The 57,671-nt window shown below is 38.3% G+C and carries 64 protein-coding genes (2 of these 64 only partly in view); 4 read left to right on the top strand and 60 right to left on the bottom strand.

The features are described 5' to 3' along the window. The 22 genes from mreB to nuoA all read right to left on the bottom strand — a co-directional run. On the bottom strand, positions 1-784 hold the 5' portion of the coding sequence (mreB, locus tag ACYFX0_RS16955) for a rod shape-determining protein (RefSeq protein WP_000457978.1). 218 nt of this gene lie to the left of the window's left edge; the window shows 784 of its 1,002 coding nt (coding positions 1-784); the start codon lies at positions 782-784; its stop codon lies off the left edge, out of view. 160 nt (positions 785-944) lie between these two features. Continuing rightward, positions 945-1,217, bottom strand: a complete 273-nt coding sequence (spoIIID, locus tag ACYFX0_RS16960) for a sporulation transcriptional regulator SpoIIID (protein ID WP_000544012.1) — start codon at positions 1,215-1,217, stop codon at positions 945-947. Positions 1,218-1,525: 308 nt separating this feature from the next. Further along, a complete protein-coding gene (locus tag ACYFX0_RS16965; protein ID WP_000008903.1) occupies positions 1,526-1,660 on the bottom strand; it encodes a hypothetical protein in 135 nt (44 codons plus the stop codon). Between the two features lie 141 nt (positions 1,661-1,801). Continuing rightward, the gene (locus ACYFX0_RS16970) at positions 1,802-2,707 is read right to left on the bottom strand and encodes a M23 family metallopeptidase (protein ID WP_001214922.1); all 906 of its coding nucleotides are present in this window, start codon (positions 2,705-2,707) and stop codon (positions 1,802-1,804) included. A gap of 161 nt (positions 2,708-2,868) precedes the next feature. Then, positions 2,869-3,576 (bottom strand): ABC transporter permease, encoded by a 708-nt coding sequence (locus ACYFX0_RS16975; RefSeq protein ID WP_000144420.1) that lies wholly within the window; start codon positions 3,574-3,576, stop codon positions 2,869-2,871. Continuing rightward, the gene (locus tag ACYFX0_RS16980; protein WP_000170825.1) at positions 3,576-4,418 is read right to left on the bottom strand and encodes an ABC transporter ATP-binding protein; all 843 of its coding nucleotides are present in this window, start codon (positions 4,416-4,418) and stop codon (positions 3,576-3,578) included. Before ACYFX0_RS16980 ends, ACYFX0_RS16975 begins: the two co-directional genes overlap by 1 nt. 181 nt (positions 4,419-4,599) lie before the next feature. After that, the gene (locus ACYFX0_RS16985) at positions 4,600-5,607 is read right to left on the bottom strand and encodes a LytTR family transcriptional regulator DNA-binding domain-containing protein (RefSeq protein ID WP_001185907.1); all 1,008 of its coding nucleotides are present in this window, start codon (positions 5,605-5,607) and stop codon (positions 4,600-4,602) included. Positions 5,608-5,704: 97 nt separating this feature from the next. Next, positions 5,705-6,724 carry a stage II sporulation protein D gene (gene spoIID / locus ACYFX0_RS16990; protein WP_000672654.1) on the bottom strand — a complete coding sequence of 340 codons (1,020 nt, stop codon included), beginning with the start codon at positions 6,722-6,724 and terminating at the stop codon, positions 5,705-5,707. Positions 6,725-6,931: 207 nt separating this feature from the next. Next, positions 6,932-8,236 (bottom strand): UDP-N-acetylglucosamine 1-carboxyvinyltransferase, encoded by a 1,305-nt coding sequence (murA, locus tag ACYFX0_RS16995; protein ID WP_000411275.1) that lies wholly within the window; start codon positions 8,234-8,236, stop codon positions 6,932-6,934. 39 nt (positions 8,237-8,275) lie between these two features. Then, on the bottom strand, positions 8,276-8,980 hold the full coding sequence (locus ACYFX0_RS17000) for a YwmB family TATA-box binding protein (protein ID WP_000767913.1): 705 nt from the start codon (positions 8,978-8,980) through the stop codon (positions 8,276-8,278). A gap of 51 nt (positions 8,981-9,031) precedes the next feature. Then, positions 9,032-9,268: a DUF1146 family protein gene (locus tag ACYFX0_RS17005; RefSeq protein WP_000057889.1), complete on the bottom strand. Its 237-nt coding sequence runs from the start codon at positions 9,266-9,268 to the stop codon at positions 9,032-9,034. A gap of 202 nt (positions 9,269-9,470) precedes the next feature. After that, positions 9,471-10,985, bottom strand: coding sequence for an NADH-quinone oxidoreductase subunit NuoN (nuoN, locus tag ACYFX0_RS17010; RefSeq protein ID WP_460271103.1), 1,515 nt, complete (start codon positions 10,983-10,985; stop codon positions 9,471-9,473). A gap of 7 nt (positions 10,986-10,992) precedes the next feature. After that, positions 10,993-12,495, bottom strand: coding sequence for an NADH-quinone oxidoreductase subunit M (locus tag ACYFX0_RS17015; protein ID WP_000998944.1), 1,503 nt, complete (start codon positions 12,493-12,495; stop codon positions 10,993-10,995). Beyond that, the gene (gene nuoL / locus ACYFX0_RS17020; RefSeq protein ID WP_460271004.1) at positions 12,492-14,354 is read right to left on the bottom strand and encodes an NADH-quinone oxidoreductase subunit L; all 1,863 of its coding nucleotides are present in this window, start codon (positions 14,352-14,354) and stop codon (positions 12,492-12,494) included. Before nuoL ends, ACYFX0_RS17015 begins: the two co-directional genes overlap by 4 nt. Before the next feature lie 30 nt (positions 14,355-14,384). Further along, positions 14,385-14,699 carry an NADH-quinone oxidoreductase subunit NuoK gene (nuoK, locus tag ACYFX0_RS17025; RefSeq protein WP_000100079.1) on the bottom strand — a complete coding sequence of 105 codons (315 nt, stop codon included), beginning with the start codon at positions 14,697-14,699 and terminating at the stop codon, positions 14,385-14,387. Then, positions 14,692-15,216: an NADH-quinone oxidoreductase subunit J gene (locus ACYFX0_RS17030; protein ID WP_001012810.1), complete on the bottom strand. Its 525-nt coding sequence runs from the start codon at positions 15,214-15,216 to the stop codon at positions 14,692-14,694. The genes nuoK and ACYFX0_RS17030 overlap by 8 nt, the downstream gene beginning before the upstream one ends. Then, positions 15,213-15,632, bottom strand: a complete 420-nt coding sequence (nuoI, locus tag ACYFX0_RS17035) for an NADH-quinone oxidoreductase subunit NuoI (protein WP_000677191.1) — start codon at positions 15,630-15,632, stop codon at positions 15,213-15,215. The genes ACYFX0_RS17030 and nuoI overlap by 4 nt, the downstream gene beginning before the upstream one ends. A gap of 25 nt (positions 15,633-15,657) precedes the next feature. Continuing rightward, positions 15,658-16,659, bottom strand: a complete 1,002-nt coding sequence (gene nuoH / locus ACYFX0_RS17040; protein WP_000573426.1) for an NADH-quinone oxidoreductase subunit NuoH — start codon at positions 16,657-16,659, stop codon at positions 15,658-15,660. Continuing rightward, positions 16,659-17,759 carry an NADH-quinone oxidoreductase subunit NuoD gene (nuoD, locus tag ACYFX0_RS17045; RefSeq protein ID WP_460271006.1) on the bottom strand — a complete coding sequence of 367 codons (1,101 nt, stop codon included), beginning with the start codon at positions 17,757-17,759 and terminating at the stop codon, positions 16,659-16,661. Before nuoD ends, nuoH begins: the two co-directional genes overlap by 1 nt. Before the next feature lie 2 nt (positions 17,760-17,761). Beyond that, positions 17,762-18,997, bottom strand: coding sequence for an NADH-quinone oxidoreductase subunit C (locus ACYFX0_RS17050; RefSeq protein WP_460271008.1), 1,236 nt, complete (start codon positions 18,995-18,997; stop codon positions 17,762-17,764). Beyond that, the gene (gene nuoB / locus ACYFX0_RS17055; RefSeq protein WP_000236331.1) at positions 18,994-19,512 is read right to left on the bottom strand and encodes an NADH-quinone oxidoreductase subunit NuoB; all 519 of its coding nucleotides are present in this window, start codon (positions 19,510-19,512) and stop codon (positions 18,994-18,996) included. The genes ACYFX0_RS17050 and nuoB overlap by 4 nt, the downstream gene beginning before the upstream one ends. Next, positions 19,503-19,871 (bottom strand): NADH-quinone oxidoreductase subunit NuoA, encoded by a 369-nt coding sequence (gene nuoA, locus ACYFX0_RS17060; RefSeq protein ID WP_000179273.1) that lies wholly within the window; start codon positions 19,869-19,871, stop codon positions 19,503-19,505. Before nuoA ends, nuoB begins: the two co-directional genes overlap by 10 nt. 254 nt (positions 19,872-20,125) lie before the next feature. Between nuoA and ACYFX0_RS17065 the strand changes: the two genes are divergently transcribed. Further along, positions 20,126-22,855, top strand: coding sequence for a putative bifunctional diguanylate cyclase/phosphodiesterase (locus ACYFX0_RS17065; RefSeq protein ID WP_247727660.1), 2,730 nt, complete (start codon positions 20,126-20,128; stop codon positions 22,853-22,855). A 23-nt stretch (positions 22,856-22,878) separates the two neighbouring features. On the opposite strand, the gene ACYFX0_RS17070 is transcribed toward ACYFX0_RS17065, so the two are convergent. The 19 genes from ACYFX0_RS17070 to ACYFX0_RS17160 all read right to left on the bottom strand — a co-directional run bounded on the left by ACYFX0_RS17070 (position 22,879) and on the right by ACYFX0_RS17160 (position 37,302). Beyond that, a complete protein-coding gene (locus tag ACYFX0_RS17070) occupies positions 22,879-23,523 on the bottom strand; it encodes a DUF975 family protein (protein WP_000622481.1) in 645 nt (214 codons plus the stop codon). Positions 23,524-23,567: 44 nt separating this feature from the next. Continuing rightward, the gene (locus tag ACYFX0_RS17075) at positions 23,568-24,353 is read right to left on the bottom strand and encodes a DUF975 family protein (RefSeq protein WP_000578833.1); all 786 of its coding nucleotides are present in this window, start codon (positions 24,351-24,353) and stop codon (positions 23,568-23,570) included. A 141-nt stretch (positions 24,354-24,494) separates the two neighbouring features. Then, the gene (atpC, locus tag ACYFX0_RS17080; protein ID WP_000847214.1) at positions 24,495-24,896 is read right to left on the bottom strand and encodes a F0F1 ATP synthase subunit epsilon; all 402 of its coding nucleotides are present in this window, start codon (positions 24,894-24,896) and stop codon (positions 24,495-24,497) included. Between the two features lie 20 nt (positions 24,897-24,916). Next, entirely contained in the window at positions 24,917-26,323 is a 1,407-nt protein-coding gene (atpD, locus tag ACYFX0_RS17085) for a F0F1 ATP synthase subunit beta (protein WP_001032597.1), read from the bottom strand. A gap of 238 nt (positions 26,324-26,561) precedes the next feature. Then, complete coding sequence (gene atpG, locus ACYFX0_RS17090) at positions 26,562-27,422, bottom strand: F0F1 ATP synthase subunit gamma (protein WP_000157703.1); 861 nt, start codon at positions 27,420-27,422, stop codon at positions 26,562-26,564. Between the two features lie 290 nt (positions 27,423-27,712). Then, positions 27,713-29,221, bottom strand: a complete 1,509-nt coding sequence (gene atpA / locus ACYFX0_RS17095; RefSeq protein ID WP_000027521.1) for a F0F1 ATP synthase subunit alpha — start codon at positions 29,219-29,221, stop codon at positions 27,713-27,715. An 11-nt stretch (positions 29,222-29,232) separates the two neighbouring features. Continuing rightward, the gene (gene atpH / locus ACYFX0_RS17100; protein WP_460271014.1) at positions 29,233-29,775 is read right to left on the bottom strand and encodes a F0F1 ATP synthase subunit delta; all 543 of its coding nucleotides are present in this window, start codon (positions 29,773-29,775) and stop codon (positions 29,233-29,235) included. After that, positions 29,772-30,278: a F0F1 ATP synthase subunit B gene (gene atpF / locus ACYFX0_RS17105; protein WP_001142615.1), complete on the bottom strand. Its 507-nt coding sequence runs from the start codon at positions 30,276-30,278 to the stop codon at positions 29,772-29,774. Before atpF ends, atpH begins: the two co-directional genes overlap by 4 nt. 129 nt (positions 30,279-30,407) lie before the next feature. Next, the gene (gene atpE / locus ACYFX0_RS17110; protein ID WP_000052064.1) at positions 30,408-30,626 is read right to left on the bottom strand and encodes a F0F1 ATP synthase subunit C; all 219 of its coding nucleotides are present in this window, start codon (positions 30,624-30,626) and stop codon (positions 30,408-30,410) included. A gap of 56 nt (positions 30,627-30,682) precedes the next feature. Continuing rightward, the gene (gene atpB / locus ACYFX0_RS17115) at positions 30,683-31,402 is read right to left on the bottom strand and encodes a F0F1 ATP synthase subunit A (RefSeq protein ID WP_000399879.1); all 720 of its coding nucleotides are present in this window, start codon (positions 31,400-31,402) and stop codon (positions 30,683-30,685) included. Between the two features lie 7 nt (positions 31,403-31,409). Next, on the bottom strand, positions 31,410-31,802 hold the full coding sequence (locus ACYFX0_RS17120) for an ATP synthase subunit I (RefSeq protein WP_071728322.1): 393 nt from the start codon (positions 31,800-31,802) through the stop codon (positions 31,410-31,412). Next, a complete protein-coding gene (locus ACYFX0_RS17125; protein WP_001171223.1) occupies positions 31,802-32,026 on the bottom strand; it encodes an AtpZ/AtpI family protein in 225 nt (74 codons plus the stop codon). Before ACYFX0_RS17125 ends, ACYFX0_RS17120 begins: the two co-directional genes overlap by 1 nt. 26 nt (positions 32,027-32,052) lie before the next feature. Continuing rightward, entirely contained in the window at positions 32,053-32,166 is a 114-nt protein-coding gene (locus ACYFX0_RS17130) for a DUF4024 domain-containing protein (protein ID WP_000232961.1), read from the bottom strand. A gap of 379 nt (positions 32,167-32,545) precedes the next feature. Then, positions 32,546-33,175, bottom strand: coding sequence for a uracil phosphoribosyltransferase (gene upp, locus ACYFX0_RS17135; protein WP_000517539.1), 630 nt, complete (start codon positions 33,173-33,175; stop codon positions 32,546-32,548). A 272-nt stretch (positions 33,176-33,447) separates the two neighbouring features. Continuing rightward, positions 33,448-34,689 (bottom strand): serine hydroxymethyltransferase, encoded by a 1,242-nt coding sequence (gene glyA / locus ACYFX0_RS17140; RefSeq protein ID WP_000349800.1) that lies wholly within the window; start codon positions 34,687-34,689, stop codon positions 33,448-33,450. A 253-nt stretch (positions 34,690-34,942) separates the two neighbouring features. Then, on the bottom strand, positions 34,943-35,515 hold the full coding sequence (locus ACYFX0_RS17145; protein WP_460271019.1) for a TIGR01440 family protein: 573 nt from the start codon (positions 35,513-35,515) through the stop codon (positions 34,943-34,945). A 66-nt stretch (positions 35,516-35,581) separates the two neighbouring features. Beyond that, the gene (rpiB, locus tag ACYFX0_RS17150; protein ID WP_000869542.1) at positions 35,582-36,025 is read right to left on the bottom strand and encodes a ribose 5-phosphate isomerase B; all 444 of its coding nucleotides are present in this window, start codon (positions 36,023-36,025) and stop codon (positions 35,582-35,584) included. A 96-nt stretch (positions 36,026-36,121) separates the two neighbouring features. Continuing rightward, on the bottom strand, positions 36,122-36,562 hold the full coding sequence (locus ACYFX0_RS17155) for a low molecular weight protein arginine phosphatase (RefSeq protein WP_460271022.1): 441 nt from the start codon (positions 36,560-36,562) through the stop codon (positions 36,122-36,124). A 242-nt stretch (positions 36,563-36,804) separates the two neighbouring features. Continuing rightward, positions 36,805-37,302 carry a PTS sugar transporter subunit IIA gene (locus ACYFX0_RS17160; protein WP_000473666.1) on the bottom strand — a complete coding sequence of 166 codons (498 nt, stop codon included), beginning with the start codon at positions 37,300-37,302 and terminating at the stop codon, positions 36,805-36,807. Between the two features lie 387 nt (positions 37,303-37,689). Here ACYFX0_RS17160 and ACYFX0_RS17165 point away from each other — a divergent pair, with 387 nt between their 5' ends. Both ACYFX0_RS17165 and ACYFX0_RS17170 read left to right on the top strand, forming a co-directional pair. Next, entirely contained in the window at positions 37,690-38,076 is a 387-nt protein-coding gene (locus ACYFX0_RS17165) for a DoxX family protein (RefSeq protein ID WP_000968613.1), read from the top strand. 158 nt (positions 38,077-38,234) lie between these two features. Next, positions 38,235-38,846, top strand: coding sequence for a flavin reductase family protein (locus ACYFX0_RS17170; protein ID WP_000949048.1), 612 nt, complete (start codon positions 38,235-38,237; stop codon positions 38,844-38,846). 575 nt (positions 38,847-39,421) lie between these two features. On the opposite strand, the gene ACYFX0_RS17175 is transcribed toward ACYFX0_RS17170, so the two are convergent. The 15 genes from ACYFX0_RS17175 to spo0F all read right to left on the bottom strand — a co-directional run bounded on the left by ACYFX0_RS17175 (position 39,422) and on the right by spo0F (position 52,988). Further along, positions 39,422-39,700: a DUF3935 domain-containing protein gene (locus ACYFX0_RS17175; protein WP_000197471.1), complete on the bottom strand. Its 279-nt coding sequence runs from the start codon at positions 39,698-39,700 to the stop codon at positions 39,422-39,424. An 84-nt stretch (positions 39,701-39,784) separates the two neighbouring features. Further along, entirely contained in the window at positions 39,785-39,913 is a 129-nt protein-coding gene (locus ACYFX0_RS17180) for a hypothetical protein (protein ID WP_261981994.1), read from the bottom strand. A 19-nt stretch (positions 39,914-39,932) separates the two neighbouring features. Beyond that, positions 39,933-40,481 (bottom strand): manganese efflux pump MntP, encoded by a 549-nt coding sequence (locus ACYFX0_RS17185; RefSeq protein ID WP_000142476.1) that lies wholly within the window; start codon positions 40,479-40,481, stop codon positions 39,933-39,935. A gap of 77 nt (positions 40,482-40,558) precedes the next feature. Further along, positions 40,559-41,599 (bottom strand): L-threonylcarbamoyladenylate synthase, encoded by a 1,041-nt coding sequence (locus ACYFX0_RS17190; protein WP_000557357.1) that lies wholly within the window; start codon positions 41,597-41,599, stop codon positions 40,559-40,561. Between the two features lie 108 nt (positions 41,600-41,707). Continuing rightward, positions 41,708-42,166: a GNAT family N-acetyltransferase gene (locus ACYFX0_RS17195; protein ID WP_000758437.1), complete on the bottom strand. Its 459-nt coding sequence runs from the start codon at positions 42,164-42,166 to the stop codon at positions 41,708-41,710. Positions 42,167-42,215: 49 nt separating this feature from the next. Continuing rightward, a complete protein-coding gene (spoIIR, locus tag ACYFX0_RS17200) occupies positions 42,216-43,079 on the bottom strand; it encodes a stage II sporulation protein R (RefSeq protein WP_142399126.1) in 864 nt (287 codons plus the stop codon). Positions 43,080-43,191: 112 nt separating this feature from the next. Further along, a complete protein-coding gene (gene prmC, locus ACYFX0_RS17205; RefSeq protein WP_001267022.1) occupies positions 43,192-44,043 on the bottom strand; it encodes a peptide chain release factor N(5)-glutamine methyltransferase in 852 nt (283 codons plus the stop codon). Next, positions 44,043-45,110 carry a peptide chain release factor 1 gene (gene prfA, locus ACYFX0_RS17210; protein WP_000887066.1) on the bottom strand — a complete coding sequence of 356 codons (1,068 nt, stop codon included), beginning with the start codon at positions 45,108-45,110 and terminating at the stop codon, positions 44,043-44,045. Before prfA ends, prmC begins: the two co-directional genes overlap by 1 nt. A gap of 512 nt (positions 45,111-45,622) precedes the next feature. Then, positions 45,623-46,210 carry a thymidine kinase gene (locus tag ACYFX0_RS17215; protein WP_000280851.1) on the bottom strand — a complete coding sequence of 196 codons (588 nt, stop codon included), beginning with the start codon at positions 46,208-46,210 and terminating at the stop codon, positions 45,623-45,625. Between the two features lie 108 nt (positions 46,211-46,318). After that, positions 46,319-46,564 carry a type B 50S ribosomal protein L31 gene (locus ACYFX0_RS17220; RefSeq protein ID WP_000643435.1) on the bottom strand — a complete coding sequence of 82 codons (246 nt, stop codon included), beginning with the start codon at positions 46,562-46,564 and terminating at the stop codon, positions 46,319-46,321. Between the two features lie 504 nt (positions 46,565-47,068). Further along, positions 47,069-48,340 carry a transcription termination factor Rho gene (gene rho / locus ACYFX0_RS17225; RefSeq protein WP_001053903.1) on the bottom strand — a complete coding sequence of 424 codons (1,272 nt, stop codon included), beginning with the start codon at positions 48,338-48,340 and terminating at the stop codon, positions 47,069-47,071. A 358-nt stretch (positions 48,341-48,698) separates the two neighbouring features. Then, positions 48,699-49,664: a class II fructose-bisphosphatase gene (gene glpX, locus ACYFX0_RS17230; protein ID WP_000442340.1), complete on the bottom strand. Its 966-nt coding sequence runs from the start codon at positions 49,662-49,664 to the stop codon at positions 48,699-48,701. Positions 49,665-49,780: 116 nt separating this feature from the next. Beyond that, on the bottom strand, positions 49,781-51,070 hold the full coding sequence (murA, locus tag ACYFX0_RS17235) for a UDP-N-acetylglucosamine 1-carboxyvinyltransferase (protein WP_000413248.1): 1,290 nt from the start codon (positions 51,068-51,070) through the stop codon (positions 49,781-49,783). Positions 51,071-51,551: 481 nt separating this feature from the next. Further along, positions 51,552-52,409, bottom strand: a complete 858-nt coding sequence (locus tag ACYFX0_RS17240; RefSeq protein WP_001131856.1) for a class II fructose-bisphosphate aldolase — start codon at positions 52,407-52,409, stop codon at positions 51,552-51,554. Positions 52,410-52,619: 210 nt separating this feature from the next. Continuing rightward, positions 52,620-52,988 carry a sporulation initiation phosphotransferase Spo0F gene (spo0F, locus tag ACYFX0_RS17245; RefSeq protein ID WP_000398594.1) on the bottom strand — a complete coding sequence of 123 codons (369 nt, stop codon included), beginning with the start codon at positions 52,986-52,988 and terminating at the stop codon, positions 52,620-52,622. 201 nt (positions 52,989-53,189) lie between these two features. Here spo0F and ACYFX0_RS17250 point away from each other — a divergent pair, with 201 nt between their 5' ends. Then, a complete protein-coding gene (locus ACYFX0_RS17250; RefSeq protein WP_000912391.1) occupies positions 53,190-53,714 on the top strand; it encodes a DUF2529 domain-containing protein in 525 nt (174 codons plus the stop codon). Between the two features lie 40 nt (positions 53,715-53,754). Here ACYFX0_RS17250 and pyrG read toward each other — a convergent pair whose 3' ends face one another. The 4 genes from pyrG to acdA form a co-directional block, all read right to left on the bottom strand. Next, positions 53,755-55,362, bottom strand: a complete 1,608-nt coding sequence (gene pyrG / locus ACYFX0_RS17255) for a CTP synthase (protein ID WP_000170448.1) — start codon at positions 55,360-55,362, stop codon at positions 53,755-53,757. A gap of 257 nt (positions 55,363-55,619) precedes the next feature. Continuing rightward, positions 55,620-56,153, bottom strand: a complete 534-nt coding sequence (gene rpoE, locus ACYFX0_RS17260) for a DNA-directed RNA polymerase subunit delta (protein WP_001009774.1) — start codon at positions 56,151-56,153, stop codon at positions 55,620-55,622. A gap of 155 nt (positions 56,154-56,308) precedes the next feature. Then, a complete protein-coding gene (locus tag ACYFX0_RS17265; protein ID WP_000238594.1) occupies positions 56,309-56,938 on the bottom strand; it encodes a TetR/AcrR family transcriptional regulator in 630 nt (209 codons plus the stop codon). Between the two features lie 66 nt (positions 56,939-57,004). Continuing rightward, positions 57,005-57,671: the 3' portion of an acyl-CoA dehydrogenase AcdA gene (acdA, locus tag ACYFX0_RS17270; RefSeq protein ID WP_000545543.1), read on the bottom strand. The gene runs 473 nt beyond the window's last position; the window shows 667 of its 1,140 coding nt (coding positions 474-1,140); its start codon lies off the right edge, out of view; its stop codon occupies positions 57,005-57,007.

Raw genomic sequence — 57,671 nt, forward strand, 5'->3', positions numbered from 1 at the left:
CGCCTTTTGCAGCTTGTACAATAACAGCTGCATTTTCTTTTAATGCTTCTGTAATTTCTTCAGAGCATACTGTAATTGTACGTGGTAAGCCTGTTACCATGTCACGTCCGCGAATTTCAAGTTCTTCGCTACGTGCACCTGGGAATACTGTACCAACTTTAATTTTAATATCTTCTGAAGTACGTTCTCCGATTAATAGCTTATACTTACGTTTAATATAGTTTAAGATCTCCATATCAAACTTATCGCCAGCCATTTTGATAGAGGAAGAGGTAACAATATCACCCATAGATAGTACAGCGATATCTGTTGTACCTCCACCAATATCAACAACCATGTTACCGCTTGGTTGGAAGATTTCCATACCAGCACCAACTGCAGCTACTTTTGGTTCTTCTTCTAAAAATACTGTTTTACCACCTGAACGTTCAGCAGCTTCACGAATTGCTTTTTGTTCTACTGATGTAATATTTGTTGGACAACAAATTAAAATACGAGGTTTTGAAAAGAAGCTCTTTACGTCCAATTTGTTAATGAAATACTTTAACATTGCTTCTGTAATTTCGAAATCTGCTATTACACCATCTTTAAGCGGACGAATTGCTACAATATTACCAGGCGTACGTCCCACCATACTTCTCGCTTCTTCACCGACTGCTAATACTTTACCACTATTACGATCAATTGCCACAACAGATGGCTCGTTTAATACAATACCCTTACCTTTAACATGAATTAATACATTAGCCGTACCTAGGTCAATTCCGATATCTCGCGCAAACATTCCCGTTTTTTCCTCCTCGATATTCAAAATCAGGTTACACCCGAATTCTTTTCACCTAATTTCTGATTTTATCATAAATTTAACAGAAACGTAATATTCGCAAAAAGAATTCTTCTGAAAAATATTACCGAATGTGAACGGAATGTTTGCTACTGTAACATTATTGACGTACAGGCTTCTCTACATCTTCTTTTCGATACTTTTGTTTTGTTGCTTCTCCACCTCTTAAATGACGAATAGACTTATGATAATCAAGAATTTCTTTTACTTCATTTGCGAGCTCTGGATTAATCTCTGGTAGACGTTCTGTTAAATCTTTATGAACTGTACTCTTTGATACCCCAAATTCCTTTGCAATGACACGCACTGTCTTTCTTGTCTCCACGATATACTTACCAATCTTGATAGTTCTCTCTTTGATGTAATCGTGCACACCACTCGCCTCCCTAATTTGGATGTGAGAAGGGTGAAATGAGCCTCGCTGCATACGACTAAGAAGTAAGTGTGAGTGCTGTTTGTAAGCGTTAAACATTCTTGGATTTATAATGAAATGATTCACGATTTCTCACCTCAAACACTCTCTTTGCTTTGGTTTATACCATTGTATTGCCCGCACTACTGATATATGCTACATGTTCACTATTTTTGCGGACTAAGTTAAGAAAAATTACATTTTTTTGTGAGAAATACGTTAAAACTGACTATTATGGCCAAAAAAAATGACACCTTGTATAAAAGGCGTCATTCTTCTCGTTCCAATTCTTCTTCTAACAACTGATGGTGGGGAACCTCTTTCTTACCGGCAATATAATAATATAAAGTGAATAAAACAAACAATAAAATAATAGCAGTCGACAGAACAAATAAAAATGACACAGTATCCCCTCCCTTTTGTAATATATATTCGAGAATCTCGTCATTTTTCCTTGTTTTTGCAACTTTTTTCTCGAAATTGATTATTTTTATATAGAAATAAAAAAATCAGCTCTCCTAATGAGAACTGATTTTTTCACTTTCTTATTCTTGTGAAGAAGAATCGTTAGATGATTCTGTAGAACCATTTGTTGATTTTTCTTCTTTCTTAGGTTCTTCTTTTTTGTCACTAGTTGAACCGCTTGTTGATTTCTCTTCTTTTTGAGACTTGTCTTCTGTTTTATTTTCTGGTTTCGTGCTCGTTGACTTCTCTTCTTTTTGAGATTTGTCGTCAGCTTTTTTACCAGAAGCATTCGTAGCTTTTGCAGCACCTGCATCAGCTTTAATTTCTGTTACTGATTTATTTAAGTAACGTTCAGGATTCACAGCCACATTGTCTTTACGTACTTCAAAGTGAACGTGAGAGCCTGCCTCTTTATTCATTGCACTTAGACCGGATGTTCCTAATACTTCACCTTGTGCAACTCTTGCACCTTTTTCTACTTTCACACTGCCTAAGCTTTGATAAGATACCGCTACACCATTTCCACTATCAACTGTTACAACATAACCAAGAAGTGAATCTTTTTCTGCTTTCGTTACTGTACCACTTAAAGCAGCAGCAACATTGAATTCTTTTCCATTCTTCGCAGCAATGTCAATTCCTTTGTTTGGGGAATATGTGTTGTTATAAAAGACAAGTGCTTTTTCTTGTTCCGCCTCAGTTGCTGCATCTTCATAGAATTTCTTCTGTACGACTACTTCCGCATTCGCGGCAGCTGGCATTTTCACTACTTCTGAAGATTTCGTTACTGGTACTGCTGGATCTTCCGATTGTGTATACGGTGTTGCTTGATCGTGGTTTGGAGTCTTCTTCGGATTAGCTCCTTGGAACCATAGCGCAACCATTAAGATTACCGCTGCACAAGCAATGTATAGTGCCGGAAACACCCATCTTTTTTGAAATAAATGTACTACCTTTTGCGACTTTTTATTATTTCTTCCTCGCATTCCATCATCACCTCAGCAATCATTTTGAACAATATTCACGTATCCTATACAACGTATAACTAATTACTTTTCGACAAAATCTGTAAAAATATGTATAAGAACTGTAAAATTTCCGAGGAAATGATAGAAAAAAGAAAAAACTGAGCGTTTCGGCTCAGTTTTTAGTCTAATTGTTTCTTTTTGTACACAATAATACAAAGAATGATAAGACATATAGTCCAAATTGTATTGTTTAAAATATGTTCTTGAATCGCAATAAACCCTTCTCCCTTTATAACTTTTTGCAATGCCTCCATAACATGATTTGTCGGAAGAAGATTAACTACTTTTATAATAAATTCATTCTTAACCATTTCTTGTAGCATCGGCCCCATTATGAATATTATAAAAATCGGAAGCCCCAATATAGATGTTTGTGCTATATTTTGGGATAGTAAGCCAACTATAGTACCTAAAACGACACATAACAATGTTCCTATTAAAATAATAATAACTAGCATACCAATATTTCCTTTAAAAGTATCTAAAATCACTAAACTAATAAAACTAGATGCTAGTACAAAAAATACAGTTAATACACTTTTACCTAAAATAACTTCTATTGGACTTGCTGGAGACAACATCAATACTCGTAACGTGTGTTTTTCCTTCTCCTCTGCAATAATAATTGCTTGCACATAACTTCCCACCATGGTAATCGTCATTACAATAACAAAACCTGCAAAGAACTCTTTTATAGAATCCATATTACTATAGAATACAGCAAGTAGAATAGGTAATAGCGCCATTAATATAACTTGTGAGTTTTTACCTGCATCATTTATTTCTTTTCTTACAATAGCCGAAAACCGTTTCATTGAAAATGTCATTATAATCCCCTCCCAGTAACTTCAATAAAGATATCGCCTAGCGTTGGTTCGTATGAATGAATAGATAACAGTTCGCCCTTTTTCATCCATTCTGAAATACGTTTTGCGCCTAATTCATCTTTTTGCACTACTTCTTTTTGTTTATCTTTTAATACGACCTCTATTTGGTCCTTAGCGTATTGTAAGCGTAGGTTCTCTGGCGTATCAAGCGCTACAATTTCTCCGCCACAAAGGAAGGCAATGCGGTTACAAAGCGTTTCTGCTTCATCCATGTTGTGAGTCGTTAAGAAAATCGTCGTTCCTTCTTCATTTAAGTCTTTTAAGATTTTATGAATGTTTTGGACGTTTACTGGATCGAGTGCAGATGTTGGTTCGTCTAAGAAGAGGATATCTGGTTTATGAAGGATTGCTCTTGCTAGTATGACGCGTTGCTTCATTCCCTTTGATAGTTTCTTTACTGGTGTTTTTTTATCATCTAATAAATTTACTTGTGCTAGTACTTCATCGATTCGTTCTTTTTTACAATCGTATAAGTCACAAAATAATAGTAAGTTATCATAAATGCTAAGTCTTTCATATAAGCCGCTGTTATCTGTTAAAATACCAATTCGTTTGTAATCGATGCTACTTGGTCCTGTAATATCTTTCCCTAATACTCTTACCGTTCCAACACTATGAAGCAATTGAGAAGTTAAAATCTTTACTGTTGTCGTCTTACCAGATCCACTCGGTCCAAGGAATCCGAAAATCTCTCCTTGCTTCACCTCAATATTTACATTTTGAAGTGCCGTTTTTCCGTCGAAACTTTTCATTACATCTTTCATTTCAATTGCCAATGTCATTTCTTCATCCCCTTTGTTTTTCTTCTTTATAGATGAAAGTCGCTTTAGCGCTTTTCGTTCGTTTGTTTCGCTTTTCTTGACTCAATCATATGAAAAACAAAGGGTTTACGCAGTAAAATACCGGTAAAAGGAGTATTTTTACCGGTGAATGAATCGCATGTTAAGCTTATTGGAGCATTTTTTATAGCCCAATCAAGCCTTTTAATTCATCCATGCGTCCTTTTGAAAGCGGGATTGAACTTTTTCTTTCATCATCCAAAATTAAACTAAAACTATTACGAGTCCACGTAATCACTTCTCGTACTCTTTGTAAATTCACAAGATACGAGCGATGACATCTAAAGAAACCAAAACCTGTTAATCTTGCTTCTAGTTCACTTAATGTTAATGCACATACGAAATCACCTTCACGAACGTGAATATGCGTTACTCCGTTTTGCGTTTCAATGAAATGGATTTCCATCGGATCAAGTAAAATGATTTTATCGTTCACTTTCGCTGGTATTCTTTCTAACTTCATTTGCGGAATCATTTGAATGACTTTTTCTTCATCGACTTCTTCCACTTCCTCTTGCTCAATTTCTATCTTTTTCACACCATCGTTGTTTAATATGTATACATCCTCTGTTAACGAAAGGGCATCCGATAGAAATGATGACGTAATAAAGATTGCCTTTCCTTGCTCTTTCATTTTCATAATTGCTTTTCGAATAATAACCGTACTCTCTGTATCTACATTTTGCTCCGGTTCTTCCAAAATGACTAAATCCGGATTATGAATCATAATTCGTCCAATATGAAGACGACGCTTCTCTGAAAATGATAGTTTTTCTATTTTAACGTTTAGTTTATCTAGGAGACCAACAGGCTGCACAACTTCTTCTATACTTATCTTTGATTCATAAAGCCCTATTAAAAACTTAAAGTATTCTTTTACCTTCAAACGATCATATGCTTCATCTTTCAAAAAACAAAAACCGATGCGGGAATAATTTTTCTTTCCAATTGCTTCTCCTTCAAACAGTACATTGCCAGTCGAAGCTTCTTCTTCACCAATAATGATGCAGTGTAACACTTTAGCTGTATGATTATTGCATTGCAAAACAATACATTGTCCTTTTTCAACCTTTAGCTCAATTTCTGGTAACTGGTTCGTCTTCTCTAACTGTTTCAACTCCAGTAGCGCCATTCCGTCTCCTCCAAATACTTTTTATCCTATTATATCAAACAATTAATGGAAAATTATCCTATTTCAAACAAAAAAATAGATGCCAGAGTTCTGACACCTATTTCTTCACCATCAATTTTCCTTCATAATCATTCATCGTCTTTATTTCAACGCCTTTATAGTAATGAGCGACGATATCTGTATATTTCTTTCCTTCCGCTGCCATGCCGTTCGCCCCGTATTGACTCATACCAACGCCGTGACCGAAGCCTTTCGTCGTAACGATGATTTTATCTCCTTGTTGTTTCCACGTGAAATCAGAAGAACGTAAATCTAACTTTTCACGAACTTCTTTTCCTGTTAATGTTTTTCCTTGAAAAGCTACATCCTTTACGCGCTTTCCTTCCGTAAGGTCTTTAATATTTCCAACCTTCCCGTCTGCTAGTACTTTCACACCGAGACGTTTTTGAAAATCAGCTACTGTAAATGTTTGCTCGTTCGTAAACTTTGGAGAGGCTTGATCCCACGGACTATCTACACTCTTTAAGTACGGATAATCATTTCCCCAATAGTCAGCTGCATTTTCTGTTCGACCATTACTCGTTGAAAAAAAGGATGCTGAAATTGGTTTTCCATCATATGTTAAAACTTGTCCTGCGGTTTTCGAAACGGCTTCTTCGATTTTCTTCAAATTATTTTCGTAGTTATTGCCCCATTGCTTCTTCAATTCTTCTTTACTTTTGTACACTTGATCTTTCACCGTATCTGTCACGTCCGCATTATTTTTCTTTCCTCCGCTTAGCATACGTTGTACTACAAATGTTCTCGCTGCTAATGCCTGTGCCTTTAGTGCCTCTATTTCAAAACTGGCATTCATCTCAGAAGCTACTACACCGGTCACATACTCCTCCATAGGCAATGATTCTACCTTCTTCTGTTTCTCACGATATACAGCAACTTGAACCGCTGTATCTACTTTTCCTGGAGCTGGTATACTTTCTATCGCTGGAGGAGTTTTAGAGGCCGTTTCTTCCCCTACTTTTGCTTTCGCAAATGGGATAACAAGGGCTGCAGGTACAATGATAACGAGCGCTATTAAGAGCGCTACTGTAATAAAAAGTGGCTTTGAAAATTTCATCCTATTTTCCCCCAATATAAAAGCTTTACTCCATTCATTCTTATGGAACAACTCTTTCTTTTAGAACATACTTAAGGGGGAAGAGCATAAAACGGAAATTTTCTAAATATTTTTACTGGTACGTGCATAAGTATAGAATTTATTGACTATAACAGTAATAACCCAAAAAAATAGCCCCTATGTCAAAAGACATAGAGACTATTTCAATTAAGCGTGAAGATCAGAAACTTCTTGTTCTTTCACTTCTTCTACTTTTTCGTTTACACGTTCAATAGTTGCACCTAATGCAGCTAATTTCTTATGGAAATCTACATAACCACGGTCAAGATGTTTTAACTCAGTTACACGAGTATAACCTTCTGATACTAAACCAGCTAAGATTAATGCAGCTGCAGCACGTAAATCAGTTGCGCCTACTTCAGCACCTTGTAAGCTGTTTGGACCGTTCATAATAACAGAACGACCTTCAATTTTAATATCAGCATTCATACGACGGAATTCTTCAACGTGCATAAAGCGGTTTTCGAATACCGTTTCTGTAATCATGCTTGTTCCATCAGCTTGTAGTAATAATGCCATCATTTGTGATTGCATGTCTGTTGGGAAACCTGGGTGAGGCATAGTTTTAATATCAACCGCTTTTAACTTATCTGGGCCGATAACACGTACACCTTCGTTTTCCTCAATAATTTTAACACCCATTTCTTCCATTTTCGCTGTAATTGAGCGTAAATGTTCAGGTACAGCATTTTCAATTAAGATGTCTCCACCAGTAATTGCTGCTGCAACCATGAATGTTCCCGCTTCAATACGGTCAGGAATAATAGAGTGGTTTGCACCATATAATTTATCAACGCCTTCGATACGAATCGTTCCAGTTCCAGCTCCGCGTACTTTCGCTCCCATTGCATTTAAGAAGTTAGCTAAGTCAACGATTTCTGGTTCTTTCGCTGCGTTTTCAAGAATTGTTGTCCCTTTTGCTAATGTAGCTGCAGACATAATGTTTTCTGTCGCGCCTACGCTTGGGAAGTCTAAGTAGATTTTAGCTCCTTTTAGTTCTCCCTCAACATATGCCTCAACAAAACCGTTACCAACCTGTACTTTTGCTCCCATTGCTTCGAAGCCTTTTAAATGTTGGTCAATTGGACGTGAACCGATTGCACATCCACCAGGAAGTGCAATACGAGCACGACCATTACGTGCTAATAATGGTCCCATTACTTGAACAGATGCACGCATTTTACGTACATATTCAAATGGTGCTTCAATGTTTAGTTCTTTAGAAGAATCGATTGTTACTTGATTATTTTCAAATACGACTTCAGCATTTAAATGACGTAATACCTCATTAATTGTGTATACATCAGACAAAACTGGTACTTCAGATAGTACATTCTTTCCATCACTCGCTAATAGGGCTGCAGCGATTATAGGTAATACAGCATTTTTTGCGCCCTCAACACGCACTGTGCCGTTTAACCGCTTTCCGCCACGGACGATGATCTTTTCCAAATTATTCCCCTCCGTGTCCTTTTTTCAGTATCTATTCACTCAATACTCAGAAGTTATGATCGGTGTGCCAACCACAATTGTATCTTTGTTGTCTGTAGAACGTATTGCTATTTGCACATTTATTTTCTCTCTATTTGTTGAAAGAGCGTCATCCCACTTTTTATTGTATGCGGAGACTGACACAAATGCTCTTTCTTCTACTTGTTCGATCGCTCTTGCTGAAAGATCTTTCAAAACCTGATTGGTTTTATTTTGCAAAACACCTTCAATCTTATCATTCAGTACACCTTGAACACAAGTGTAAATTATAGGTTTTTCACTAAAAATTTTATTCACTTTTTGAACATACTTCGGGTCCCATTTCGCCCCACTTACTTCAAAGATAATGAAAGTGTTTTCTTTAGTATTTTCTTTACTCCAAGTTACTACTACTCGTTCTTCATGAGAAGCAAACTTTTTATAGGATGTAGCTTTATATCCATCTGGAGATTGCTCTACTTCCCACTTTTGAATATTTGCCTTGTCCTTCACATCGTTTAATAACTTTTGAAACGTATGTATATTAGAAATTGTTTTTGTTTCTCTAGCTAACCATGACCATTTTTCTACTTTAGCATCATTTTTCTCTAAAGCCTTAATCATGCTCTCCATTTTCTGTTCATCGCTTATCGGTTTCATCTCTCTATATCCAACCAAAAATAAAACAACACTAAGTGCAACAATAAGAATGGCTTTAAGCTTCAATTTCATCCCCTCCTATCCCCATTGTTAACGGAGATTTGAGGTTCTATACACTTACTTTACTAAATACGTTAAACTCTTCGAATAGCCTAAATAATCAAGGAAAAAGTTACTTACAGATGTCCCAATTGCAATTGTAATTAAGATGAGTAATACTCGCGTCTGCAGCACTTTTCCGGACTTCATTAAACGCTCAATGTGAATGCCTTGCAAAGCCCACCACGTAATGGTAATAAACAATAAATGCGAAACAATGGCAATCAGTGCTTGTTGCCCTAAAAGTTGTGCCAAAAAATCGACCCCTTTTTACTCAGCTACTACTTATGAAAGAATATAAAAACGATACCATAATAAGTAGGAGCCACACTTTTTCAAATGCACATAGACATCTTACATTTTACATCGTGATTTTCTTTCAAAAAACGTATATCTACATTACAAGTTAACACAAAATAAAAAGCGCAGAGTACTGACTCCACACCTTTTATTTTCACTATTGTACCACGTTCCCTAAGAAGAAGAAATCTTTCATTAATGGAAAATATTCATAAAAGAAATTGTACCCAATCATCGGCATAATCCCTAGTATTACAATCGAAATTGCACAAAGACTCATAACAACCTTTATATTTAACGGTAACCGTATCCTCTCTTCTGTCTCTCCGGTGCGGAAAAACATTTGTTGTAAAATACGGAAATAATATACGAATGAAACAACTGTCGTACCCATCATAATCGAAGCTAGTACGTAATGTGCTGGCTCTACATGAAGCGCGCCTAAAAAGATGTTAATCTTTCCAATGAAGCCAGCCGTCCCTGGTATCCCGGCCAGCGATAAAATAAAGATTGTCATCATGATCGCTGCAAATGGTGATTTCTTATATAATCCGGTGAAAATCGTTATGTTTTCCTTATCATTTTGTAAGATTAAGCCGTGGATAATGGCAAACGCGCCTATATTCATAAGCATGTATGCCAGCATATAAAACCACATGCTATCCAGCGTAAATGGTGATAATGCCACAAGTGGAACGAGCAAATACCCAGCATGCGCAATACCTGAATAAGCAAATAAACGTTTTATGTTGTATTGTTTTAACGCGACTACATTCCCAACAATCATCGTAATACTTGCTAGCACCGCAATATATATACTCATATGCCCATATAAAGATTGCATATCTCCTTGTATTAATACACTTGCAAAAACCATAAGGAACAAACGAATAATGAGTAGGAACCCAGCAATTTTAGAAATCGTTCCAAGAAAAGCGGTAACAGGTGTAGTCGCTCCTTCATACACATCAGGTGCCCACATATGAAACGGCACTGTGGCAATTTTAAATGAGAGACCAACTAGCAATAAAAGAAATGCAAGAGCTAACAATAACTGAATACCACTAGCGAGCTCCCCAGTGAGTACCTTTTGCATATCTACAATGTTAGTTGAACCTGTAATACCGTATAAATAACTCATTCCGAAGAGCGTGATCGCCGTTCCAATTCCTCCGCTAATGACATATTTCATTCCCGCTTCATTTGATGCACGGTTCTTTTTTCGTATTCCGACTAAAATATAAGAAGAAAGTGAAAGTAACTCTAAACCAACGAAAAGGGTGATAAAGTCAACACTAGAAGCCATGAACATCGCGCCAATAAGTGCCATTAAAAATAAGTAATAATATTCGCCCTTATCTTCAATCGGATTCTTCTTATCATCGCTCATTGCGATGCATAAAATGAGAGCTGAGGCGCCTAATAACAACGTTTTAAACCCTTTTGAAAATCCATCTAACACAAACGATCCATTTAAAATATCTCCAGCTGGTTCGCTATATAGCGTAATTAATGAAACAATTGCTAATACGATGGCAGCAATCGCACCAAGAGCTACATATCTATGGTTCAGCTTAAAAAACAAATCACATATGGAAAGAAGGATGGCGGCCCCGAGAATAATAAATTCTGGCACCATTAGATGCCACGATAAGCTAAGTAACGTATTCATATCCATCCTACTTCACCCCCAATGTTTTCAATGTATTTTGAAGCGGATCCCCTAGTATCTCTGGCATAACTCCAATTGCAATAATACAAAAGATAAGTAGTAAAACAGGGACGTACTCCCATCCGTGTATATCAGATTTTGCTTCCCATTCTTTCTTTCCAAATGTCACTTGAAGTGTCGCTCTTAATACGTATACAGCGGTTAAAATGATGCCAATCACACCGACTGCAGCAATGACGGGCTCTCCTTGAAATAAACCAAGAAAGGCAAGAAATTCACTAACAAACCCAGACATCCCTGGTAGTCCAAGCGATGCCATTCCTCCTGCTAAAAAGAATCCGCTAAGTATCGGTACACTTTTCGCAAGTCCGCCTAGCACCGTAATATCTGAGGTTCCAAATCGTTGTTCTATAACACCTAGTAAGAAGAAGAGCAAGGCTGCAATTAAACCATGTGATACAACTTGGAATAGCGCTCCTTGTGTACCAGGTGCATTAAGTGACGCAAGTCCCATTAATACAATTCCCATATGCGAAATACTAGAGTAAGCGAGTACTTTCCTAAAGTCCGTTTGGATGAGCGCTAAAAAGGCACCGTATAATAAATTAATTACGCCTAATATCGCAATTAGCGTTGCAACATCGTGAAAATATTCCGGGAATAACCCTTTCCCGAAGCGAATAATACCGTACGCTCCAATCTTTAACAAAACACCCGCATGAAGCATAACTACAGCTGGATGCGCTTCTATGTGTACATTGACCATCCAGCGGTGCAACGGAAAAACAGGTAGTTTAATTGCAAAGGCAATCATTATGGCAATAAATACACCAAGCTGCAAGCTACTTGGGATGACGAGTTCTCCCCCTGCGCTTACGCTTCTTAATATCTCTTTCAGCTCCACAATATTTGTTGTACCTGTTTTCGCGAACAAAATTGAGAAAACAATGAGCAAAATAGCTGAGCCAATACCGTTATATATTAAATAACTATATGCAGCCTTTTCACTCGACAATTTTCCCCACTTCCCAATTAATAAAAACATTGGTGGCAACGTAATTTCAAAGAAGATAAAAAACAACATTAAATTTTGAGCAGCAAAGACGCCGAGCATCCCTATTTCTAGCATGAGTAACAGCATATAAAATGCTTTCAAATTGCTTTTAATAGAAAAGGCTGCAATTGCTGCAAGCATCGCTAGAAGAGCCGTCAGTACCATCATGACAAGCGACAAACCATCAATACCGAGCTCGTAATAAATAGAAAACCACCTTTTATCCACCGCTGTAAAATCTCCGAACTTAATCCATTTCACCTTTTCATCAAATAGTGACAAGCTCTTTCCAGAAGCATATGTACAAGCAAGGACGATGGCGATTCCAAATGGAAGTGCCGTCCCAAATAAGCCAAGCGCCCGCACTGTACGCAATTCCTTTTTCGGTGTTAATACAAGCAATAAAATTCCTAAAAGCGGGGAAAAAATGAAGAACGTTAACAACAAATCATTCATCGTAAATCCCCTCCCGTATAGAGCAAAATAATGACGAGTACAGCGAGCGAAACCGCCGTTACAGCACCGTACACTTGTACATTCCCGTTTTGAAGTTTCGAGCCAAGGTTACTTGTTCCTTTAACTACACTTCCAATTAAAACTGCAATTCCTTCGACTACATACACTTCAAATAAGCGAAGCACACGAGCGATTCCTTTCGTAATAGGGATCACCGTCATGTTGTATAGTTCATCCACATAATATTTTTCTTTCAAAAGATTATAAAGCGAGGTTCCCGTACCCCCAGCCCACTCTCTAGAAATTGATTTCTTGCCATATATGAAATATGCAAGAGCGATTCCCGCAAATGAAACGAGCGTCGCAACAATCATAATCCAAACTGGTCCATGCGCTTCTTCAACCTTAAACCCTACATCTTTCGTCAACCAATCTCCGAGAAACGTCCCAAACCATGGTGTATTTATATATCCTGCCACTACTGCGAGAACGCCGAGAACAATCATTGGATACGTCATAATGCGGGGCGACTCATGCACATCTTCCTTCGTCTTCGCTTCCCCAGTAAAGACAAGGAAGTATAGACGAAACATGTAAAATGCCGTTAAGAATGCCGCAAGTACTGCTAATACGAATAAAAAGTAATTACCATTCATCCAAGTCGCAGCCAAAATTTCATCTTTACTAAAGAACCCAGAAAGGAGTGGAACCCCACTAATTGCAAGTGTACCTATCAAAAATAGCGTACCAGTTACTTTCATCTTCTTCTGTAAACCGCCCATTTTGTTAATGTTTTGCGTATGCACGGCATGAATTACACTTCCTGCTGCCAAAAATAGTAGTGCTTTAAAAAAAGCATGTGTCGTCAAATGGAATATACCAGCTACATAACCAGCAGAACCTAACGCGAGCATCATATACCCGAGCTGGCTAACTGTAGAATAAGCAAGTACTCTCTTTATATCTGTTTGTACAAGGCCGATAGAGGCCGCAAAGATTGCAGTGAAAGCTCCGACAATTGCCACTGTCTGCATCGCTACCGCACTTGCCGAAAATAATGGAAACATCGTGGCTACTAAATATACGCCCGCTGCAACCATCGTCGCCGCGTGAATAAGTGCCGACACGGGCGTTGGCCCCTCCATTGCATCTGGCAACCACGTGTGAAGCGGGAACTGACCTGATTTCCCCATCGCCCCGATAAAAATTAATATCGCCGTTATTGTAATCATGTAAGGAGGTAGATCCCCTGTATAAATCGCCCTAAATATTGCGTCATATTCAAAACTACCTGCGTACCAAAAAATTAAAATCATCCCGATAAATAAACCAACATCCCCAATACGGGTCATAATAAAAGCCTTTTTTGCAGCAGCCTTCGCTTCTTCTTTAAAAAAATAAAAACCGATAAGTAAAAATGAGCCAAGGCCAACTAATTCCCAAAATATATAAAGCTGTAATAAATTCGTTGATATAACAAGCCCTAACATCGCAAATGTAAAGAGTCCTAAATATGCGTAAAAGGTTGGTAATCGTTTATCACCTTTCATATAACCTTTCGAATACACATGTACAAGCAGACTCACAAGCGTAACGATAAACAACATTAAAGCTCCTAATACAGTCACTTCAAAGCCAAATGATATATCCACATCTCCAGCTCTAAGCCACACCCACTTATGCTTCACGCTTGCTTCTGAAAATCTTTCTATTAACACAAGTACCGCAAGTATAAAGGAGAGAAAGACGAAAAAAATACTAAGTACACTGCTTCCTTCTCTAATTTTCTTCCCGAATATAATAAGTAACAAAAACGAAACGAGTGGGAAAAGCGGTATGAGCCATGCATAATCGATCATTGTTTCCTTCCCCCTTTTTCGGTCACAATGCTATCCTTTGAGCGTATCCATTTCATCCACCTGAACTGTCGTACGATTACGATATAAAGCAATTAAAATAGCGAGTCCTACCGCCGCTTCCGCTGCCGCTACAGCCATCGTAAACAGTGAGAAAATTTGACCTGTTAAATTCGGAAATAAGCCTAATTTACTAAAAGCCACTAAGTTTAAATTGGCAGCATTTAGCATTAATTCGATACAAACTAATACGATTACTGTATTCCGCTTTGTTAAAGCTCCAAATAGGCCGATGCAAAACAAAATAATCGCAAGTGTTAAATATGCAGAAGCCGGAACGCTACTCATTGGAATCCTCCTCTTTCTCGTCCTTTTTCGCAAGTATAATCGCGCCAACGAGTGCTACAAGTAAAATAACTGAAGTTAGTTCAAATGGGATAATATATTTTGAATAGAGAAGCGTACCGATTTGAAGTGTGTTGTTTTCATGGAGAGGTAAACTTCCTTGTGTGCTCTCATTTGCAAAATCAATATTATTAACAGCGAAATACATAACCGCTCCAAATGCTACAACCGCAAAGAAGATAATCCATTTTCGAAGAGTAAGACGCGATTCATTTTCCGCGTTATGTTTCGTTAACATAATGCCGAAAATCATAATAATTGTGATTGCACCAGAGTAAAGTAAAATTTGTGCAACGCCTATAAATTCGGCTGATAAAAGAAAATACAAACCTGCAATGCTGAGAAATGTTAGAACGAGAGCTAGCATCATGTGCATAACTTTCGTTAAGTTCAACATAAGAACACCGCCGATAATTGCAGACAAGGATAGTATAAAGAATGCTACAAACTCGCCATTCATGCCTTATTCTCCTTCCTGACGTTTTCGTCGTTTTCGTCAAGCCACTGCAAATTTTTAAATAAGTCATCACGTGAATATTCCGCGAGCTCAAAGTTATTTGTCATGACAATCGCCTCTGTCGGACAAACTTCTGTACATAAATCACAAAGAATACAAATTTCAAAATTAATATCATACGTGTCGATAATTTTTCCTTTTTTCGTAGGATCCGGATGTTTCTTTCCTGTTAACTGAATACAGTCTGTCGGACAAATGTTAGAGCATTGATTACAAACAATACATTTCTCCGGATAGAATTTTTGAATCCCCCGAAAACGGTCTGGCAACGGCAACGGTTGATTTGGATAATCATACGTTACCTTCTTCTTGCTCAAATTACTTAATGTATATTTTAATCCTTTAAATAGTCCCTTCATCTCTTACTGGCACCCCCCTCATAGATTAGAAGAATAACTCCTTAATCAATGCCGTTAAGAAAATATTTGCAAGTGCAATCGGCAATAATACTTTCCATCCAAACTCCATTAACTGGTCACCTCTTATACGCGGGAACGTAACGCGGAACCAAATTAATAGAAAGACTACACTGCTAAATTTCAAAGCAAACCATACGGCACCTGGGATAAATCCAAGAAACATGACTGGATTCCATCCGCCTAAAAAGAGCACTGTAATTAACGATGCCATCCCGAAGAAATATACGTACTCTGAAAGCATGAAAAACGCCCAGCGAAAACCTGAGTATTCCGTATGATATCCAGAAACAAGTTCTGACTCCGCTTCTGGCAAATCGAATGGCGTCCGATTTAACTCTGCAACTGCTGCAATTAAGAAAACGACGAAGCCAATTGGCTGCACGAAAATGTACCAAACCTTCTCCTGCGCCGCTACAATCTCATTTAAATTCAGGCTACCAGCTAACAAAACGATACCAATTACACTCATTACGAGCGGAATCTCATAAGAAATCATTTGCGCCGCCGCACGCATCCCCCCTAAAAGGGAATATTTATTATTCGATGCCCATCCCCCAGTTACAACACCTATCGTCGTAATACCGGAAACAGCGATATAATAAAGTAGCCCGACTCCAATATCGGCAAATTGAAATTTATCAGTGAACGGTATAACTGCCAGCACCATAAATGCTGGCGCAAATGCAATGACAGGTGCTAATATAAACAGTGGTTTATCTGCTGCTTTCGGAATACTATCTTCTTTCAATAATAGTTTTAAAACATCAGCTACCGTTTGCAGTAAACCGAATCGGCCTCCAACCTGGTTTGGTCCAATCCGCCCTTGCATAAATCCCATCACTTTCCGTTCTGCCAAAATTCCATATGTAACGAAGCCAAGGACTGCAAATAGTAGAAGCACCGCTAATCCGAAAAAAATGAAGAAATTCGTCCAGCTTGAAGGTGATTGTAAGAGCGTCTCAATCATTAGCCATCAACCTCCCCAAGTACAATATCAACTCCACCTAAAATCGTAATTAAATTAGCGATGTTTTCACCTTTCAATAACTTCGGTAAAATTTGCAAGTTATAAAAAGATGGCCTACGAAACTTCAAACGGTACGGCTCTTTCTTTCCGTCACTAGCGATATAACAACCAATCTCTCCGCGCGGCGATTCGATACGTACAAACGCTTCTCCCTTAGGTGCCTTAATAATTTTCGGTACTTTTGCCAGCACTGCTCCATCTTTTGGGAACTGCTGAACTGCTTGCTCAACAATCTTTAAAGACTCCTCGATTTCTTGCATTCGGCAAATGTAGCGATCCCAAGCATCTCCCACGCTTCCAACAGGAATATCAAAATCAAAACGATCATAAATCGAATACGGCTCATCTTTGCGAAGATCCCAGTTTACTCCAGTGCACCGCAAATTTGCTCCGCTTAAAGAATACGAGATTGCTTCTTCCGCGCTATATATACCAACGCCTTTCACACGATTTAAGAAAATCTCATTACCGCTAACAAGATCATGATAACCTGCCAATTGCTCTCTCATATACGGAACAAACTCTTCCACCTTTTCAATCCAACCATCTGGCGCATCCCACTTCACACCGCCAACTCTCATATAGTTAAAAGTAAGCCGTGCCCCGCATAATTCATTTAATAAATTTATAATCATCTCTCGTTCACGAAAAGCGTACAAAAACGGGCTGATCGCTCCTATATCAAGAAGATTCGTCCCCCACCAAACGAGATGGCTTGCAATTCTCCCTAGCTCCATCGCAAGTACTCGCAAGTATTCGGCACGCTCCGGAATTTCAAGCCCCATCATCGTCTCTACAGCATGGCAAATGACGTAATTATTCGTCATGGCTGATAAATAGTCCATTCGATCTGTATAAGGGATAATTTGCGTATACTGTAAGCTCTCAGCGATTTTTTCCGTCCCGCGATGCAAATACCCAATAACCGGTGTAGCTTCTCTAATAATTTCCCCGTCAATCTTAATTACGAGCCTGAACACACCATGTGTACTCGGATGCTGAGGTCCTACATTCAAAAGCATCTCTTCCGTACGGATCATAGCTACACCTCCACATCATACGGTTCATAGTCTTTTCTAAGCGGATGTCCTACCCAATCATCTGGCATTAAAATACGCGTTAAATTCGGATGCCCTTTAAATACAATGCCGAGCAAATCGTATGCTTCTCGCTCCGGCCAGTCAGCCCCTTTCCAAAGCGCTGTCACAGATTCAACTTGCGGTTCTTCCCGGTCTAGCTTTACCTTCACCGCTACCAATTGTTTCTTACCATATGAAAACAAATGAACATATACTTCCATATGTGTCACAAAATCCGTCGCATGTAGCTCTGACATATAATCAAAAGCAAGTCCTTCATGGAATCGCAGTGACTCCATCACTTCATAATATTTTTCGGGATCCACCACAAGAGTCGGCACATCCTTTGACAGTTTATTAATGTAGGAATCTACTAATGCACCCTCTCCTACCTTCTCCCTAATAGCCTCAACATACTGATTTAAGTACGGCTGATTTACGGACGTTTCTTCCCGCTTCGGCTCATCCTCTTTCTTACCTTCAGCTCCCTTTGTCTTCGCTCTTGCAGCCGCTGCTGCTTTCGCTTTTGCTGCTGCAATTGCCTTTGCCTTTTCATCTCCCGAATCCCCATCACCTTGCGAAGCTTTCTGCTTCGCTAATGCTGCCGCTTTTGCTTTTGCTTTCGCTTTTTCTTCTTCCGTTACTTCTTCTGTTCCTTCTCTTTTCTGCTTCGCTAACGCCGCCGCTTTTGCTTTTGCTTTTGCTGCCGCCGCTGCCTTTGCCTTCGCTTTCGCTTTTTCTTCTTCCGTTACTTCTTCTGTTCCTTCTCTTTTCTGCTTCGCTAACGCCGCCGCTTTTGCTTTTGTAGCTGCCGCTGCCTTTGCCTTTGCTTTCGCTTTTTCTTCTTCCGTTACCTCTTCTGTTCCTTCTCTTTTCTGCTTCGCTAACGCCGCCGCTTTTGCTTTTGCTGCTGCCTTTGCCTTCGCTTTTTCTTCTTCCGTTACTTCTTCTGTTCCTTCTCTTTTCTGCTTCGCTAACGCCGCCGCTTTTGCTTTTGCAGCCGCTGCTGCACGTCGTTTTGCTTCTTCTATAGTAATATCATTATTTTTTGGTAGCGCTTTCTCTTTTTCTTGATTTTCTGCCTCAAGCTCACTTATTTCCACCTCGTGTTTCGCTACAAGGCGTTTTCTCGCTTCTTCTTTTGCACGCCTAGCTGCTTCTTTTTTCAGATCCTCTAAGTCTTTGTTTGGATTACTCATTTATTCGTCACCTGCTTCCCGGTCTTTGCTTCGTAACGAATTTTTTCTTTTAATTTATTAATTCCATAAATTAAAGCAGCCGGATTTGGGGGACAACCAGGAATATACACATCAACTGGTACGATTTGGTCTACACCTTTCACAACAGCATATGAATTTACATACGGACCACCTGCTGTCGCACAAGATCCCATCGCAATAACCCATTTCGGTTCGGGCATTTGATCATATAAGCGCCGAACAATAGGAGCCATCTTCTTCGTTACTGTTCCCGATACAATCATGACGTCCGATTGTCTTGGTGAAGTCCGAAAAAATGACCCAAATCGATCTAAATCGTAATGTGATGAGCCTACTCCCATCATTTCAATTGCACAGCACGCCAGTCCGAATGTCATCGGCCATAAAGAATTGCTCCTCGCCCATCCCTTCAACTGCTCCAATGTAGAAAAAAAGATATTTCGTTCTAATTCTGCTCGCTCATTTGGATGTAATTCCTCAAAATTTATAACCATTGTAACACCTTCTTTTTCCAAGCATACGCTAATCCAACTAGCAACATTACAACAAAGATGAGCATTTCAATTAATGCAAATAAACCTAGCTTGTCATACGCAACAGCCCAAGGATATAAAAATAAAGTTTCTACATCAAAGATCACAAACAATAAAGCGAAAATATAATAACGAGCATGAAACCGAATATTTGCATCATGAAACGGCTCAATTCCACTCTCATACGTCGTCGCCTTTGCTGCACTTGGCTTATTTGGGCGCAGCATCCTTCCTAATGTAAGAGCCACTACCGGCAGCAATATACCTAATAGCAAGAAAATCAAAACGATCATATAACTATTTTCATATACACTTGCCATTGTGAAACCCTCCCCCCTAAATTAAGAACAAGTTCACATAGTAAACAATATGTCCTAGTTGCAGTAATTATTATTTTTAAATTTTTCTAAATAATGCAACTATTCTAATCATTATAGCAAACTTCAAATTCCTATGTCGATATGTTGGGAGACAGAAAAAAGAATTATTAAAATCTATTTTTACAACTCGCTATAACTGTGCAAAATAAATATAAAACTTATATACGCTTTTCAAGAAACCGTAGGTGATATAAATGAAAAAACAAACACATGTAAGTATTCTTATAAGCATTGTATTGCTGTCTATAACGATTCACTACGTAGCGATGCCTTTTCTATATGAATATTCATTTCCTTTTCAGCTATTAATCGGAATGAGTACCCTATTAATTGATATTATCGCTTGTAGTTATATACTTTACTTTTCAAACATGAAAGAAGGGCTATCTCGTTTATTTTGGATTATATTATCTGTTGGAGCTCTCTCTTATTTTATCGGTGATATAGTCGTTGCCTATCAGCGTTTAATTGTAAAGGACTTCTATACGTTCGTTGATCCATCTGACTTTTTTTACTTACTTTTTTTAGTTACTTTTGCATTTGCCTTTCTATACGAAATCATTTATAACCGAGATTTATTAGAAAAACTTTTTATGCTATGTGATATTTGTATTATCGTTACAGCCCAATTTACTTTAAGTTACTACTTACTTATTGAACGAACCATTCACGTTTTTACAACATCCTATATCGACATATTTGTTCAACTTACCTATCCAATGGTTGATTTACTCTTTCTCTTAATAGGAATCAATCTTTTATTCAAACCACTATCCTTATTACCTAAAAAGGTTGGTGCGCTTCTTAGCAGTGCTTTAATTTTATATGCTACTACAGATGCGATTTATGCTTATATAAAATACTTCATACCAGAGTATTCTATGTTTACAGTTACTCCTTTCTATCAAGTAACCTTAGTACTAGTAGCAATCGCCTGTATTCTCCATACAAAAGAACCTGAAAAACAAGAGCAAGTACTACTAACACCTAAAATTGGTGAATCAATCCGATTATCATTGCCTTATATTTCAGTAGTAACACTTATTCTTTTTATATTAGTTGAATACGTCTTTGCGCCTATTATAGTAATTGGTCTTATAATAACTTTCTCTTTCGTTCTCATACGTCATAGTTTAGTTCGAAAACAAAATAAAATATTATTGCTAGCTCAAATGCAATTCAACTCAGAACTCGAGAAACAAATTAAACTACGTACAGAAGATTTAGTAGAACAGAAAAATGAACTCTATCATAATCAACAAATGTTTAAATCTTTATACGAGCATCATCCAGATCCAATCTTCACATTAGATTTATACGGCAATTTTCTCAAAGTAAATAACGCTGGTACTACTTTACTCGGTTATCAAACGAATGAATTATTAAACCAGCCTTACTATTCACTCATATACGAAGAAGATTTAGAAGAAATGATTAATTCCTTTCATCGTGTAAAAAAGGGACATTCTATCTCTTTAGAAATACGGGCGTATCATAAAAACAGAGATATTTACTACTTGCACGTTACCGCCGTACCCATCTTTTTAAAAGAGAAAATTTCTGGGGTTTATTTAATGATTAAAGATATTACGGAAAGCAAACAACAGCAAGAACAGATTAATTTTCTAGCATACCATGATACTTTAACAGAGCTTGCAAATCGTCGTGCATTTCATCAACATTTGGAACAGGCAATTGCACGAGCAAAAATATCGAAAAAGCCTTTTGCTGTTATGTTTCTCGACCTAGACCGTTTTAAAGTTATTAATGATACCCTCGGTCATCGAGTAGGAGACCTATTGCTCATCGCAGTAGCAAAAAGGCTCGAAAGAATATCAACATCAAATATGAAACTCGCGCGGCTAGCTGGAGATGAGTTCACAATCCTTATCGAAAATTACAAAAAAAAGCCAGATGTCCAAAAAATGGCTGATATAATTGTAGCGGCCATGAATGAGCCATTTGAAATCGAAAATCAACATTTACAAATCTCACCGAGTATCGGAATTGCAATATATCCTGAAGCAGGTGAAGATCCGCTATCCATTTTGCAGCATGCTGATATGGCCATGTACGAAGCAAAAAATAAAGGAAAAAACGGTAGCTCTCTTTACACGAAAGAACTATATAAAAAAATGGAACGAAAAGCTCGAATTGAAAAAGATCTGCCAATTGCTTTAGTAAACAAAGAATTTTATCTCGTCTATCAACCACAAATTGATACGACAACAAATAAAATCATCGGCGCTGAAGCTTTAATACGTTGGAAACACCCACTATTAGGTGATATTTCACCATGTGAGTTTATTCCAATTGTAGAAGAGACGCCACAAGTAGTCCCACTTGGACATTGGGTATTACAAGAAGCTTGTCTCCAATTAAAAATATGGCATATCCTTGGCTACCAAAATTTAAAAATAAGTGTTAATTTATCCGCAAAAGAGTTCCGGCAAGATCAATTAATCGAAAACATTTCACAAATATTAAACAACGTAAGCGTCGACCCAAAATATGTCACACTTGAGTTAACAGAAAGAATTGCAATGATTGACGAGAAAGAAACGTTATTAAGACTGAAGCAATTAAAAGAATACGGTATCCAAACTTCCATTGATGACTTCGGTACTGGGTATTCTTCTCTTGCTTATTTATCAATTTTTCCAATCGACACATTAAAAGTACCGAGAGAATTCACACAATTAGCCGATCATCGTCCTGAAGAACGAGCCATCGTTTCTACAATCCTTTCCCTCGCAAATACTTTAAATCTTTCAGTCGTTGCCGAAGGAATTGAAACCGAAAAACAGCTTAAGTTTCTGCAAAAACATAACTGTAAATATATGCAAGGTTACTATTTCAGTAAACCACTTACTAGTAATCAATTTATAAAGTTTCTACAAAAAACCCCCAGTATGAACAAATAATTCATACTGGGGGTTTTATAGTGCTAAATTTTTTTCTCATAATATTCTTCTGCGATTTCTTCGTAAAAAGCCGCAGATGTTGTGTAGAAATATGGAATTAACCATAAGAATCCAATCCCTAACGTAATACAACTCAATATAAACCAACCGATAAAACTTAAACATAAAATGAAATACTCCATCTTATGCCCATCCATCATACGACGGCTTTCTGTAATAGCTTGATTTATGGAATACTCAGGATGATCATTTATTATAAAGTACGTCATCGCATAAGAGAATGATTTAATGATGCCTGGAATAATAAATAGTAAAAACCATAAGAAAATATAAATGTTCACTACTATATATAATAAAAATGACTTTATAAACTTACTTCCTGCTGTAAACCATCTAAATATATGCCCAATACGCGCGTCTTTTTCTCGAATTATATGTAGCGCTAAATAATAGCCACCTAACGTTAATGGACCTACCATAAAAGTTGTAATAATATCTACTATCATGGAGTTTTTCATATCTTCCCAACCCAAAATTTGTGTAAACGAAAAATCAACAATAAAGTTAAAAGTGATCATTAGAACAGAAATAAGTAATGTGGCTCCGACTGCTAATCCCCATTTCCCTTCTAATGAATCTAGTGCTTCTCCTTTTAGATCACTAATCATATTTAGCCTCCTATACACAATAATTCTATTAGTATAGCATGTTTCTATTGCAATTCACCTTTTGAGATGTAGCGATAAAAGTGTGCTGTCGTTGTACTCATATACGGACTAAGCCAAAGAAAGCCTATTCCAAAAGTAAGAAGCGCTAAAATAGCCCATCCTATGAAGCTCAGCCATAAAAGAAACAAATCTAACTTATGCCCCTTCATAAGATTCTTACATTCCTTCATCGCCTGCGAAACACTATATTCTGGATTTTCAATCATTACATAGTACGTCAGCGCATAAGAAAAATACATCACAATCATACCAACAATTGAAATCGCTAATAGTACGAAGAAAGCTATTGCAAATGACGTATTCCCTTCTTCACCTAACAATGCAAATAAGCCTATTAACAGCATCGGAATCCATGTACCTGTATATAACAAAATTGCAAGCATTGCCCACATTGTTTTCATCATTCTTTTAAAACCGCGAAATCCTTCAAATAAGTGATCTACTTTAGCATCTTCTCGTTTACTAATCTGTAAAAATACATTTGTATAGCCATATGATGTAATCCCATACGATGCGTTACTCAAAATTATCATAATGCAATAAAAAATCCCAAAGGTAATACCTGCTCCAATTGACATCGTTTCCTCTTCAAATGATCCAGTTAAACTTACAACTGAGAGAAATATAATAATTCCTGGAATTAATAGTATAAGCATTGCAGCCATCGAAACGACATAACTTAAAATAAAATATAAAATTGTTGACCCAACACCTAGTCCCCATTTTCCCTTTAAAGAGTACAATGCTTCTCGTTTCATTTCACCAATCATTGATTCATCCCCTTCATAAAATATAAATTGTTGTACACTTCTACTTATACAAGCATCAATATAATTATACCAGTTTTGTAAAATTCTCCATAAAATACACAAAAAAAAATCCGTAAAGGCAAGGGCCCTTACGGATTTTTTTTACTTCATATCAGAAACGTTTAAACGGTTCACGGCACGTTGCAAGGCCATTTCTGCACGTTTAAAGTCAACATGTGCTTGTTTATCTTGCATACGTTGCTCAGCGCGACGCTTCGCTTCATTTGCACGATGGATATCGATATGGTTTGCTTCTTCAGCAGATGATGATAATACAGTCACTTTATCTGGACGAACTTCGATAAAGCCACCGCTTACTGCTACATAATCAGTGTGTCCACCATTTTTCAGACGAACTGCACTAATTTTTAATGGTGCAACAGTTGGAATGTGACCTGGTAAGATCCCCATTTCCCCACTCTCTGCTTTTACACTTACCATTTCTACTTCTTTTTCGTAAACCGGTCCATCAGGAGTTACAATACTGACTGGAAATGTCTTCATACTTCGTCCCTCCTAAGGCCTTACGCCATCATTTTCTTCGCGTTTTCAATAACTTCTTCAATGCCACCTACTAAGCGGAATGCATCTTCTGGAAGGTCATCATATTTTCCTTCTAGAATTTCTTTGAAACCACTAACTGTATTTTTTACAGGTACGTAAGAACCTTTTTGACCTGTAAACTGCTCAGCTACGTGGAAGTTTTGAGATAAGAAGAATTGAATACGACGAGCACGATGTACAACTAACTTATCTTCTTCAGATAACTCATCCATACCTAAGATAGCGATGATATCTTGAAGTTCTTTATAACGTTGTAAAGTTTGTTGTACTTGACGAGCTACTTCATAATGTTCTTCTCCTACGATTTCTGGAGACAGTGCACGAGATGTAGATGCTAATGGATCTACGGCTGGGTAAATACCCATTTGTGTTAAACGACGCTCTAAGTTTGTTGTTGCATCTAAGTGAGCGAACGTTGTAGCTGGTGCTGGGTCAGTATAGTCATCGGCTGGTACATATACCGCTTGGATAGACGTGATAGACCCTTTATTTGTAGATGTAATACGCTCTTGTAATTGACCCATTTCTGTTGCAAGTGTTGGTTGGTAACCTACCGCAGATGGCATACGACCAAGAAGGGCAGATACTTCAGAACCCGCTTGAGTGAAACGGAAGATGTTATCGATGAACAGAAGTACGTCTTGTCCTTGCTCATCACGGAAATGCTCAGCCATTGTTAAACCTGTTAATGCAACACGTTGACGTGCTCCAGGTGGCTCGTTCATTTGTCCGAATACCATCGCAGTTTTCTTGATTACGCCAGAATCGCTCATTTCGTGGTATAAGTCATTACCCTCACGAGTACGCTCACCTACACCAGCGAATACAGAGATACCACCGTGCTCTTGTGCGATGTTGTTAATTAATTCCTGAATTAATACTGTTTTACCTACACCGGCACCACCGAATAGGCCGATCTTACCACCCTTAATGTAAGGAGCAAGTAAGTCTACTACTTTAATACCAGTTTCAAGAATTTCTACTTTAGTAGATAATTCTTCGAATGCAGGTGCTTGACGGTGAATTGGATCACGGTGTACATCCGCAGGAAGTTCACCATCTAAGTCAATTGCATCACCTAATACGTTGAATACACGTCCAAGTGTTACATCACCAACTGGTACAGAAATTGCTTTACCAGTATCTTCTACTTCTGTGCCACGAACAAGTCCATCTGTGGAAGACATCGCAACTGTACGAACTGTATCATCACCTAAATGAAGTGCAACTTCAAATGTTAAGTTCATGCTTCCGTTTTCGTTGCTTTGTTTTACCGTAAGGGCGTTGTAGATTTCTGGTAGCTTTCCGCCATCAAACTTAACGTCTACAACCGGACCCATGATTTGCGTAACGCGCCCTTTATTCATCGGGTTCCCTCCTAGCTTTCTTTTAATTAGCCAGCTTTCTAAGAGAAGTTGGCTTTTAATTTTTTATTAGTTTAGCTTACGCACTCTTTTGAAAGAGCCGCTTCCGCCTTTTATTGAATCTAGCTCCGGCGGTTAGAATGTTCGGTGGCTTCGCTTTTTCCTACGAGGCACAAATCGCCTCTACGTCAAAAGCTCCATCTCCCTCTCATTCTGAACGAACCGCCTACGCTTTTTAATACTATTCTAACGCTGCTGCTCCACCAACGATTTCCGTAATTTCTTGCGTAATCGCTGCCTGACGCGCACGGTTGAATGAAAGTGTAAGTGAATCGATAACTTCCATTGCGTTGTCTGTAGCACTCTTCATTGCTGTCATACGCGCTGCGTGCTCACTTGCTTTACCATCTAGTAATGCACCGTACACTAAGCTTTCTGCGTATTGTGGCAATAGTACTTTTAAAATCTCTTCTTCAGAAGGTTCGAATTCATAAGCTGTCGTCGGTTTATCAGACGCCACATCAGTAAGCGGTAAAATTTTATTTTCCGTTACTTCTTGTGAAATTTTACTTACGTAATGGTTGTAGTAAATATACAGCTCATCATAAGCACCATCTGCAAACATCGCAATTGCTCGAGAAGCAAGATCTTTAATATCAGTAAATGATGGGTGGTCAGATAATCCAACTACTTCATCAATGATGTTAAAGCCGCGACGTTTTAAATAATCACGTCCTAGTCGTCCAAGCACAATAATTGAATATTGGTTTGAATCCATATTATGACGTTCACGAATTACGTTACTCACTGTACGTAATACGTTACTGTTATAACCACCTGCTAGTCCGCGATCAGATGTAATAACGATGTATCCTGTACGCTTTACAGGACGCGCATTTAGCATCGGATGATTAATTCCTTTACTTCCTTGCGCAATGCTCGCTACTACTTCTTGAATCTTTTCCATATACGGAACGAAAGATTTAGCATTTTGTTCTGCACGGTTTAACTTAGATGCAGATACCATCTCCATCGCTTTCGTAATTTGACTCGTTTTCTTTGTCGAGGTAATCTTCGCTTTTATATCGCGTAAAGATGCCACAGGTTTTCACCACCTTTTTTCCGGAAGTTGGCACGATTAGTAAGAATCCTCTTCCTAATCTACGTTGCAAGATATTCTTGCTCATGATTGAAGGAAAAGAATAGGTGCACCTACTCTTTTCCTTTACATAACCGTCAGCAATCTCAAAGATTGAGATGCCTATATATATTATTATCTAGCTCCAGCGGCTTGAATGTTCGGTGGCTTCACTTCTTCCTACGAGGCAAAGACCGCCCCTTCGTCAGAAGCTCCATCCCCCTCACATTCAGGACGAGCCGCTTCCGCTTTTATTACTCAGAAGCTACGAATACTTTTTTAAATCCGTTAATTGCTGCTGCAAATTTGTCGTCATCCGCAAGTTTCTTAGTTGTGCGGATTTCTTCTAATAAGTCAGTCGCATTAGAATCTAACCAAGCATGGAATTCTTCTTCGAAACGAGTGATATCTACTACTGGGATATCATCTAGGAATCCACGTGTTAAAGCGTAAAGAATGATAACTTGTTTCTCTACACGTAACGGTTTGTGTAATCCTTGTTTTAATACCTCAACAGTACGAGCACCACGGTTTAGTTTCGCTTGAGTTGCTTTATCAAGGTCAGAACCGAACTGAGCGAACGCTTCTAACTCACGGTAAGATGCAAGGTCAAGACGAAGTGTACCTGATACTTTACTCATTGCTTTAATCTGAGCAGATCCACCAACACGAGATACAGAAGTACCCGCATCGATCGCTGGACGTACGCCAGAGAAGAATAGGTCAGATTGTAAGAAGATTTGTCCATCCGTAATAGAAATTACGTTTGTTGGGATGTAAGCTGATACGTCCCCTGCTTGTGTTTCGATGAAAGGTAGTGCAGTTAAAGAACCGCCGCCTCTTGCATCACTTAATTTTGCTGCACGCTCTAATAAGCGAGAATGTAAGTAGAATACATCCCCTGGATAAGCTTCACGACCTGGAGGACGACGTAATAGTAATGACAGCTCACGGTAAGCCGCTGCTTGTTTTGATAAGTCATCATATACTACTAATACGTGTTTACCATTGTACATGAACTCTTCACCCATTGTTACACCAGCATAAGGAGCTAAGTATAATAATGGAGCTGGTTGAGAAGCAGATGCAGTTACAACGATTGTGTACTCTAATGCACCGTGCTTACGTAGTGTTTCTACTACGTTACGTACAGTTGATTCTTTTTGTCCGATAGCTACATAGATACAAATCATATCTTCATCTTTTTGGTTAATGATTGTATCAAGTGCAACTGCTGTTTTACCAGTTTGACGGTCACCGATGATTAACTCACGTTGACCACGGCCAATTGGTACAAGAGCATCGATCGCTTTAATACCTGTTTGAAGTGGCTCATGAACAGATTTACGATCCATTACACCTGGTGCTGGACTTTCGATTGGACGAGTGTTTGTTGTATTGATTGGGCCTAAACCATCAACTGGTTGACCTAATGGGTTTACAACACGACCAATTAGTTCTTTTCCTACTGGTACTTGCATGATGCGACCAGTACGACGAACTTCGTCACCTTCACGGATTTCTGTGTAAGGTCCTAAAATGATAATACCTACGTTGTTTTCCTCTAAGTTTTGTGCTAGTCCCATAACGCCGTTAGAGAACTCTACAAGTTCACCAGCCATAACGTTATCAAGACCATGAGCACGCGCAATACCGTCACCAACTTGGATAACTGTACCAACATCACTAACTTCGATTTCAGACTGATAGTTCTCGATTTGTTGCTTTATCAGTGCGCTAATTTCTTCAGCTCTGATGCTCATGTGCTTCACCCCTATCTATTCTTCATTAATTCACGCTGAACACGTGCTAATTTTCCTTGTAAACTTCCGTCATAAATGCGATTTCCAATACGTACTTTAATTCCGCCTAGTAAATCTTCATCTACAACATTTTTCACGCGAATTGCATCTTTTCCCGTTCTCTTTGCAAATGCTTCTGCAATGTTAAGCTTCTCTTCTTCAGATAGAAGACGAATAGAATATACAGTTGCATCCGCTACGTTACGTTCTTCATTAGCAAGAACAACATATTCATCTGCAATTTCAGGTAAGATATCAATACGCTTGTTATCAATTAAAATATATAACGTATTTAAAATTGATTCAGAAACAGATCCGAATACGTTTGCAAGAAACGTTTTCTTCTGCTCTTTTGAAATGTTTGGTTGCGTTAAAAAGCTATGTAGTTCCCCGTTCTTTACATAAACGTTTTGTACAAGGCGTAATTCTTCTTCAAACATTTCTAATACGTGTTTTTCTTTTGCAATTTTAAAAAGAGCGACAGCATAACGTTTTGCTACAATCCCATTGCTCATCGCGCTTCTCCTACTTCTTTAATATAATCGCGAATTAACTTAACTTGATCTTCTTCTTTTAATTCTTTTTCAATTACTTTAGAAGCAATTTGAACAGATAAAGAAGCGACTTGTTCTTGTAAAGCAGCAATTGCTTGCTCTTTTTCGCGTTGAATTTCTTGTACAGCAGATGCTTTAATTGATTCTGCTTCTTCTTTCGCAGCAGCAACAATCACATCTTTTTGATCTACAGCTTGTTTTTTCGCTCTTTCGATTAACTCTTGTGCTTCAACACGCGATTGTTTTAACATTTCACGTTGTTCTTCTACTAACTTCTTCGCTTCAGCGTTACTTCTTTCTGCAGCGTCGATTTCATTAGTAACATGCTCTTCACGTTCTTTCATAATTCCCATTAAAGGACCCCACGCAAATTTGCGTAGCATTACTAATAGAATTAAGAAAATGAACAATGTATAAGCAATCGTTCCAAATGGAATGGCAGCTCCTAATAATAAAGTTGGCACAAGGATTCACTCCCTTCAAAATATCTAAATTGATCATATGAAAAAAAAAGACATACGTTTCGTTCATAAAGCAATGGCGAAGAAAGTTCGGAAAAACACTCTTCGCCATCTATGTAAGGGGAGTCTCCCTTATTTGTTCATTACGATGAATGCAATAACTACACCGATGATTGGAAGTGCCTCAACTAAAGCAACCCCGATGAACATAATTGTTTGAAGTGCGCCTTTTAATTCTGGTTGACGAGCAACACCTTCGATTGTACGTGATACGATAAGACCGTTACCAATACCTGCACCTAATGCTGATAAACCAATTGCAATTGCAGCTGCGATTACACCTAAACTCATTTAATTTGTCCTCCTTTGTATTATAAAAAAATAAATTTTTTCTTACTTAAATTATATTAATGGTCATGACTTACTTTATGAGCCATATAAACCATCGTTAACATAACGAAAATAAATGCTTGGATTGATCCAACGAATACACTGAATCCCATCCATGCTAACATCGGTACAAGCGCACCTAATGCTCCAAGGAATGATGCCCCGCCTAACTTAGCAAGTAATCCTAATAAGATCTCACCTGCATAAATGTTACCGAATAAACGAAGACCTAACGTTAATGTGTTAGCAAACTCTTCAATAACCTTTAATGGGAATAAGAATTTCATAGGTTGGAAATAACCTTTAACATACTCTTTCGTACCCTTCATCTTAATTCCATAATAATGGGTGAGGGTAACTACCATCACGGCTAATGTTAATGTAACTGCTGGATCAGACGTTGGTGACCTCCACCATGCAATATGTTCGCCAGCTTCAGTTGCTGAATACATGAATGGTAAACCAAGGAAGTTCGATACGATGATAAACATGATAAGCGTAACGCCAAGCGTTAAGAAACGTCCACCTGTTTTCCAGTCCATCGTACTATTGATAATCCCTTTCACGAAGTCAAACACCCATTCCATGAAGTTTTGCATCCCGGTTGGGCGAAGGGCTAAGCTGCGAGTTCCGATAACAGCGATTAAGAAAACAATAACTGCTGCTACAGTAACCATCATAACTGATGACAAATCGAACGTTAAACCTAGAAATTTAACTAATTTACCGTGTTCCACTAGTAATTCACCTCTCTTCCCTGCTCTTATACTCTAAATAAAGAAAATCTATGATCATGACAAGGTATCCTGTCAGCAATCCTACACCTAAGCCCCACATCGCAATTAACTCTTGATATTTGGCTGCAAATAAAATTAATAACCCAATCGTGGCGAATCTTGAATATGTACTTACAGCTGTCGCCTTAAACTTCACGTTTTCTCCATTTGTTACGCGATCTAACAGCTTGTCTGTTCTACGTGCAATGATGCGCAAACTAAGAAAACTGAAAATCGTTCCGATAATCAGCCCAAGAAATACATCCTTGTAAGAGCTAAATCCCCATCCTAGCACTAGAAGCGCAAGCAAGTAGTACATATATTTCTTTTGTCTTTGGACAAGTCCATGTACGTCTATCATCATTGCTCTCCCGAATAGTAATGTCGAATGAGTCGAATCATTGCGTATACCCCTGTTCCTAACCCGAGTAATAACCCTATAATAAGAAACAATGGAAACGTTCCAACCTTATTATCAATCCACTGCCCACCAAAGATTCCAACAAGTATAGAACCGACTAATTGAGCAAGAATTCCTGACATTAAAGCATATGCTTTTATATGGCTGCGATCGTTTTTTTGCAAGGATTCATCCCTCCAATATGTAACCCTCATTCACGATGTGTTAATAATAACTCATTTTTTTGCATAAATCCTATACAAAACAAAAAGTTTACATTTTCGTCACGGAATAGATGTATTTTTGTCACTGAAAGCCCTACCATCTATCCCCGTTGTTAGCATACAATAGGGTATTAACAGTGTCAACGAGAAATCGTAAAAAATCTAAAAATTTGAGTATTAGGCATTTCCTCCCAAAAATGAAAACGTTCCCCTTCTAAATACTGGTTACATATATGCAATTTCTAACAGTTTTCTCTTTATAATAGAAGGAAATGTTCACAAGTTTGTCACTATTATATTTTCGAGATATAACGCTTTTCTTCCATAATATAGTGTTCCTCAGACGTAAGACTTCTATATTATATGTGATGTGTATGCAACTTATGTTGTATATACGATGTATATTTATCCTCTCCCCTCCCCTACTTGCTTACAGCAAAAAAAAACGAGCAGGGGAATCTCCCCTGCTCGTCAGTTGTCTTACTTCGTTCCGAATAAACGGTCACCAGCATCACCAAGACCTGGTACTACATATCCGTGGTCATTTAATTTCTCATCTAATGCTGCTACATAAATATCAACATCGGGATGTTCTTCTTGTACTACTTTTACCCCTTCTGGAGCTGCAACGATACACATTAATTTAATTTGTTTCGCACCGCGCTTTTTCAGAGAGTTAATTGCTTCAGCCGCAGAACCACCTGTTGCTAGCATCGGATCTAGTACGATAAAGTCACGCTCTTCTACATCCGTTGGAAGTTTCACATAGTATTCTACCGGTTGCAATGTTTTAGGGTCACGGTATAAACCAACGTGTCCTACTTTTGCTGCTGGAATTAATTTCAGAATTCCATCAACCATTCCTAAACCTGCACGTAAAATCGGAATTAAACCAAGTTTTTTACCAGCGATCACTTTTGTTGTCGCTTTGCTTACAGGCGTTTCAATTTCAATATCCTTAAGCGGAAGGTCGCGAGTAATTTCGAAAGCCATTAAGCTTGCTACTTCGTCCACTAATTCACGAAAATCTTTCGTACCTGTATTCTTATCGCGAATATATGTAATCTTATGTTGAATTAACGGGTGATCAAATACATACAGTTTTCCCATGTGAATCTCTCCTTTAGATGATATTCATGCGTTTGCACGCTTTTTTACACTATTTACGATTGTAAAGAAAACGCTACTAATATTCAAGGGCAAATTTGGCAAAATCATGATTTTACGATGAATCTATCTAGTATCTTTACCAATTATGGGAGCTGTATCCTTCATTATATCGCCAAAATTTATTCATCATTTGTATACATACTTTAAAAATAATATATGTCCACAAAAAAGACTGCCAAAACAATTACGTTTCAGCAGTCTTCTTCAATCTATTATAGATTTGGATACATTGAGAATTTGCTCGTTAACGCTTCTACACGCTTACGTGCTTCTTCTAATGCAGCTTCATTTTCATGATTTTTTAATGTATAAGCAATAAGTGACGCAATTTCATCCATTTCTTCTAAACCGAAACCACGAGATGTTACAGCTGCTGTACCGATACGTACACCACTTGTTACAAATGGGCTTGCTGTTTCAAATGGAATTGTATTTTTGTTCACTGTAATACCAACTTCATCTAATACGTGCTCTGCTACTTTACCTGTGATTTCTAGGTTACGAACATCAATCAAGATTAAGTGATTGTCTGTTCCGCCAGAAACAAGTGTAAGTCCTTCTTTTTGAAGACCTTCAGCTAAGCGGTTCGCATTGTTAATGATATTTTGTGCATACGTTTTGAAATCCTCTTGAAGTGTCTCACCAAACGCAACAGCTTTTGCAGCGATTACGTGCATAAGTGGGCCACCTTGAATACCAGGGAAGATTGATTTATCAATTTGTTTTGCAAACTTCTCTTCACATAAAATCATACCACCGCGCGGACCACGTAACGTTTTATGTGTTGTCGTTGTAACGAAATGTGCATGTGGTACTGGATTTGGATGTAAGCCAGCAGCTACTAAACCAGCGATATGTGCCATATCCACCATTAAGTATGCACCCACTTCATCTGCAATCTCACGGAATCGTTTGAAATCGATAACACGAGGGTATGCACTTGCACCTGCAACGATTAATTTTGGTTTATGTTCTTTCGCTTTTGCTAATACATCATCGTAATTAATACGGTGAGAGTCAGCATCCACGCCATATTCTACGAAATTATATTGTACTCCACTGAAGTTAACAGGGCTTCCGTGTGTTAAGTGACCACCATGAGATAAATTCATACCAAGTACTGTATCGCCTTGCTCTAAAATTGTGAAGTATACTGCCATGTTCGCTTGTGCACCAGAGTGTGGTTGAACGTTTACGTGCTCTGCGCCAAAAATTTCTTTTACGCGATCACGTGCGATATCTTCTACTACGTCTACGTGTTCACAGCCACCATAGTAACGTTTTCCAGGATATCCTTCAGCATACTTATTTGTTAAAACAGAACCTTGCGCCTCCATTACCGCTTCACTTACAAAGTTTTCCGAAGCAATTAACTCAATCTTTGAACGCTGTCTTCCTAGTTCTGCCTCAATTGCAGCAAATACCTTTTCATCTTGACGTTTTAAATGATCCACCAAAATCCCCCTTTTCTGAACGAATTACATCGATTCCCAACAGTTTTTTCTCATTTATTCAGAAAAAACGAAAATTCAGGTTGTAATTCTTTCGAACCTTCATGTTTTCAACTACATTCTAACATGACTTTCTATATCATAAAAGAAAAAAAAGACCGAAAATCGGTCTTTTCTTTCTTCTACTATAAAGTCAGACAACATACCTTTTATCTTATGATAAACAGCTACTATATGACTTCCTAATTTCTCATATTTAACGGCAAGTGGTAGTCTCTTCCGTCACCGCGTAAACAGCACGTGCTCCACCAATTAGTTTTCCACGTGTTTTGGCCATCGTTACATGCGCACTTCCAATTGCCTTCACACTTGTACGAACCGGAACAGCTACATGTTTTAAATGCATACCAATAAATGTATCACCAATATCCATTCCTGCATCTGCTTTAATAAACTCAACTACTACCGGATCTTTCAAATTGTGATACGCATATGTCCCCAATGCACCACCTGCTGATCTAACAGGCGTAACTGTTACAATTTCAAATTGATATTTTACCGCTACTTCTCTCTCAACTACTAAAGCACGGTTTAAATGCTCACAACATTGAAACGCTAATTCAATACCTGTTCGCTCTTGAAATTGTTTTAACTCAGAAAAAATCGCCTCTGCTACTTCCATCGTTCCTGATGTTCCAATTCTTTCGCCTAGCACTTCGCTCGTGCTACAACCCACTACAAAAATTTGACCGCTTTGTAATGAAGCTTGTTCTTGGAAATCAGAAAGCGACATTTGTAGCTGTTCTCTTACTTTTACGATTTCTGTCATTACGCCTCTTCCTTTCACAGGTTGGTTCACCAAATTATATTTCACACTACTAATAGTTAGAATCTATTACTTTGTTTCGTATGTTTTAATTTTTCCTACGCGGTTTTCGTGACGACCACCTTCATAGTCAGTTGTTAACCAGATTTTTGCGATATCACGCGCTAGACCAGCACCAATTACACGCTCGCCCATTGCTAGCATGTTAGTGTCATTATGCTCTCTCGTTGCTTTCGCACTGAAAGTATCATGAACTAACGCACAACGGATACCATTTACTTTGTTTGCTGCGATTGACATACCAATGCCTGTCCCACAAACTAAAATACCACGATCTACTTCACCGTTCGCTACCATTTCAGCTGCCGGAAACGCAAAGTCAGGGTAATCAACAGAACCAGCTTCACATTCACAACCTAAATCAATATATTCAATATTTAACTCTTCTAATAAACTTACAAGTTCTTTGCGGATATTCATACCGCCGTGATCAGATGCTATTACTACTTTCATTTTTACCCCTCCAAAGTTTCAATCAATTATCTTCATTTCACACTCGCTACCTCAATAGGACGAAGTGATCTCCAATATCGTATTATACACGAAACATCAACCTACTGAATGTTTTTTCAGTAAAGTTTGTACAAGTTTTTCCATCTCATCTAACGTTTTTTTATAAATAGAAAGCGAGCCTCCAAATGGATCTGAAATGTCCTTACCTATACCTTCAGTTAATCCATATAACGTATTCAATCTCTTTTCAACACTCGGATAATGCCCAAGTACAATGTGTTTATGATTTTCTGTCATCGTTACGACAATATCAGCCCAATCAAGCAAAGTTTCGTTTACTTGCTGCGCGGCATGATTAATTGAAATCCCTTTTTCAGCTAAAGCTTCCTTCGCATATACCGATGCATCGCTCCCAGGATAGGCGAAAACACCGGCAGATTGCACTTCAAACCTATCTCCTCCGTGATGACGAAGCAACGCCTCAGCCATCGGACTACGACATGTATTGCCAGTACAAACAAATAACACTCGTTTCATCCAACCCCACCCCTATATTCGATTTCTTACCACTCATCATAACTTACATTAGAATAGAACAAAAGAAATGTGAATATACAAAAAGCGCAGTTCTCTTATATTTTTTCTAAGAAAAATGCGCCTTATCCACATATATGTGAAACCCTATTTCCAAGTGCCCAGAGTATTTTAACATACCTACTGAATATGCAACAAAAATAAGGAATCCATTTCATACGAAACGGATTCCTCTTATACAGCAATTATTTCATTGTAACTTTCATTACTTCTGTTGAACCTTTTGTAGCTGTTACGCCTACAGTTGTCTTAATAGACTCAGCTGCATCTGTGTTTGTAATAACGATTGGAGTAATTGTGCTTTTCGCTTTTTCACGGATTAATTCTAAGTCGAATGAGATTAATTTATCTCCAGCTTTTACAGCTTGGCCTTCAGAAACGTGAGCTTCGAAACCTTCGCCTTCCATTTTTACAGTTTCTAATCCAACGTGGATTAAAATTTCTGTGCCGTTTTTCGCTTTAATTCCGATAGCATGTTTTGTGTGGAATAATTGTACGATTTCACCATCAACTGGAGATACAACTACACCTTCAGTAGGATCGATTGCAACACCGTCACCCATCATACGACCAGCGAATACTGGATCTGGTACTTCTTCAATATTTTTCACTGCTCCAGTTAATGGAGCTACGATTGTTTCTTCATTTGTTTTTGAACCAAGACCAAATAATTTTTTAAACATAGGATAGTCCTCCTTATAATTTACCTAAAAGTTTATAGGGCAATCCCTAGTAAAGCTCGGGATACATGTAAGACTTCATACTTCGAATATTATACTGTAAAAACGCTTTCGAAATAAATTACGTCATTACTAATAGACTCTTATTGTAGCGCTTCACAAAATTCCAGTCAATTCTGATTGTCTGAATAACAATAAGAAGTTAACTTCTATTTATATTTTCTCTTTTTTTGCCCAACTTGTCTAGAGGTCTTTACTACATTTTGTTTTTTGTTGTTAATTTGTAAAATTTAATTCAAACTTTTTTCAAAATCCGCTTGACTAAAGTAAGTAACTATTTTATCATTACTTACATAAGGTAAGTTAATAACTTTTAGGAGGTTTTTAAAAATGATGGATTTCGGTCTTCTTATTATTCGTCTTATTATAGGAATTACATTCATGGGTCATGGTGCTCAAAAATTATTTGGTTGGTTCGGCGGTTACGGTTTAAAAGGAACAGGTGGCTGGATGGAATCAATCGGTTTACGTCCTGGTGTATTTATGGCATTTATGGCTGGTGCAACTGAATTACTAGGTGGTTTCTTATTTGCATCAGGTATTTTCATTATAGTTGGCTCATTATTTATCGTTGGAACAATGTTAATGGCTATCTTCACTGTTCACGGGAAAAATGGTTACTGGGTGACACAAAACGGATATGAATATAATTTAATGTTAATCGCTGTTGCTGTTGGTGTAGCTTTAATCGGACCTGGCGCATACGTTTTACTTTAATTTTCATCTCAATCTTGAGATTCTTGAAAAAGAACTTACTTCATTACAATTGAAGTAAGTTCTTTTTATGAAACAAAATATTATTTCCAGCAGGATTTTCTCACCGATATCTTGTAAACAAACAATAAGTATTCATATTTAGAAAGGGGATTACAAGCATGTTATCCATTAATCCAAATGAACAAACTGAAAAAGATAATTACAAATTACTTACTGGAAGTATCATCCCTCGCCCTGTCGCATTCGTTACTTCTGTAACAAAAGACGGTGTATTAAACGGCGCACCATATAGTTATTTCAATATTGTCGCTGCTAATCCACCACTTATCTCTGTTTCTGTACAACGAAAAGCCGGAGAAAGAAAGGACACTTCCCGAAACGCAATTGAAAAAGGTGAATTTGTCGTACATATTTCTGACGAATCATATGTAGCAGCAATTAACGAAACAGCAGCTAATCTCCCGCCAAATGAAAGTGAAATTGAACTAGCAAAACTAACACCAATTGAAAGTGAAGTCATCTCTGTTCCAGGTGTAAAAGAAGCAAATATTCGAATGGAATGTATATTAGAACGTGCAATTCCACTTGGTGGAACAGAAGACTCACCAGCTTGTGATCTACTAATTGGACGCGTCGTTCGTTTCCACGTTGCCGAGCATCTATATGAAAAAGGGCGCATTCACGCAGAAGGACTCAAACCAATAAGCCGCCTAGCAGGACACAACTATGCAAAATTAGGAGAACAATTTGAACTGGTTAGGCCAGTTTAAAAGCGGAAGCGGCTCGTTCAGAATGAGAGGGGGATGGAGCTTCTGACGTAGAGGCGCTTTTTGCCTCATAGGAAGACGCGAAGCCACCGACCATTCTAGCCACTGGAGCTGGATAAATATCTAAAAGCGGAAGCGGCTCGCTCAGAATGAGAGGGGGATGGAGCTTCTGACGTAGAGGCGCTTTTTGCCTCATAGGAAGACGCGAAGCCACCGACCATTCTAGCCACTGGAGCTGGATAAATATCTAAAAGCGGAAGCGGCTCGCTCAGAATGAGAGGGGGATGGAGCTTCTGACGTAGAGGCGCTTTTTGCCTCATAGGAAGACGCGAAGCCACCGACCATTCTAGCCACTGGAGCTGGATAAATATCTAAAAGCGGAAGCGGCTCGCTCAGAATGAGAGGGGGATGGAGCTTCTGACGTAGAGGCGCTTTTTGCCTCACAGGAAGACGCGAAGCCACCGACCATTCTAGCCGCTGGAACTGGATAATATCTAAAAGCGGAAGCGGCTCGCTCAGAATCGATTCCTGCCATCACTCAAACATAAAAATCCCCTGCTTTTTAGCAGGGGATTTTATCATTGTAATTCTTCCTTCTTTTCCTCTAAAGTAGGGAGTTTTTCTTTTTTCGGTTTCCCTAGCTTAATTACGAAGAAGTATAGGGAAAGCAGCGTAATAAGAAAAACAATTAAAAACGGGTACGGAGAGTAAAAAGCACGCGCCGCCTCAGTCTTTCCCGCAACAAATTTCAATGACTCAATATCTAAAAACTCAGCAAACATTTGTACACCGAGCATACTAAACCAAAAAACAAAAAAACTAATAATAATACCAAAAACTTGCTTCAATCTTGTCATTCATCTCATCCTTTCTATATGTGTAATTTTTTAGCGCAATCAATATAGTACAAACAAAACTATGCACAGAAAGGAGCTATCTTACTATTCGCGAATTAACTTAATCCAACCTAAAATTACAATTTGCAAAATAATACCCCAAATTATAAGCCTTCTTAGCCATCGAGGAAAGAAGGTTAAAAACTTAACATACCATTCCAATAGCTTGTTCATAATTCCCTCCTACATAAAATTATATAGGAAAAAGGATATATAATCCAAATCCAACTAGAATGATGCCACCTACTATCTCGCCATATGTACCGAGCATATCTTTCGCATGTCTACCAATTAATAAACCAATCCACGCTAACAACATGCTAACAAATCCAAAAAGTAATATCGTAATGATTGTTTGTGCCCCATAAATACCAAGACTAAGCCCTACTGAGAAACTATCTATACTAACGCCAAATGCAAATACGAATAAGCTAATTCCAATAGGGACAGTTCTAGTCTCTCCATTTTGTAAAATGGTCGAATATACGATATAAAAACCTAGTCCGATTAATAAAATAGCACCCGCAAAATGTGCAATATCTCCATACTTCTCTGATAAAAAACGACCTAGTACCATCCCTATAAACGGCATAATAATATGAAATATCCCTATCGTCATACCAATATACAGGATTTGTCTTAACTTTAGGGGCATCATCCCCATACCAAGACTCACCGAGAACGCATCCATCCCTAAGGCGAATGCCATAATTATTAAAGGTATTAGCTGTTCAAACGTCATTCATGCCCCTCCTTGGACGTGCTACTTCACAATATGCTTATCCAAGGAGAAATATTCTGTTTGCTAACCTTACCTTATCATTCAATAATAATATGATGTCCTGCCGCTTTTGTTAAACGATTCATAATAGCATTTCCTATTCCTTCATTAGGGAACGACTCACTAAAAATAACATCCACTTCACTTGCATCAAATGTTCTAAGTACATCATATAATTTAGTCGCAACGCTAGCTAAGTCACTTCTAACACCACAAGACAATATAACATCTGCGTTATATACATGCTGATACTCTTCCGTCGTTAATACGCCTACTTTAAATCCTTCTTCCTTTTTCTCATCCACAAGTTGCTGAATAAACTCACGTGAGCCCTCAACAATACTAAGTGGTGCTTTCGGCGCATAATGTGTGTATTTCATTCCAGGTGATTTCGGTTTTTCCTTCTCATCCTTTAAAGCTGGATCTAAAGAAACGGTACCTATCACCGCTTCTAATTGTTCTTTCGTAATCCCGCCTGGACGTAATATTGTTGGAACCGTGCTTGTACAATCAATTACAGTTGATTCAACGCCTACTCCAGTTGCACCACCATCAACAATACCTGCAATCTTCCCATTCAAATCTTCATATACGTGAGAAGCTAGTGTTGGACTTGGACGCCCTGAACGATTCGCACTTGGTGCCGCAACAGGTACATTCGCCTCTTCAATAAGAGCAAGTGCAACTGGATGATCAGGCATTCTTACCCCAACCGTATTAAGTCCCGCCGTCACCCTCTCTGAAATCCCTTCTTTTCTCGGCAAAATAATTGTTAATGGTCCTGGCCAAAAATGCGCCATTAACTTCTCTGCAACTGGTGGAATTTCTTTCACAATCCCATCTAACTGAGATTTTGTACCTATGTGGACAATGAGTGGATTATCACTCGGTCTTCCTTTCGCTTCGAAAATTTTCGCGATTGCTTCATCATCCATCGCATTTGCACCTAACCCATATACTGTTTCCGTAGGGAAAGCAACCGCCTCATTTTCTCTTAATAATTTTGCTGCTTCTTGTAACTGTGGATAATATTTTTTTCTTTCCACAACATTATCCACAACCCACATATTTGTATGCATTTTTTTCCACGTCCTTTTCTACCCTTAAATACTTGTCTATTTTTAGTTTACTATGAGATTTATCCAAAAGACAAACAAGGTTTATCCACAAAATGTGGATAAACCCAATTAATCCGTGGATAACTTTGTGAATAGCTGACAATTTAGTATTATTGCATTCTGCTCTTTTATATTTTTACAAAAATGTTCTAACTGTTGAATACCCTCTGGAACCTCATCCTTTTCTATAGTAAAAAAGTCAAAGAACTGAAAGATCGGTACAGATTGTGGATGGTTTGTTAGTAAGTACAATTGTTGAACACTTTTTTCTTTCATATACTGCAAAAACATTTCAAAAAAATATAAGAAAGTCTGTTTATCCACATGAGGTGTGAATAAACAAGAACGAATAAGTACATCTTCCCCACTTTGTTCATAACCAATTACAGCTCGTATTTCTTCCGCCTCTTCCAAAATCATAAATTGTGCGTACAACTCATTTATTTTATCATCTTTTTTATTAGCTTGTCCGAAAAAAGAATGTAATCTTTCCACATCTGCTTTCGTAGCAAAATACACTTTCTTCATAATAAATCCCTCCTCATTTTTATATATGAGGAGGGATTTATTAATAGTACTATTTAGAGAATAAAGATGTAAAAGCTTCTACAATAAACAATTTAACTTCTGGCTTTTCTTCTTCCTCTTCTACTTTTACATACTCATTTTGCTTTTCTTGTTTTTTCTCCACAGGTTTCTCCACTTTTTCCACAGTTTTTGTTTCTTCTTCACTTACAGGCTGCTCTTCGACTTTTGTTTCATTTTTTACTACTTTCTTTTCAGAAGCTGTTACTTCTTTTACTACTTCCTGTTTTACAACTTTCGTTTCTTTAACCTTATCCACTTTCTTCTCTTCTGTATCTACTACTTCTTCATCTAGTTGTTTCACCTGTTCCTCTTCAGGAGATTCCGCCTTCACAACGTGCTCTTCTTTTCTTACAGCTGTCCCACTCGAAAAATCTAAGAAACACATTGGTGGAAATAATACACACCACCAGTTCGCCCCTTCACCTTCTCCAATTGTGATCAATACTGCTTCATATTCTCCTGCTGGATAAATAAAATTCCCATATACCTTTGTAGGAAACTTTACATTCTTACTAAATTTCACTTGAAATGATTCTTTACTTCCTTCCCTTTTTAACGTATTTTCCACCGTTTTCTCGATTTCTGGAATATGACTTTGAATTACTTTGCGTGCCTCTTCAAATGAAGTTAAATCCGCTACCCATCCATCAATTTGCGCTTTTACTTCATCACGCACTTTACGCTTTAATGCTTGGTCTTTATCTGAATCGCTATTTGCTAAAATTCGTAATCGAACGGCCTCTTTCGGAATAACTGAAGGCCCTTTCGCATCAGCTTTCATATATCCAAACTGCACAAGTAACTGTGCACCAATTAATAATATAAGAAGATAAGCAATAACTTGTTTTTTCATTTCCTCCACCGTCCCTTCTACAAACAGTGTGGACAGACTTTCATATTTCTAAACTATTAAATTCAAAATCTATATGAATTTTCCCACAAAAAAATAGAGTAAGGTGTGAACCTTACTCCATCTCTGCAAATACCATACGATCTTTTCCGTTAATATCAAAAACAACCTCAACATGAGCATGTGGAAAAGCTTGTTGTAACAATCTTTTTACATCCTCACCCTGTCCTACTCCAATTTCAAACGCTACAATTGCTTTCTCCTGCAACACATTCGGCAATTCTTCCATAAAACGGCGATAAAAATCTAATCCGTCTTCTCCACCAACAAGTGCTCTCTTCGGCTCATGCTCTTTCACAACAGGAGAAAGACCACGCCAATCCTCTTCCGGTATATATGGAGGATTTGAAACAACAACATCTAGCTTTTGACCCGTTTTATCAAATGGTGACAATAAATCACCGTGATAGAACGTTACTTCTGCACCTAAAGCTTTTGCATTTTCTTTTGCAACTTCAATCGACTCTTGTGCAATATCTACTGTATACACGTGAAGATTTTTATTTTCTAAAGCAAGCGTAATAGAAATCGCTCCACTACCTGTGCCTATATCTGCTACATGTAGTTCCTTGTCACCAAAATGGCGCTCAATTCTTTCTAATACTCCTACTATAAGTTCTTCTGTTTCCGGTCTTGGTATTAATACTTCTTCATTCACAAAGAACGACCGGCCATAAAACATTTCATAACCAATCATATATTGAATAGGAATACCTTCTACATGCTTGTGGATAAACTCCGTAAAGCTTGCCTCTTGTTCCTCATTTATTTCTTCACGCATATTCATAAGTAATCCTGTTCTGTTCATCTTTAATACATGACAAAGGACAATTTCTCCCGCATTTTCATCTCGTCCATTTTCCTGTAAAAAAGAAGAAGCCCATTTCAGGGCTTCATAGACACGCATTACTCAGCTGCCTCCATCCTTTGAGCCTGATCTTCCATCACTAAGGCATTGATGAAATCATCTAACTTACCTTGTAAGATTTGATCTAGCTTTTGAATCGTTAAACCGATTCGATGGTCTGTAACACGGTTTTGCGGGAAGTTATACGTACGAATACGCTCTGAACGATCGCCCGTACCAACAGCTTGTTTACGGTTTTGATCATATTCAGCTTGTGCTTCTTGTCTAAACTTATCATAAACACGTGCGCGTAATACTTTCATCGCTTTTTCTTTATTCTTAATTTGTGATTTCTCATCCTGACAAGATACAACTACACCAGTCGGTAAATGTGTTAAACGTACCGCTGACATCGTTGTATTAACACTTTGTCCACCAGGACCACTAGAAGCGAATGTATCAACACGAACATCTTTCTCGTGAATGTCGATTTCTACTTCTTCTGCCTCTGGTAATACAGCCACAGTTGCTGTAGATGTATGAATACGTCCACCAGATTCCGTTTCAGGAACACGTTGTACACGGTGAGCACCATTCTCGAATTTCAGCTTCGCGAAAGCACCTTTACCGTTAATCATAAAGATAATCTCTTTATATCCACCTAACTCTGTATAGCTAGCCTCGATAATTTCTGTTTTCCAACCTTGAACCTCAGCATAACGGCTATACATGCGGTATAAGTCACCAGCAAATAAAGCGGCCTCATCGCCACCAGCAGCCCCACGAACCTCAACGATAACGTTCTTATCATCATTAGGGTCCTTTGGAACTAGTAAAATTTTCAGACGTTCTGATAACGTTTTTTCTTGTGATTCTAACTCAGAAACCTCTTCTTTTACCATGTCACGCATTTCTGCGTCTAACTTCTCTTCTAACATTGCTTTCGCATCTTTTAATTGCTCACGAACATCCTTATACTCACGATACACCTCTACCGTTTCCTGTATATCAGACTGTTCCTTTGAATATTCACGAAGCTTATTTGTATCGCTAATAACCTCTGGGTCACTTAACAATTCATTTAACTTCTCATAACGATTTTCTACAGCTTGCAAACGATCTAACACATCATTCACCTCTACATCCTAGTATCTAATACAAATAGTATATGGTACTTACTCAAAAAAACGCAAATTATATTTAAAAGCGTAAGCGGCTTGCTCAGAATCGCAGGCCATTGGAGCTCTCGACCTTGAAGCGCTTTTTGCTTCGAGCGAGAGAGTGAAATGGCCGGAGATTCTAGCCGCTGGAGCTAGATAATATTTAAAAGCGTAAGCGGCTTGCTCAGAATCGCAGGCCATTGGAGCTCTCGACCTTGAAGCGCTTTTTGCTTCGAGCGAGAGAGTGAAATGGCCGGAGATTCTAGCCGCTGGAGCTAGATAATATTTAAAAGCGTAAGCGGCTTGCTCAGAATCGCAGGCCATTGGAGCTCTCGACCTTGAAGCGCTTTTTGCTTCGAGCGAGAGAGTGAAATGGCCGGAGATTCTAGCCGCTGGAGCTAGATAATATTTAAAAGCATAAGCGGCTCACACCACCCACACTCTCTATTCTGAAAAAAACCCGCCTTGCGCAGCGAGTTTTACTTGTCTTTGTTTGTAGGAACTGCATGACAATGACGACATCGTGGTTCATACGATTCTGAAGCCCCAACTAAAATAATCGGATCATCAAATGCCGCTGGTTCTCCATCAATTAATCGTTGTGTACGACTTGCCGGAGATCCACATGCAGAACATACTGCTTGTAGCTTTGTCACATGTTCAGCAATTGCCATCAGCTGAGGAACTTGTCCAAATGGTAGACCACGGAAATCTTGGTCTAAACCAGCTACAATGACACGATAGCCACGATTTGCCAATACTTGCACCACTTCCACAATGTCCCCATCAAAGAATTGTACCTCATCGATTGCAATTACATCCATATCTTCAGTGATATGTTCAAATATATCTTTTGAAGCTGAAACAGGAACTGCTTTTACCTTTAATCCGTTATGTGATACAACGTCTTCTTCACTATAGCGATTATCAATACATGGTTTAAATACAATTGCATGTTGTTTTGCAAATTGCGTACGGCGCACACGGCGGATTAACTCTTCTGATTTACCAGAAAACATACTACCGCAAATCACTTCAATCCAGCCATTTTGATTTATTAAGTACATGAAGCTCTCCTTTCGTCTACTTTTTAGTTAAAAGTAGGGTAAAGGTATAATATTTTCACAAAAAAAACAGACAAGCGAATACATACACTTGCCTGTTTTATGTTTTTATTACTTGATACCGTATTTCTTATTGAAGCGATCAACGCGTCCGTCTGCAGTAGCAAACTTCTGACGTCCAGTGTAGAATGGGTGAGAATCAGAACTGATCTCAACTTTTAGTAATGGATAAGTGTTACCATCTTCCCACTCAACAGTTTCGCTAGAGCCTTTAGTAGACCCGCTTAAGAATTTGAAGCCTGTGTTTGTGTCCATGAATACAACTTTCTTGTAATCTGGGTGAATTCCTGCTTTCATTCTTTTCATCTCCTTCCGCCCTGAATCATTTTCGAAACAGAGTTTTTCATCTTCAGCTGCATACACAACTATATTGATGAAACACATATGATGAAATTATAACAAGGCTAACTTCATTTTGCAACTACCTGTTTTTGTCTTTTGAAATTTAAAGTGGCTTGGGCTCGCTCAGCTCTGACCAGCTAAGGTTCTTTCGCCCTAAAGGTGCTTTTTACCTTTCGGGCGGAAGGTTCTTAGATGCGAAGAGCTAGCCACCGGAACTGGATATCACTTAAAAATCCAGGACACTTCACACCCTCTCACTTGAGGCGCTTTTTGCCTCATAGAAAGACGCGAAGCCACCTACCATTCTAGCCGCTGGAGCTAGATATCACCTTAAAGTTGAGGGGGCTCGTTCTGCTCTAACTAGCTAAGGTTCTCCCACTTATTTCTCTCTTTAATATCACCTAAAAGGCATAAGAAAACTCGCTTACTATAAAATAAGCGAGTCCCAATCTTTTCCCTTTACTTAGTTGTTACATACCTTTTAGAGTCTGCAACAATGTTTTGTAAAAATTCTTCGTTTGTCTTCGTTTGACGAAGCTTACGTAAGAAACTTTCAACAAAGTCTGGTGTATCACGCATTGTTTTACGAATGCCCCATAACTTGTCTAAGTGCTCTTTTGGAATTAATAGATCTTCTTTACGTGTACCAGAACGACGAATATCAATCGCTGGGAAGATACGACGTTCAGCTAACGAACGATCTAAGTGAAGTTCCATATTTCCAGTTCCTTTAAATTCCTCGTAAATAACATCGTCCATACGAGATCCTGTATCAACAAGGGCTGTTGCTAAAATCGTTAAGCTACCGCCTTCTTCAATATTACGTGCAGCTCCAAAGAAACGCTTCGGTCTATGGAAAGCCGCTGGGTCGATACCACCCGATAATGTTCTACCACTTGGCGGAATAACTAGGTTGTAAGCTCGCGCTAAACGGGTAATACTATCCATTAAAATGATAACATCTTTTTTGTGCTCTACAAGACGCATTGCACGTTCTAACACAAGTTCAGCTACTTTAATATGATTTTCTGGTACTTCATCAAAAGTAGAACTTACAACGTCACCCTTAACAGAACGCTCAATGTCTGTTACTTCCTCTGGACGCTCATCAATTAAAAGAACAATTAATTCTGCTTCTGGATGATTTGTTGTAACACTGTGTGCAATTTCTTTTAATAGACTTGTTTTACCAGCCTTTGGAGGCGCAACAATTAAACCACGTTGTCCAAATCCAACTGGTGCGATTAAATCCATGATACGTGTCGGTAACTTTTTCGGTTCCGTTTCCAATTTCATTTGGCGATCTGGGTATAATGGTGTTAATGCAGGGAAATGCACACGCTCTTTTGCTGAATCTGGATCATCTCCGTTTACAGCTTCAACTTGTAATAACCCAAAATAGCGTTCATTTTCTTTCGGAGGTCGTACTTTACCAGAAACTTTGTCTCCATTACGTAAATCGAAACGACGAATTTGCGAAGCTGAGATATAAATATCTTCTGAGCTTGGAGAATAGTTGATAGGACGTAGGAATCCAAATCCTTCTGATTGAATAATTTCTAATACGCCTTCCATGAAAAAGAAACCTTCTTTTTCTGCTCGAGCTTTCAAAATAGAAAAGATTAACTCTTTTTTCGTTAACTTGCTATAATACGAAATCTTAAATTCTTTCGCAAGCTCGTATAACTCTTTTAATTTCATGTTTTCTAATGCTGCAATTGACAAATTCATTCAGACACCACACTTTAACGTTATTCTCTTTTTTCATGGGTAAAGGGAAAAATACGGAAGGCAAATAATTAATAATGAAAGGCAATAAGTTCAAGTAGGGTAATATTCACTATTGTAACCCTTTTATCTAGTTTTAATCAATACGTTGGAACACAAATACAAGAAGCGAAGACAAGAAAATTTGTCTTCGCTTCTTATTTAGTTTAGTTCCAGCTCCGATAGTTAAAAAGATCGACCATTTTAACCTTTCTGAACGAGCCGCTTACGCTTTTTATTTAATCCAGCTTCAGCAGCTAGAATGGTCGGTCGCTAGAAGGGTCAGTCATTTCACCCCTTCTGAGCAAGCCACCTCCGCTTTTTACTTAATAACCAAGTTCGGTTTTTTATTTAAGCTATGACGACCATCTACGAAGCGAACTGTGCCTGATTTCGCACGCATAACAAGAGATTGCGTTGTTCCTACGCTACCTTTAAATTGAACACCGCGTAATAGTTCTCCATCTGTTACACCTGTTGCTGCAAAGATTGCATCGTCACCTTTTACTAAGTCCTCCATACGAAGGATACGATTAATGTCTTCTATGCCCATTTTTTTACAACGCGCTAATTCAGCTTCGTTTTGTGGCAATAGTTTTCCGTGAATTTCTCCACCTAAACATTTTAAAGCAACTGCTGCTAATACACCTTCAGGTGCTCCACCAGATCCAAATAAAATATCTACACCTGTACGATCAAACGCTGTATTAATCGCTCCAGCTACATCTCCATCATTAATTAATTTAATACGAGCACCAGCTTTACGAATTTCTTCGATAATTTCTTGATGACGTGGGCGATTTAAAACTGTCGCTACAACATCTTCAATATCTTTATTTTTCGCTTTCGCAACTGCACGTAAGTTATCAATAATAGGCGCATCAATGTCGACCGCCCCAACTGCTTCTGGGCCAACCGCGATTTTATCCATGTACATGTCAGGAGCATGTAACAAATTACCATGGTCTGCAATTGCAATAACAGCAAGAGCATTCCAGCCACCAGCTGCTACGATGTTTGTCCCTTCTAAAGGATCAACTGCAACGTCTACACGTGGTCCATATCCTGTACCTAATTTCTCTCCGATATATAGCATTGGTGCTTCATCCATCTCACCTTCACCAATTACAACTGTACCTTTCATCGGAATTGTATCAAATACATCACGCATAGCTGATGTTGCTGCACCGTCTGCTTCATCTTTTTTCCCGCGCCCCATCCAACGCGCTGATGATAATGCTGCAGCCTCTGTTACACGTACTAACTCCATAGATAAACTTCTTTCCACAATAATCCCTCTCCTTTAAGTCTTTATATTTCTGCCGTATTTTGTGAACCGTGTTTTTCTATAAAGTGTACTTCCGCAAGTAGTGATGCTTCGCTTCCCCCTTGCGGAAGTATCACTTATGCGTTCTTCATCTCTTCAATTTCTTGTTTTGTCATCTGTTCTCGCCAAATGTTTGCTCCAAGCCCTTTAAGCTTGTCCACTATATTCTCATAACCTCGATCAATATGCTCAAGTCCTGTTACTTCTGTAATCCCATCTGCCATTAACCCTGCAATAACAAGTGCCGCTCCCGCTCGTAAATCACTCGCCTTCACTTTTGCACCTTGCAGTAACACAGGACCAGTTACAATTGCCGAACGACCTTCTACTTTAATTTGAGCATTCATACGACGTAATTCATCAATGTGTTTGAAACGGGCACCGTAAATTGTATCTGTTACAACTCCCGTCCCGTGCGCTTTTGTTAAAAGCGTCGTAAACGGCTGTTGTAAATCTGTTGGAAAACCTGGATATACAAGCGTTTTGATATCAACTACTTTTAACTTTCTATTACCGTTCACCGTAATTTGATCATCGTTCGTTTCAACTTGAACACCAGCTTCTCTTAGCTTTGCAGTAACTGATTCTAAGTGCTGAGGAATAACGTTATCAACCGTTACTTCTCCTCCTGATGCAGCTCCTAGAATCATATACGTACCAGCTTCGATACGATCTGGGATGATAGTATGGTGACAACCATGTAAAGAGTCCACACCATCTATTCGGATTACATCTGTACCAGCACCTTTAATACGTGCTCCCATGCTTGTTAACAATGTAGCTACATCAATAATCTCGGGCTCTTTCGCTGCATTTTCAATAACAGTTCTACCTTTCGCTCGTACAGCTGCTAGCATAATATTAATCGTAGCTCCCACACTAACAACATCTAAATAAATACGTGCTCCATGTAGTTCATCTGCCCTTAAATAGATGGCACCTTGTTCATTTGTAACATGTGCACCCAGCGCTTCAAACCCTTTAATATGCTGATCAATTGGCCTCGGTCCTAAATGACATCCACCCGGAAGCCCAATAACAGCTTTTTTAAAACGGCCAAGCATCGCACCCATTAAATAATAAGAAGCGCGCAACTTTTTCACTTTTCCATTTGGCAAAGGCATTGCAACCATGTTAGAAGGATCGACTACCATCTCTTCCTCCTGTCCATAAGTTACTTTCCCTCCAATTTCCTCTAGTAAGTCTCCTAACATTTTCACGTCCGAAATATTAGGGACACCACCAATAGTTACTGGAGTATCTGCTAAAATTGTCGCTGGAATTAATGCAACGGCACTGTTCTTTGCACCGCTTACTCGAATTGTTCCATTTAAAGCTCTTCCGCCTTCAATTAGCAATTTTTCCATATTGAGCTCCCTTCTTGTGAATGTATTTACTTTCTATATTTTTATAGAAAGCTCCCCTTAAGAATCTCAATTACTCTTTCCATCCCAAAACTCAATAAAGTGAAACTTTAATTAGTCGGGGGTGTTTATCCCCCACTGGTTATTAGTTGAACCAATCGGGCTTTTACGGGCAGTTGACCCCCACCTAACTTCTTTGCTTCCACTAAATTTTGAGGTGGGGGTCTTACTGCCCTTTAATGCGGGATAAATAGGAAACCATTATCTTCATTTCTCCTGTAGCACGAATAGATAAAGATCAACTATTCATCGAATTCACTTTATCAATTTAGATACGTTATCACATTTATTAATAGGACTATGCACATTATTTTCTATTTAAAAACCAAAAATGATAAAATCTTTCGACTTGTTCACGCTTTCATTATACAACGAAAGGAAACCGTCTAAAAGACTAGACGGTTTCCAAAACGGAATTTTATTCTTACGCTTTACCGTTAGAACCGAACTCACGCATTTTACCAGCAACAGTTGCTTTAATAGCGTCGCGGCCAGGTCCGATAAATTTACGAGGATCGTAAACTTCTTGGTCTTTGTTTAATACTTCACGAACAGCTTTTGTAAACTCGATTTGGTTCTCAGTGTTTACGTTGATTTTTGAAGTACCTAAAGAGATAGCTTTTACGATATCAGCAGTTGGGATACCAGTACCACCGTGTAATACTAAAGGTACGCCAGTGAAGTCACGAACTTGTTCCATTTCAGCGAATCCTAAGTTAGGCTCACCTTTGTAAGGACCGTGTACAGAACCTAAAGCTGGAGCTAGGCAATCGATACCTGTTGCTTCAACAAGGTGCTTACACTCTGCTGGATCAGCGTAAATTACGCCTTCAGCGATTACGTCGTCTTCTTGTCCGCCAACTGTTCCAAGCTCAGCTTCAACAGATACGTTACGAGCGTGTGCGTATTCTACTACTTGTTTAGTAGTTTCAACGTTTTCTTCGAATGGGTGGTGAGAAGCGTCGATCATTACAGATGTGAAACCTGCATCAATTGCTTCTTTACATTTTTCGAAGCTTGAACCATGGTCAAGGTGAATCGCTACAGGAACAGTGATGTTCATTTCTTCGATTAAAGCTTTAACCATAGCTACAACTGTTTTGAAACCAGTCATATGACGAGCTGCACCCTCAGATACACCTAGGATTACAGGAGATTTTTCTTCTTCCGCAGCAGCTAAGATAGCTTGAGTCCACTCTAAGTTGTTCATGTTGAATTGACCAACTGCGTATTTTCCTTCTAGTGCTTTGTTTAGCATTTCTTTCATAGAAACTAAAGGCATGGTGAATCCTCCTAAAAAACGTTTTTTGTATCCGATAAGTTCTTATCGCTGGTAGTATGACCAGAATAAGGTAAAATATGTATATCTACATACCGGACTTTTTTCTACACTCAATAGGATAACAACTTGTACTCAAAAACTCAACCGTATTCACCTGCACAATAGTCCATGTAAACGCTTTTTTCCATATTTTTTATAAAAAATTCATTTTTACGCCTCTACAGCGAGCTCATTTCTCACAGCTTGACGAATTTCATCAATATCAAATGGTTTAGCAAAATGCATTAAAGCACCTAAATCTTTTGCTTCTTGGATCATATCAAGCTCTCCATAAGCAGTCATTAAAATGACTTTAATACTCTCATCAATTTCTTTTACATGCTTTAAAATCTCTATACCATCCATGCCTGGAATTTTCATATCTAATACTACTAAATCCGGATTATCTTTTTTCACGATATCTAAAGCTTGAAATCCATTCGCTGCTTGGAATGTCTGATAACCTTCTTTTTGGAACACTTCATGTAATAACACACGAATCCCATATTGATCATCAACGATTAAAATTTTACCTTCCATAATTCCCAACCTTTCTGTGTAAGTACAAGATTTAAAGCTTCTTATATCTTAACGATTTATTTTCGCTATTCTTTGGCAAATTCCTTCCTATTCTTTCTTATTTTACCGTTTCCTATTTTGTTATGCTACCCTACGATTTCACCTTTCTAAAAAAATAAACTATAATGAAAGCCGGCAAACACGTACGAAGGGAGTAACATTATGTTAAAAATTTTTTCAACTCAATTAAGTGGTTATTTCTCCAGAGTTTCTCAAAAAGAAGAAATGAATATAGAAGATAGCGCTCGTTTACTTGCTCAAGCACTAATTGGCGATGGTTTCATTTATTTATATGGTACAAATGAAATGGATGGTGTTGTTACCGAAGCACTATTCGGTGCTGAACCAATGAAGCAAGCAAAACGCTTATTTGAAAATGGTAAAGAAGCAGAAGTAACCTCTGCGGATCGTGTACTTCTTATTAGCCGTTTTTCAACAGATGAAGCAGTTGTAGAAATTGCAAAAAAACTACAAGAAGAGGGACACTCTATTGTCGGCATTTCTGCTCTTCAAGAAGGTACGAAATCACTGGAACAATATACAGACGTACATATTGATACAAAACTGTTAAAAGGCCTTATTCCAGACGATGAAGGTAATCGCTACGGGTTCCCAAGCTTAATAGTGGCTTTATTTGCTTATCACGGAATCAAATTTACAATCGATGAAATGTTAAACGAATATTAAAAAAAAGCGCCGTCACTTTAAAGTGACGGCGCTTTTTTTATTACTTGCTCTCTTTATTCGTAATAGAAGCTCTTACGAAGTCATGGAACAATGGTTGTGGACGGTTTGGACGAGAAACAAGTTCTGGGTGGAACTGTGCTGCTACGAACCAAGGGTGGTCTTTTAATTCAATGATTTCAACTAGACGACCGTCTGGGCTTGTACCAGAGAATACGAATCCTTCTTTTTCCATATCCGGACGGAACTGGTTGTTGAACTCATAACGATGACGATGACGCTCATATACAACCGGCTCATTATAAGCATTGTAAGCATTTGTTTCTTCAGAAAGCTTACATGGGTATAGACCAAGACGAAGTGTACCACCTAGGTCCTCTACATCTTTTTGTTCTGGTAATAGGTCAATGATTGCGTATGGTGTATCAGGGTTAATTTCAGAAGAGTTAGCACCTTCTAAACCTAATACATTACGTGCGAATTCGATTGATGCAAGTTGCATACCTAAGCAAATTCCTAAGAATGGAACTTTGTTTTCACGAGCATATTGAATCGCAACGATTTTACCTTCTACACCACGATCGCCGAAGCCACCTGGTACAAGGATACCATCTGTGTCTCCTACTAATTCTTGTACATTTTCTGCTGTTACGTGCTCAGCATTTACCCATTTTACTTCTACATCTGTATCGAATGAGTAACCAGCATGACGAAGTGCTTCTACAACAGAAATATATGCATCTTGAAGTTCTACATATTTACCAACAAGAGCGATTTTTGTTTTCTTAGAAAGGTTACGTACCTTGTTAACTAGCGCAGTCCACTCTGTCATATCTGCAGCTGGATTGTCTAATTTTAAGTGATCACAAACGATTTGGTCCATGTTTTGTTCTTGAAGAGATAATGGAACCGCATATAAAGTATCTGCATCGCGAGCTTCGATAACTGCTTTTGTATCGATGTCACAGAATAATGCAAGCTTGTCTTTCATATCTTGAGAAACAGGAAGTTCTGTACGAACAACGATAATATTTGGTTGAATACCTAAGCTACGAAGTTCTTTAACACTATGTTGTGTTGGTTTTGTTTTCATTTCACCCGCTGCTTTTAAGTACGGGATTAACGTACAGTGAATGTACATTACATTGTCACGACCGATGTCGCTCTTAATTTGACGGATTGCTTCTAAGAATGGTAGAGACTCGATATCACCAACAGTTCCACCGATTTCTGTAATAACAACATCCGCATTTGTTTCACGGCCAGAACGATATACGCGCTCTTTAATTTCGTTAGTAATGTGAGGAATAACTTGAACTGTTCCTCCTAAATATTCACCGCGACGCTCTTTTTGAAGAACTGAAGAGTAAATTTTACCTGTTGTTACGTTGCTGTATTTGTTTAAGTTAATGTCGATAAAACGCTCATAGTGACCAAGGTCTAAGTCAGTTTCTGCGCCATCATCTGTTACGAATACCTCACCGTGTTGGTATGGGCTCATAGTCCCTGGGTCTACGTTAATGTATGGATCAAACTTTTGAATCGTTACATTTAAACCACGATTTTTTAAAAGTCTTCCAAGAGATGCTGCTGTAATACCTTTTCCTAAAGACGATACTACACCGCCTGTTACAAAAATATACTTAGTCATGAAAAAGCTCCCTTCTATTTTGCTGTTATATAATCACCGTTGCAAAGCGCAACGTATGTAGATAACACTGTATCCATCTTATTGTTAGACTCTTTTTATTTTCTAAACAAAAAACAAAAAAGAAAATTGCTCCCCTCATCACATAAAGTAATAAGTAGGGAGCAATTTTCTTTTATATTTACACTTTAAAAGTATTATCGTCCTTTTTTAAAGAGCCCAAAAATGATTCTACATGGACGATAATGAAAAGTCAAGAACTACAGTTCTTCCTCTTCTTCTTCAGTTTCATCATACTCAAGTTCTTCTTCAGCGAAGTCGTCTTCTTCATCTTCTTCTAAATCATCAAGATCGTCGTCATCTCCGTCTTCTTCTTCAAGAACCTTGTCCAAATCTTCTACATCATCTTCTTCGTCTGCATTTCCGTCTGCATCGTCAAAGTCATCTTCATCTTCTTCAATGTAGTCGTCAAAACCGTCTTCTTCAACTTTACGTTTCTTCTTCGGTTTTGGCTGCGGTAAGATTTCTTCATCAATTTGCTCATATGGGTACCAGCTGCGTAGTCCCCAACGATTTTCTCCTAAATTAATGAAACGTCCATCGATGTTTAAATCTGTATAAAATTGTGCGAGTTTCGCATTAACTTGCTCTTGAGATAGTCCCAGCACTTGAGCGATTTCTTGAACCAACTCGTTGAATGTCGTTGCTTGTCTTTTATCCCCTAAAACGCTATGTACAACTTCAATCATTGAACATTCTTTTAGCTCTTCTGGTGAATATTGCTTAAAATTCACTTATGCGGCACTTCCTTTCATCAAATATAACCTTATATATAACGGTCTGCTTAAAAAAATCCATACTATTCATTATAAACAAAAGTCGCACAAATATGCTACAAAAAAAACGGGAAACTTTTATATGGTAATAAAATTAATAATTTGTCTGTTCCTTATTTCGGAAGCATATGGGCACCTTGCAACACATACCTAATTTGCATTTCTGTATATTCTTCAAGCGTATACAGTTTTTGCAGCGCCCAGCGTCTAAACCCCCACATTTGTCCTTGTATAAAAATATTATGTGCAAGAAGCTGTATTTCTTTTTTATTTAATATAAACGTTCCATTTTCCGTACACTGTTCTAAAATATCCTCAAACATTCCTACCATTTGAAACTCTTTTTCTAATACATATGGGAGAGATTCTTTCGGTAAAAAACGTACTTCTTGATACATAATTAATACTTCTTCTTGTAATTCGTCCATCACTTTAAAGTAATTCGTTATCGCTATCTTTAAACTTTCTATACTCCCTTTTTCTGTACATACTACTTCCTCTAATCGTTCTTTTACATGTTCATATATACTATCACAAACTAAATACAAAACATCATCTTTTGTACGAATGTACTCATAAAGTGTCCCTATACTAAATCCCGCCGCTTTTGCAATCTCTCTCGTTGTTGTACGCGGAAATCCTTTTTGTTTAAACAGTTGCACCGCACCTTTAATCATTTGTTCACGTCTTAACGCAACTAATTTTTCATCTTTCACCGATGCATGTACATTATGTTTAACCATTACCTTCACCTCTCTCTATTATTTTTTGGAAGGAAAAAGCGTAGGAAAATACCTACGCTTTCGTTCCTACTTCGTTAACATACGAGAAATTACAAGCCTCTGAATCTCTTGTGTTCCTTCATATATTTGTGTAATCTTTGCATCTCGCATATAACGCTCTACTGGATAATCTTTCGTATAACCGTAACCACCAAATACTTGCACCGCTTCAGTCGTCACCTTCATCGCTGTATCCCCCGCAAATACTTTTGACATCGCTGATTCTTTTCCATACGGAAGCCCTTCTGATTCAAGCCAAGCCGCTTGATATGTTAAAAGGCGTGCCGCTTCTACATCTGTTGCCATATCCGCAAGTTTAAACCCAATCCCTTGCTGCGCCGCAATTGGCTTTCCAAATTGATGGCGCTCCCTTGCATATTCTACAGAAGCATCTAAAGCCCCTTGTGCAATACCAACAGCTTGCGCCGCAATACCGTTACGACCTCCATCTAATGTTTGCATCGCAACTTTAAATCCTTGCCCCTCTTCTCCAAGTAGATTCTCTACAGGAATACGGCAATCTTCAAACATAATTTCAGTCGTTGGTGAAGAGCGAATCCCTAGCTTGCTCTCCTTCTTCCCAACTGAAAATCCCGGTGTATCACTTTCTACAATAAATGCACTCGTACCGCGCTGCTTCGATTCAGGATCAGTTAGCGCAAAAACAACATAAATATCAGCAATACCGCCATTT

The organism is Bacillus sp. NEAU-Y102 (genome assembly GCF_054788175.1).

Bases quoted from the DNA above. Each gene is read 5' to 3' on its own strand.
- ACYFX0_RS17070 (WP_000622481.1), bottom strand. From the start codon at position 23,523: ATGATTAGTGATCTAAAAGGAGAAGCACTAGATTCATTAGAAGGGAAA.
- murA (WP_000413248.1), bottom strand. From the start codon at position 51,070: ATGGAAAAATTGCTAATTGAAGGCGGAAGAGCTTTAAATGGAACAATT.
- ACYFX0_RS17075 (WP_000578833.1), bottom strand. From the start codon at position 24,353: ATGATTGGTGAAATGAAACGAGAAGCATTGTACTCTTTAAAGGGAAAA.
- rpiB (WP_000869542.1), bottom strand. From the start codon at position 36,025: ATGAAAGTAGTAATAGCATCTGATCACGGCGGTATGAATATCCGCAAA.
- ACYFX0_RS17220 (WP_000643435.1), bottom strand. From the start codon at position 46,564: ATGAAAGCAGGAATTCACCCAGATTACAAGAAAGTTGTATTCATGGAC.
- nuoN (WP_460271103.1), bottom strand. From the start codon at position 10,985: ATGAATACGTTACTTAGCTTATCGTGGCATCTAATGGTGCCAGAATTT.
- nuoB (WP_000236331.1), bottom strand. From the start codon at position 19,512: ATGGTTATAAATTTTGAGGAATTACATCCAAATGAGCGAGCAGAATTA.
- pyrG (WP_000170448.1), bottom strand. From the start codon at position 55,362: ATGACTAAGTATATTTTTGTAACAGGCGGTGTAGTATCGTCTTTAGGA.
- ACYFX0_RS17190 (WP_000557357.1), bottom strand. From the start codon at position 41,599: ATGCATACAAATATGTGGGTTGTGGATAATGTTGTGGAAAGAAAAAAA.
- atpH (WP_460271014.1), bottom strand. From the start codon at position 29,775: ATGAGCAATGGGATTGTAGCAAAACGTTATGCTGTCGCTCTTTTTAAA.
- ACYFX0_RS17160 (WP_000473666.1), bottom strand. From the start codon at position 37,302: ATGTTTAAAAAATTATTTGGTCTTGGTTCAAAAACAAATGAAGAAACA.
- nuoL (WP_460271004.1), bottom strand. From the start codon at position 14,354: ATGATCGATTATGCATGGCTCATACCGCTTTTCCCACTCGTTTCGTTT.
- ACYFX0_RS17180 (WP_261981994.1), bottom strand. From the start codon at position 39,913: ATGAACAAGCTATTGGAATGGTATGTTAAGTTTTTAACCTTCTTTCCT.
- ACYFX0_RS17145 (WP_460271019.1), bottom strand. From the start codon at position 35,515: ATGACAGAAATCGTAAAAGTAAGAGAACAGCTACAAATGTCGCTTTCT.
- ACYFX0_RS17170 (WP_000949048.1), top strand. From the start codon at position 38,235: ATGTTATCCATTAATCCAAATGAACAAACTGAAAAAGATAATTACAAA.
- ACYFX0_RS17195 (WP_000758437.1), bottom strand. From the start codon at position 42,166: ATGAAGAAAGTGTATTTTGCTACGAAAGCAGATGTGGAAAGATTACAT.
- ACYFX0_RS17185 (WP_000142476.1), bottom strand. From the start codon at position 40,481: ATGACGTTTGAACAGCTAATACCTTTAATAATTATGGCATTCGCCTTA.
- ACYFX0_RS17015 (WP_000998944.1), bottom strand. From the start codon at position 12,495: ATGAATGATTTGTTGTTAACGTTCTTCATTTTTTCCCCGCTTTTAGGA.
- ACYFX0_RS16980 (WP_000170825.1), bottom strand. From the start codon at position 4,418: ATGACATTGGCAATTGAAATGAAAGATGTAATGAAAAGTTTCGACGGA.
- ACYFX0_RS16975 (WP_000144420.1), bottom strand. From the start codon at position 3,576: ATGACATTTTCAATGAAACGGTTTTCGGCTATTGTAAGAAAAGAAATA.
- atpC (WP_000847214.1), bottom strand. From the start codon at position 24,896: ATGAAGACATTTCCAGTCAGTATTGTAACTCCTGATGGACCGGTTTAC.
- nuoH (WP_000573426.1), bottom strand. From the start codon at position 16,659: ATGATTGAGACGCTCTTACAATCACCTTCAAGCTGGACGAATTTCTTC.
- ACYFX0_RS17250 (WP_000912391.1), top strand. From the start codon at position 53,190: ATGTTAAAAATTTTTTCAACTCAATTAAGTGGTTATTTCTCCAGAGTT.
- ACYFX0_RS17130 (WP_000232961.1), bottom strand. From the start codon at position 32,166: ATGGTAGGGCTTTCAGTGACAAAAATACATCTATTCCGTGACGAAAAT.
- atpE (WP_000052064.1), bottom strand. From the start codon at position 30,626: ATGAGTTTAGGTGTAATCGCAGCTGCAATTGCAATTGGTTTATCAGCA.
- prmC (WP_001267022.1), bottom strand. From the start codon at position 44,043: ATGCGTGTCTATGAAGCCCTGAAATGGGCTTCTTCTTTTTTACAGGAA.
- nuoD (WP_460271006.1), bottom strand. From the start codon at position 17,759: ATGATCCGTACGGAAGAGATGCTTTTGAATGTAGGACCTCAGCATCCG.
- ACYFX0_RS17155 (WP_460271022.1), bottom strand. From the start codon at position 36,562: ATGAAACGAGTGTTATTTGTTTGTACTGGCAATACATGTCGTAGTCCG.
- rho (WP_001053903.1), bottom strand. From the start codon at position 48,340: ATGAATTTGTCAATTGCAGCATTAGAAAACATGAAATTAAAAGAGTTA.
- nuoK (WP_000100079.1), bottom strand. From the start codon at position 14,699: ATGAGTAGCGTTCCGGCTTCTGCATATTTAACACTTGCGATTATTTTG.
- ACYFX0_RS17120 (WP_071728322.1), bottom strand. From the start codon at position 31,802: ATGATAGACGTACATGGACTTGTCCAAAGACAAAAGAAATATATGTAC.
- ACYFX0_RS17050 (WP_460271008.1), bottom strand. From the start codon at position 18,997: ATGAGTAATCCAAACAAAGACTTAGAGGATCTGAAAAAAGAAGCAGCT.
- ACYFX0_RS17215 (WP_000280851.1), bottom strand. From the start codon at position 46,210: ATGTACTTAATAAATCAAAATGGCTGGATTGAAGTGATTTGCGGTAGT.
- ACYFX0_RS17030 (WP_001012810.1), bottom strand. From the start codon at position 15,216: ATGAATGGCGAGTTTGTAGCATTCTTTATACTATCCTTGTCTGCAATT.
- ACYFX0_RS17165 (WP_000968613.1), top strand. From the start codon at position 37,690: ATGATGGATTTCGGTCTTCTTATTATTCGTCTTATTATAGGAATTACA.
- ACYFX0_RS16970 (WP_001214922.1), bottom strand. From the start codon at position 2,707: ATGCGAGGAAGAAATAATAAAAAGTCGCAAAAGGTAGTACATTTATTT.
- ACYFX0_RS16985 (WP_001185907.1), bottom strand. From the start codon at position 5,607: ATGGCGCTACTGGAGTTGAAACAGTTAGAGAAGACGAACCAGTTACCA.
- spoIID (WP_000672654.1), bottom strand. From the start codon at position 6,724: ATGAAATTTTCAAAGCCACTTTTTATTACAGTAGCGCTCTTAATAGCG.
- ACYFX0_RS17265 (WP_000238594.1), bottom strand. From the start codon at position 56,938: ATGGTTAAACATAATGTACATGCATCGGTGAAAGATGAAAAATTAGTT.
- spo0F (WP_000398594.1), bottom strand. From the start codon at position 52,988: ATGGAAGGTAAAATTTTAATCGTTGATGATCAATATGGGATTCGTGTG.
- ACYFX0_RS17065 (WP_247727660.1), top strand. From the start codon at position 20,126: ATGAAAAAACAAACACATGTAAGTATTCTTATAAGCATTGTATTGCTG.
- ACYFX0_RS17175 (WP_000197471.1), bottom strand. From the start codon at position 39,700: ATGACAAGATTGAAGCAAGTTTTTGGTATTATTATTAGTTTTTTTGTT.
- atpA (WP_000027521.1), bottom strand. From the start codon at position 29,221: ATGAGCATCAGAGCTGAAGAAATTAGCGCACTGATAAAGCAACAAATC.
- nuoA (WP_000179273.1), bottom strand. From the start codon at position 19,871: ATGGCAAGTGTATATGAAAATAGTTATATGATCGTTTTGATTTTCTTG.
- spoIIR (WP_142399126.1), bottom strand. From the start codon at position 43,079: ATGAAAAAACAAGTTATTGCTTATCTTCTTATATTATTAATTGGTGCA.
- upp (WP_000517539.1), bottom strand. From the start codon at position 33,175: ATGGGAAAACTGTATGTATTTGATCACCCGTTAATTCAACATAAGATT.
- nuoI (WP_000677191.1), bottom strand. From the start codon at position 15,632: ATGAAGGGACTATTTAAAGGATTAAAATATACATTAAGTAATTTGAGC.
- atpD (WP_001032597.1), bottom strand. From the start codon at position 26,323: ATGAATAAAGGGCGCGTTACGCAAATCATGGGTCCGGTTGTAGACGTT.
- ACYFX0_RS17240 (WP_001131856.1), bottom strand. From the start codon at position 52,409: ATGCCTTTAGTTTCTATGAAAGAAATGCTAAACAAAGCACTAGAAGGA.